General features: G+C 71.4%; 55 protein-coding genes (2 of these 55 cut by a window edge). 31 read left to right on the top strand and 24 right to left on the bottom strand.

The features are described 5' to 3' along the window. Together O2L01_RS00525 and O2L01_RS00520 are read left to right on the top strand one after the other, a co-directional pair. A protein-coding gene (locus O2L01_RS00525; RefSeq protein ID WP_270119449.1) for a cellulose binding domain-containing protein crosses the window boundary here: on the top strand, nucleotides 1-1,083 show its 3' portion. It extends 12 nt beyond the left edge of the window; 1,083 of the gene's 1,095 nt are visible here — the last part of the coding sequence; its start codon lies off the left edge, out of view; it ends in the stop codon at nucleotides 1,081-1,083. Nucleotides 1,084-1,266: 183 nt separating this feature from the next. Beyond that, the gene (locus tag O2L01_RS00520; RefSeq protein WP_270119446.1) at nucleotides 1,267-1,671 is read left to right on the top strand and encodes a DUF7144 family membrane protein; all 405 of its coding nucleotides are present in this window, start codon (nucleotides 1,267-1,269) and stop codon (nucleotides 1,669-1,671) included. A 210-nt stretch (nucleotides 1,672-1,881) separates the two neighbouring features. Here O2L01_RS00520 and O2L01_RS00515 read toward each other — a convergent pair whose 3' ends face one another. Both O2L01_RS00515 and O2L01_RS00510 read right to left on the bottom strand, forming a co-directional pair. Next, nucleotides 1,882-2,370, bottom strand: coding sequence for an excalibur calcium-binding domain-containing protein (locus O2L01_RS00515; RefSeq protein ID WP_270119443.1), 489 nt, complete (start codon nucleotides 2,368-2,370; stop codon nucleotides 1,882-1,884). A 320-nt stretch (nucleotides 2,371-2,690) separates the two neighbouring features. After that, entirely contained in the window at nucleotides 2,691-4,148 is a 1,458-nt protein-coding gene (locus O2L01_RS00510; protein ID WP_270119440.1) for a glycoside hydrolase, read from the bottom strand. Nucleotides 4,149-4,320: 172 nt separating this feature from the next. On the opposite strand from O2L01_RS00510, the gene O2L01_RS00505 reads away from it, so the two are divergent. The 8 genes from O2L01_RS00505 (at nucleotide 4,321) to O2L01_RS00470 (ending at nucleotide 8,001) form a co-directional block, all read left to right on the top strand. Then, nucleotides 4,321-4,764: an Asp23/Gls24 family envelope stress response protein gene (locus O2L01_RS00505; protein ID WP_270119438.1), complete on the top strand. Its 444-nt coding sequence runs from the start codon at nucleotides 4,321-4,323 to the stop codon at nucleotides 4,762-4,764. 7 nt (nucleotides 4,765-4,771) lie between these two features. Then, on the top strand, nucleotides 4,772-5,089 hold the full coding sequence (locus O2L01_RS00500) for a hypothetical protein (RefSeq protein WP_270119436.1): 318 nt from the start codon (nucleotides 4,772-4,774) through the stop codon (nucleotides 5,087-5,089). Between the two features lie 2 nt (nucleotides 5,090-5,091). After that, nucleotides 5,092-5,268, top strand: coding sequence for a hypothetical protein (locus O2L01_RS00495; RefSeq protein WP_270119433.1), 177 nt, complete (start codon nucleotides 5,092-5,094; stop codon nucleotides 5,266-5,268). After that, nucleotides 5,261-5,629: a hypothetical protein gene (locus O2L01_RS00490; RefSeq protein ID WP_270119430.1), complete on the top strand. Its 369-nt coding sequence runs from the start codon at nucleotides 5,261-5,263 to the stop codon at nucleotides 5,627-5,629. The genes O2L01_RS00495 and O2L01_RS00490 overlap by 8 nt, the downstream gene beginning before the upstream one ends. Then, nucleotides 5,626-6,147 carry a DUF6286 domain-containing protein gene (locus tag O2L01_RS00485; RefSeq protein ID WP_270119427.1) on the top strand — a complete coding sequence of 174 codons (522 nt, stop codon included), beginning with the start codon at nucleotides 5,626-5,628 and terminating at the stop codon, nucleotides 6,145-6,147. The genes O2L01_RS00490 and O2L01_RS00485 overlap by 4 nt, the downstream gene beginning before the upstream one ends. After that, entirely contained in the window at nucleotides 6,144-6,707 is a 564-nt protein-coding gene (locus O2L01_RS00480) for a hypothetical protein (protein ID WP_270119423.1), read from the top strand. The genes O2L01_RS00485 and O2L01_RS00480 overlap by 4 nt, the downstream gene beginning before the upstream one ends. Nucleotides 6,708-6,781: 74 nt before the next feature. Beyond that, complete coding sequence (locus tag O2L01_RS00475; RefSeq protein ID WP_270119420.1) at nucleotides 6,782-6,958, top strand: hypothetical protein; 177 nt, start codon at nucleotides 6,782-6,784, stop codon at nucleotides 6,956-6,958. Between the two features lie 44 nt (nucleotides 6,959-7,002). Next, complete coding sequence (locus O2L01_RS00470; protein ID WP_270119418.1) at nucleotides 7,003-8,001, top strand: SDR family oxidoreductase; 999 nt, start codon at nucleotides 7,003-7,005, stop codon at nucleotides 7,999-8,001. A 25-nt stretch (nucleotides 8,002-8,026) separates the two neighbouring features. Here O2L01_RS00470 and O2L01_RS00465 read toward each other — a convergent pair whose 3' ends face one another. From O2L01_RS00465 to O2L01_RS00410, 12 genes are all read right to left on the bottom strand, one after another. After that, nucleotides 8,027-9,772, bottom strand: a complete 1,746-nt coding sequence (locus tag O2L01_RS00465; protein ID WP_270119416.1) for a serine hydrolase domain-containing protein — start codon at nucleotides 9,770-9,772, stop codon at nucleotides 8,027-8,029. Between the two features lie 27 nt (nucleotides 9,773-9,799). Beyond that, nucleotides 9,800-11,050, bottom strand: a complete 1,251-nt coding sequence (locus O2L01_RS00460; protein WP_374727656.1) for an exo-beta-N-acetylmuramidase NamZ family protein — start codon at nucleotides 11,048-11,050, stop codon at nucleotides 9,800-9,802. A gap of 4 nt (nucleotides 11,051-11,054) precedes the next feature. Then, entirely contained in the window at nucleotides 11,055-12,863 is a 1,809-nt protein-coding gene (locus O2L01_RS00455; RefSeq protein WP_270119413.1) for a glycoside hydrolase family 3 protein, read from the bottom strand. 165 nt (nucleotides 12,864-13,028) lie between these two features. Further along, a complete protein-coding gene (locus O2L01_RS00450) occupies nucleotides 13,029-13,952 on the bottom strand; it encodes a S66 peptidase family protein (RefSeq protein ID WP_270119411.1) in 924 nt (307 codons plus the stop codon). After that, nucleotides 13,949-15,883 carry a S9 family peptidase gene (locus tag O2L01_RS00445; RefSeq protein ID WP_344469071.1) on the bottom strand — a complete coding sequence of 645 codons (1,935 nt, stop codon included), beginning with the start codon at nucleotides 15,881-15,883 and terminating at the stop codon, nucleotides 13,949-13,951. Before O2L01_RS00445 ends, O2L01_RS00450 begins: the two co-directional genes overlap by 4 nt. 60 nt (nucleotides 15,884-15,943) lie before the next feature. Further along, nucleotides 15,944-17,248 (bottom strand): M20/M25/M40 family metallo-hydrolase, encoded by a 1,305-nt coding sequence (locus tag O2L01_RS00440; RefSeq protein WP_270119408.1) that lies wholly within the window; start codon nucleotides 17,246-17,248, stop codon nucleotides 15,944-15,946. Continuing rightward, nucleotides 17,241-18,065, bottom strand: a complete 825-nt coding sequence (locus O2L01_RS00435; protein WP_270119407.1) for a M55 family metallopeptidase — start codon at nucleotides 18,063-18,065, stop codon at nucleotides 17,241-17,243. The genes O2L01_RS00440 and O2L01_RS00435 overlap by 8 nt, the downstream gene beginning before the upstream one ends. Then, complete coding sequence (locus O2L01_RS00430; RefSeq protein WP_270119405.1) at nucleotides 18,062-19,078, bottom strand: ABC transporter ATP-binding protein; 1,017 nt, start codon at nucleotides 19,076-19,078, stop codon at nucleotides 18,062-18,064. The genes O2L01_RS00435 and O2L01_RS00430 overlap by 4 nt, the downstream gene beginning before the upstream one ends. Then, nucleotides 19,068-20,048, bottom strand: coding sequence for an ABC transporter ATP-binding protein (locus O2L01_RS00425; RefSeq protein WP_270119404.1), 981 nt, complete (start codon nucleotides 20,046-20,048; stop codon nucleotides 19,068-19,070). Before O2L01_RS00425 ends, O2L01_RS00430 begins: the two co-directional genes overlap by 11 nt. Continuing rightward, nucleotides 20,045-20,953, bottom strand: coding sequence for an ABC transporter permease (locus tag O2L01_RS00420; protein WP_270119403.1), 909 nt, complete (start codon nucleotides 20,951-20,953; stop codon nucleotides 20,045-20,047). The genes O2L01_RS00425 and O2L01_RS00420 overlap by 4 nt, the downstream gene beginning before the upstream one ends. A gap of 7 nt (nucleotides 20,954-20,960) precedes the next feature. Continuing rightward, entirely contained in the window at nucleotides 20,961-22,028 is a 1,068-nt protein-coding gene (locus tag O2L01_RS00415) for an ABC transporter permease (RefSeq protein ID WP_270119401.1), read from the bottom strand. Beyond that, nucleotides 22,025-23,842, bottom strand: coding sequence for an ABC transporter substrate-binding protein (locus O2L01_RS00410; protein WP_270119400.1), 1,818 nt, complete (start codon nucleotides 23,840-23,842; stop codon nucleotides 22,025-22,027). The genes O2L01_RS00415 and O2L01_RS00410 overlap by 4 nt, the downstream gene beginning before the upstream one ends. Before the next feature lie 216 nt (nucleotides 23,843-24,058). Between O2L01_RS00410 and O2L01_RS00405 the strand changes: the two genes are divergently transcribed. The 12 genes from O2L01_RS00405 to O2L01_RS00355 are packed head-to-tail and all read left to right on the top strand — an operon-like array spanning nucleotide 24,059 to nucleotide 35,442. After that, entirely contained in the window at nucleotides 24,059-24,388 is a 330-nt protein-coding gene (locus tag O2L01_RS00405) for a hypothetical protein (protein ID WP_270119399.1), read from the top strand. Then, the gene (locus O2L01_RS00400; protein ID WP_270119398.1) at nucleotides 24,360-25,985 is read left to right on the top strand and encodes a bifunctional aspartate transaminase/aspartate 4-decarboxylase; all 1,626 of its coding nucleotides are present in this window, start codon (nucleotides 24,360-24,362) and stop codon (nucleotides 25,983-25,985) included. Before O2L01_RS00405 ends, O2L01_RS00400 begins: the two co-directional genes overlap by 29 nt. A 46-nt stretch (nucleotides 25,986-26,031) precedes the next feature. Next, nucleotides 26,032-27,717, top strand: coding sequence for an aspartate-alanine antiporter (gene aspT, locus O2L01_RS00395; RefSeq protein ID WP_270119396.1), 1,686 nt, complete (start codon nucleotides 26,032-26,034; stop codon nucleotides 27,715-27,717). Nucleotides 27,718-27,752: 35 nt separating this feature from the next. Beyond that, the gene (locus O2L01_RS25590; protein ID WP_344469029.1) at nucleotides 27,753-28,172 is read left to right on the top strand and encodes a helix-turn-helix domain-containing protein; all 420 of its coding nucleotides are present in this window, start codon (nucleotides 27,753-27,755) and stop codon (nucleotides 28,170-28,172) included. Next, the gene (locus O2L01_RS00390; RefSeq protein WP_270119395.1) at nucleotides 28,112-28,705 is read left to right on the top strand and encodes an IclR family transcriptional regulator; all 594 of its coding nucleotides are present in this window, start codon (nucleotides 28,112-28,114) and stop codon (nucleotides 28,703-28,705) included. The genes O2L01_RS25590 and O2L01_RS00390 overlap by 61 nt, the downstream gene beginning before the upstream one ends. Nucleotides 28,706-28,714: 9 nt before the next feature. Beyond that, on the top strand, nucleotides 28,715-29,437 hold the full coding sequence (locus tag O2L01_RS00385; RefSeq protein WP_270119394.1) for an AfsA-related hotdog domain-containing protein: 723 nt from the start codon (nucleotides 28,715-28,717) through the stop codon (nucleotides 29,435-29,437). Continuing rightward, a complete protein-coding gene (locus tag O2L01_RS00380) occupies nucleotides 29,434-30,243 on the top strand; it encodes an SDR family NAD(P)-dependent oxidoreductase (RefSeq protein WP_270119393.1) in 810 nt (269 codons plus the stop codon). The genes O2L01_RS00385 and O2L01_RS00380 overlap by 4 nt, the downstream gene beginning before the upstream one ends. Nucleotides 30,244-30,259: 16 nt before the next feature. After that, complete coding sequence (locus O2L01_RS00375; RefSeq protein WP_270119392.1) at nucleotides 30,260-30,496, top strand: acyl carrier protein; 237 nt, start codon at nucleotides 30,260-30,262, stop codon at nucleotides 30,494-30,496. Next, nucleotides 30,493-31,704 (top strand): beta-ketoacyl-[acyl-carrier-protein] synthase family protein, encoded by a 1,212-nt coding sequence (locus O2L01_RS00370; RefSeq protein WP_270119390.1) that lies wholly within the window; start codon nucleotides 30,493-30,495, stop codon nucleotides 31,702-31,704. The genes O2L01_RS00375 and O2L01_RS00370 overlap by 4 nt, the downstream gene beginning before the upstream one ends. After that, entirely contained in the window at nucleotides 31,701-32,702 is a 1,002-nt protein-coding gene (locus tag O2L01_RS00365; protein WP_270119388.1) for a beta-ketoacyl synthase N-terminal-like domain-containing protein, read from the top strand. Before O2L01_RS00370 ends, O2L01_RS00365 begins: the two co-directional genes overlap by 4 nt. Before the next feature lie 2 nt (nucleotides 32,703-32,704). Then, complete coding sequence (locus O2L01_RS00360; protein WP_270119387.1) at nucleotides 32,705-33,712, top strand: 3-oxoacyl-ACP synthase III family protein; 1,008 nt, start codon at nucleotides 32,705-32,707, stop codon at nucleotides 33,710-33,712. Beyond that, nucleotides 33,709-35,442 carry an acyl-CoA dehydrogenase gene (locus tag O2L01_RS00355; RefSeq protein ID WP_270119386.1) on the top strand — a complete coding sequence of 578 codons (1,734 nt, stop codon included), beginning with the start codon at nucleotides 33,709-33,711 and terminating at the stop codon, nucleotides 35,440-35,442. The genes O2L01_RS00360 and O2L01_RS00355 overlap by 4 nt, the downstream gene beginning before the upstream one ends. A gap of 10 nt (nucleotides 35,443-35,452) precedes the next feature. On the opposite strand, the gene O2L01_RS00350 is transcribed toward O2L01_RS00355, so the two are convergent. Beyond that, nucleotides 35,453-36,343, bottom strand: coding sequence for an SMP-30/gluconolactonase/LRE family protein (locus O2L01_RS00350; RefSeq protein ID WP_374727618.1), 891 nt, complete (start codon nucleotides 36,341-36,343; stop codon nucleotides 35,453-35,455). A 139-nt stretch (nucleotides 36,344-36,482) separates the two neighbouring features. Between O2L01_RS00350 and O2L01_RS00345 the strand changes: the two genes are divergently transcribed. From O2L01_RS00345 to O2L01_RS00325, 5 genes are all read left to right on the top strand, one after another. Continuing rightward, nucleotides 36,483-37,733, top strand: coding sequence for a cellulose-binding domain-containing protein (locus tag O2L01_RS00345; protein ID WP_270119384.1), 1,251 nt, complete (start codon nucleotides 36,483-36,485; stop codon nucleotides 37,731-37,733). A 182-nt stretch (nucleotides 37,734-37,915) separates the two neighbouring features. Beyond that, on the top strand, nucleotides 37,916-38,680 hold the full coding sequence (locus O2L01_RS00340; protein WP_270119382.1) for an IclR family transcriptional regulator: 765 nt from the start codon (nucleotides 37,916-37,918) through the stop codon (nucleotides 38,678-38,680). A gap of 272 nt (nucleotides 38,681-38,952) precedes the next feature. Further along, the gene (locus O2L01_RS00335; RefSeq protein WP_270119380.1) at nucleotides 38,953-39,726 is read left to right on the top strand and encodes an MIP/aquaporin family protein; all 774 of its coding nucleotides are present in this window, start codon (nucleotides 38,953-38,955) and stop codon (nucleotides 39,724-39,726) included. Between the two features lie 67 nt (nucleotides 39,727-39,793). Then, nucleotides 39,794-41,323 (top strand): glycerol kinase GlpK, encoded by a 1,530-nt coding sequence (gene glpK, locus O2L01_RS00330; RefSeq protein WP_270119378.1) that lies wholly within the window; start codon nucleotides 39,794-39,796, stop codon nucleotides 41,321-41,323. A 13-nt stretch (nucleotides 41,324-41,336) separates the two neighbouring features. Beyond that, nucleotides 41,337-42,959 carry a glycerol-3-phosphate dehydrogenase/oxidase gene (locus O2L01_RS00325; RefSeq protein ID WP_270119376.1) on the top strand — a complete coding sequence of 541 codons (1,623 nt, stop codon included), beginning with the start codon at nucleotides 41,337-41,339 and terminating at the stop codon, nucleotides 42,957-42,959. A 156-nt stretch (nucleotides 42,960-43,115) separates the two neighbouring features. On the opposite strand, the gene O2L01_RS00320 is transcribed toward O2L01_RS00325, so the two are convergent. Continuing rightward, entirely contained in the window at nucleotides 43,116-43,661 is a 546-nt protein-coding gene (locus O2L01_RS00320) for an ArsR/SmtB family transcription factor (protein ID WP_270119374.1), read from the bottom strand. Between the two features lie 61 nt (nucleotides 43,662-43,722). Between O2L01_RS00320 and O2L01_RS00315 the strand changes: the two genes are divergently transcribed. After that, nucleotides 43,723-45,018 (top strand): MFS transporter, encoded by a 1,296-nt coding sequence (locus O2L01_RS00315; RefSeq protein ID WP_270119372.1) that lies wholly within the window; start codon nucleotides 43,723-43,725, stop codon nucleotides 45,016-45,018. 123 nt (nucleotides 45,019-45,141) lie between these two features. Here the strand turns inward: O2L01_RS00315 and O2L01_RS00310 are convergent, their stop codons facing one another. Further along, complete coding sequence (locus O2L01_RS00310) at nucleotides 45,142-45,660, bottom strand: GNAT family N-acetyltransferase (protein ID WP_270119371.1); 519 nt, start codon at nucleotides 45,658-45,660, stop codon at nucleotides 45,142-45,144. 49 nt (nucleotides 45,661-45,709) lie between these two features. Next, the gene (locus tag O2L01_RS00305) at nucleotides 45,710-46,099 is read right to left on the bottom strand and encodes a DUF4267 domain-containing protein (RefSeq protein ID WP_270119369.1); all 390 of its coding nucleotides are present in this window, start codon (nucleotides 46,097-46,099) and stop codon (nucleotides 45,710-45,712) included. A 267-nt stretch (nucleotides 46,100-46,366) separates the two neighbouring features. Here O2L01_RS00305 and O2L01_RS00300 point away from each other — a divergent pair, with 267 nt between their 5' ends. Continuing rightward, a complete protein-coding gene (locus O2L01_RS00300; protein WP_270119367.1) occupies nucleotides 46,367-47,257 on the top strand; it encodes a sigma-70 family RNA polymerase sigma factor in 891 nt (296 codons plus the stop codon). A 232-nt stretch (nucleotides 47,258-47,489) separates the two neighbouring features. Here O2L01_RS00300 and O2L01_RS00295 read toward each other — a convergent pair whose 3' ends face one another. From O2L01_RS00295 to O2L01_RS00280, 4 genes are all read right to left on the bottom strand, one after another. Next, nucleotides 47,490-49,604, bottom strand: coding sequence for a beta-galactosidase (locus O2L01_RS00295; protein ID WP_270119365.1), 2,115 nt, complete (start codon nucleotides 49,602-49,604; stop codon nucleotides 47,490-47,492). Nucleotides 49,605-49,756: 152 nt separating this feature from the next. Further along, the gene (locus O2L01_RS00290; RefSeq protein WP_270119363.1) at nucleotides 49,757-51,130 is read right to left on the bottom strand and encodes an NAD(P)/FAD-dependent oxidoreductase; all 1,374 of its coding nucleotides are present in this window, start codon (nucleotides 51,128-51,130) and stop codon (nucleotides 49,757-49,759) included. Further along, nucleotides 51,127-51,384, bottom strand: a complete 258-nt coding sequence (locus O2L01_RS00285) for a (2Fe-2S)-binding protein (RefSeq protein ID WP_270119362.1) — start codon at nucleotides 51,382-51,384, stop codon at nucleotides 51,127-51,129. The genes O2L01_RS00290 and O2L01_RS00285 overlap by 4 nt, the downstream gene beginning before the upstream one ends. Continuing rightward, nucleotides 51,381-52,562 (bottom strand): NAD(P)/FAD-dependent oxidoreductase, encoded by a 1,182-nt coding sequence (locus O2L01_RS00280; protein WP_344469069.1) that lies wholly within the window; start codon nucleotides 52,560-52,562, stop codon nucleotides 51,381-51,383. The genes O2L01_RS00285 and O2L01_RS00280 overlap by 4 nt, the downstream gene beginning before the upstream one ends. A 173-nt stretch (nucleotides 52,563-52,735) precedes the next feature. Here O2L01_RS00280 and O2L01_RS00275 point away from each other — a divergent pair, with 173 nt between their 5' ends. Continuing rightward, a complete protein-coding gene (locus O2L01_RS00275) occupies nucleotides 52,736-53,365 on the top strand; it encodes a GNAT family N-acetyltransferase (RefSeq protein WP_270119358.1) in 630 nt (209 codons plus the stop codon). A gap of 36 nt (nucleotides 53,366-53,401) precedes the next feature. Then, nucleotides 53,402-53,869, top strand: a complete 468-nt coding sequence (locus O2L01_RS00270) for a hypothetical protein (RefSeq protein ID WP_270119357.1) — start codon at nucleotides 53,402-53,404, stop codon at nucleotides 53,867-53,869. A gap of 219 nt (nucleotides 53,870-54,088) precedes the next feature. On the opposite strand, the gene O2L01_RS00265 is transcribed toward O2L01_RS00270, so the two are convergent. Continuing rightward, the gene (locus tag O2L01_RS00265; RefSeq protein WP_270119355.1) at nucleotides 54,089-54,832 is read right to left on the bottom strand and encodes a GNAT family N-acetyltransferase; all 744 of its coding nucleotides are present in this window, start codon (nucleotides 54,830-54,832) and stop codon (nucleotides 54,089-54,091) included. 14 nt (nucleotides 54,833-54,846) lie between these two features. Beyond that, a protein-coding gene (locus O2L01_RS00260; protein WP_270119353.1) for a GTP-binding protein crosses the window boundary here: on the bottom strand, nucleotides 54,847-55,307 show its 3' end. Its footprint extends 1,444 nt past the window's final position; the window shows 461 of its 1,905 coding nt (coding positions 1,445-1,905); its start codon lies beyond the right edge, outside the window; the stop codon is at nucleotides 54,847-54,849.

Here is a 55,307-nt window from a genome sequence, read left to right as displayed (position 1 = left end):
AGAAAGAGGCGGCTGGCCCTCGCCACCGCCGCGGTCGCGGCCCTCAGCGCGGGTGCGCTGACGATCGCCACCGCCAACCAGGCCCAGGCCGAAGACGGCTGCGAGGTCGACTACACGATCGTCTCCAGTTGGGGCGGCGGATTCCAGGCGAACGTCTCGATCACCGCCGCCGAACCGATCAACGGCTGGGACCTCACCTGGGACTTCCCGGCAGGCACCCAGGTCTCCAGCGCGTGGAACGTCGACTGGCACCAGACCGGCACCGGCTTCACCGGCTCCGACGTCGGCTGGAACGGCGCCATCGCCTCCGGCCAGACCCGCGAGGTCTTCGGCTTCATCGGCTCGGGCAGCACCGCCGCCCCGCAGTCGATCACCCTCAACGGCGACCTCTGCGACGGCCAGGTGGACCCCACGACCGGGCCCACCGACCCGACCGAGACGCCCACCGAGGAACCGCCCGGCGAGGCCGTCAAGATCATGCCGCTCGGCGACTCCATCACCGGCAGCCCCGGCTGCTGGCGCGGCAACCTCTGGGACCTCCTCGACAAGGCCGGCCACGAGGTCGACTTCGTCGGCTCCCTCTCCCAGGCCTGCAACCCGGCCGGCTCCGACCCCGACCACGAGGGCCACGGCGGCTACCAGGTCACCCAGTCCGTCGCGAACGGCAACGTCCGCATGTGGCTGGAGCAGAACACCCCAGATGTGCTGATGATGCACTTCGCGACCAACGACGTCTGGTCGGCGATCCCGCCCTCCCAGATCCTCGCCGCCTACACCCAGATCGTCGCCGACCTGCGCGAACTCAACCCGGACGCGGTCATCCTCGTCGCGCAGATCATCCCGCTGCATCCCGACGCGTCGTTCGGCTGCACCGACTGCCCGCAGCGCGCGATCGACTTCAACGCCACGATCCCCGCCTGGGCCGCCGGGCAGACCACGGCCGAATCCCCGGTCATCGTGGTCGACCAGTGGACCGGTTTCGACCCGGCGGTCGACACCTACGACGGCGTCCACCCCGACGAGGACGGCTACGTCAAACTCGCCGCCAACTGGTTCGAGGCCCTCGACCAGGTCCTCTCCTGAGCGCAGCCTCTCCTGAGCACGGCCTGTCCTGACCTCGGCTTCGGCTGAACCCGGCCGCCGGGCGCTCCCAGAGGCGCCCGGCGGTTTTCGCGCGTCCGTTTCAGCCGAATCTTCCGCATTCGCCCAGGTCCGAGGCCGAACGGGCATACCGTGAAGGCATCACCATCCCGAGGAGGGATCGATATGGACCGGGAAACCAAGGCGGCCTGGGCCGCCGGAGGCATGGTCTTCGCCGCAGTCAGCATGATCATGATCGGCGTCTGGCAGGCCATCGAGGGCATCTTCGGCATCGCGACCGACGACTTCTACACCGAGGTCGCCGACTACGTGGTCAACGTGGACACGACCGCTTGGGGTTGGATCCACCTGATCCTCGGCGTGATCACGGCACTCGTGGGCTTCTCGCTCTTCAGCGGGGCCACTTGGGCGCGCGTCGCAGGTATCGTCCTGGCGTGCCTGGTACTCATCAACAACTTCCTGTACCTGCCGTTCTACCCGTTCTGGTCGCTGCTGATCATCGCCCTGGCGATCTTCAGCATCTGGGCCATCGCGGTCGCCAAGGCGCCTGAGATCACCGAGTACCGCTGACGCGCTGGACGACATTCAGGGCGGCTCGCACGGGCCGCCCCACAGCCGTGTCCGGCGCAGGATATCGACGACGGCGGCCCAACGGCGGGACCACCTAGAACCTGCTGAAACAGGCCGCGGCATCGTCTAGAACGGCGGGGTCGTCCTCATGCAGAGAACGGGCGCCGCCCGCCCAACGGGCGAGCGGCGCTTCCGCTCGACGACAGTGCACTAGCTTTCGCAAGCGACGCCGTCGTTGTCGCCGTCCAGGTGTTCTGCGTACGCAGGATCGCTTTCGGGGATGTCGAACCTCCCGTCAGCACTGGCCTCGGTGCAGTTCTGGTACCCGGACTCGGAGGTATTGGTATCTCCGTTGCTGGGCCCGGACCAGTGCTCGCACCCGATGCCGTCGTTGTCGGCGTCGAGGTGCGGGCCGAAGCCGTGTTCGCCCTCGAGGACGGGAGCCGCGCCGTCCTCGCGTGCCGCGTCGCAGTTCTCGTACATGAACGCGGGATCCGTGGATTCGGACTCCTGCATCTGCGGTTCCTCGGAGGTGCCGTCGTCCGACTCCTCCATCATCGTTTCGTCGTCCATCATTGCGTCGTCGCCCGTGTCGAGCGGCTGGAAGTCGACGAGTTCGAAGTCGTGTGCGACTTCGGGTGCTTGCTCCCGATCTCCGCCTGCGGGCGAAGTCGCGATGACGCCCATGACGAGCGTCATGGCTCCTGCTGCTTCGAGCAACACCCGAAGCAACGGTCGATTGCGGTGAGACTGCTCTTCGCGTCGTCCGTTGTGGACTGACGGTGTGGAAGGTGATCGCATCACTACCTCCAATAGCATCGCGTTCGTGCTATTCGACGACCCCTCTGGGATCCTCCCTCCGACAGCATAGGTTGGCGGGTTGCAGTGAGCTCCGAGATCCGGGGTCAAGGCCCCGGACCCCTGGTCGCGACGGATTACGGGCGTGTCATTCTCCGCATCCGGCTCAGGACGATCATGCCGAAAACAGCCAGACAACACGCCCGGCTTCGCCCGTCTTCCTAGATGACGACGCCCTCGATCTCGAAGGTCTGCACCGTGTTCGCCGGGAACGTGCGCGAGAACCGCTTGGACGACACCTGCGTGTCCGTGTACCGCGCGTACCGCTCGGAGCCGCCGGTCTGGGTCGACCAGCGCGTGACCGTCCCGTTCGGCACCGTGGCGAAGCGCGAGAGGTCGTACGTGACCGTCTGCGCCGTACCGTAGTTCGTGGTGACGAGCACGAGCCGCCGCGCGGCCGCGTCGTAGGCGGCGACCGTGTTGGCCTCGCCGCCGTCGATGATCCGCATCCCGGGCCGGATGTGCCGCGCGTACTGGGCGTACACGAAGTACTTGGCGTTCGCGGAGCCGAGCGAGCCGGTCTCGTTGTTGGCCTCGATGAGGCCCCAGCCGCCGCCGTCGAGGACCTGCCAGTAGCACCACGCGGTCGGGTGCAGCCAGCGGAAGTCGAGGTTCAGGTTGCGCGCCAGGCGCATCCCGGTGGCGTCGTTCTCGCCGTACTCGGAGTTCCAGAGCTTCTTCCCGGCGGCGCTCACGGCGCTGTAGACGGAGTCGCGGCGGCCGTTCTCGTACTGGTAGCCGTGGACGTTGACCTTCCCGATCTTGCCCTTCGCGGAGCTGGTGAGGCCGTTCCAGGTGCTCACGGCCTGGTCGTACAGCGACTCGTCCGAGGCGGTGATCGGCAGCCACGAGAGCCCGCGCGCGTCCAGCTCCGCCCGGAGGTGGTCGATGACGACCGACTGGGTCGCGACGTTGAAGTGGCAGCCCTCCTGCGTGCCGGTGGCCGTCCACCAGTTCGCGATCGGCTCGTTGAACGGGTCCACGTAGTCGAAGTCCACGCCCCAGTTGTCGTGCGCGTACTTCGCCACCGTGGCCATGTACACGGCGTGCTGCTGCCGGTTCCACGACTGCAGGTTGTCCGCGTTCCCGTCCGAGCCGCCGGAGGGGTTGTGGTTCACGCACATCCACCACATCGGCGAGTTCGAGAACAGCTCGAAGATGTTCGCGCCCCGGTCGCGGGCCTTCCACATGAGGTTGCGCTGCGCGCTGTCGACGAACCAGTCCCAGGACGAGGACGCCGGGTCGCTGGAGTTCCAGTCGAGCCAGTACCCGTCGATCTGGCGCGAGCGCATCATGTTCGGAGAGACGACCATCGACTGGCCGTCGATCGAGTTCCACGAGCAGGCGCCGGCGTTGTACCGGACGATGTTCAGGCCCAGGCCCGGCAGGTTCGCGCCGCCGAACGCGACGGTGTTGCGCGTGAACATGATGTCCGCGAGGTCGTTGCGGTTGCCGAAGGCCCTGCCCCACCACGCGAGCGAGGTGCCCCAGCCCTCCCAGGTGCCCCAGTTCGTGCCCGGGTTGACGGTGGTCGTGTAGTCGGCCTGCGCCGCGCCGGGCGCGGCGAGGGCGCCGAGCGAGCCGGCGCCGGCGGCGGAGATGAGGGTGCGACGACGCATGGCGAGCCTCCAGAAGGTCGGGATGGCTCCGATGATGGCACCGCGAATCGATAAAGTCAACTCCTTCGATAAAGCATGAGAAAAAGGCCGCCACCCGCGATCATCACTTTCCGTGACAACCCCCTCGTCATGTGCGACGGTGAGAGGCGGACTGCGACAGGGGAGGACAGTGATGACGGAGAAGCGCGCCACGACCATCGAGACCAAGGACGACGGACCGCTCGCCAGCGAGCAGGGCAAGACCGTGATAGCCGACCAGGTCGTCGCCAAGATCGCCGGGATCGCCACCCGCGAGGTCGAAGGTGTCCACCAGCTCGGCGGCTCCGGCAGCCGCGCCGTGGGCGCCCTCCGCGAGCGCATCCCCGGCTCGCGCACCAACTACGGCCAAGGCGTCTCCGTCGAAGTCGGCGAACGCCAGGCCGCCGTCGACCTCGACGTCGTCGCCGAATACGGGGTCGCCATCGCCGACCTCGCCGCCGGCGTGCGCCGCAACGTCATCGCCTCGGTCGAGCGCATGACCGGCCTCGAGGTCACCGAGGTCAACCTCGTCGTCCACGACGTGCACCTGCCCGATGAAGCCGACAACGAGCCCGAGGCCGAACCGCGGGTCGAATAGCCAAAGGGTGAGCAACGGAGCCGAGAAGATGCCCGACGACTTCGCCGCGAGCGTGGACGCCATCGCCGCCGTCGTCCGCGCCGTGCCCGGCGTGAGCGACCTCCACGGCGGCGTCCAAGGCGAGATCGCCGTCCTGCTGCCCGGCCGCCGCGTGCCCGGCCTGCGCCTCGGCGACACCGCCTGCGAGGTCCACGTCGCCGTCGACTGGGACGCCGACATCCCGCTCACCGCCGCCGCGATCCGCACGGCCGTGGCGCCCCTCGCGGGCGGGCGGCCCGTCGCCGTCACCGTCGAGGACGTCGCCGAACCGAGGAAAGAGGACTGACCATGAAGGCTTCCTTCGCCGGCCTGGTGGCCGGGCTGCTGCTGGCGCTGGCCGCCATCGCCGGCGGCTTCACCGGCTTCCTGCTCGCCGTCGTCCTCGGCGCGATCGGCTTCGCGGTCGCCGGGAGGCTCAGCGGCGAGTTCGACGTCCTCGAGCGCTTCCGAGGCCGCCGTGACTGACACCGCCTTCACCCTCGCCGACCTCCCCGGCTCGGGCGCCGACCGGCCACCGGCGGAGCGCGGCGGCCTGCGCCTGGCCGACGCCGCCGTCGCCCATATCCTCGAAGGCGCCGCGCTCGCCTGCGAAGGCACCGCCGCATCGCGCCGCCCGCGCGCCCACGCCACCGTCAAGCACGGCCGCATCTGGGCCCACCTGGACGTCGGCATCGTCTGGCCCGGCCCCATCGGGCGGGTCGCCCGCGACCTGACCAGCAGTGTGCGCGCCGAGACCACCCGCATCACCGGCTACGACCTCGTCTCCCTCGACGTCGTGATCCACCTCGTCGACGCCCCCGTGCGGGCCGAACGGAGGGTCCTGTGAAGCTCCGCGATCCCCGCCACGGCCCCGCCGCCACCTGGCCCGCCGTCCTCGCCGCGCTCCTCCTCGCCGGTCTCGCCTTGCTCCTCGCCCAGCACGCCGCCGCCGAACTCGGCTGGACCGGCGCCGACTCATGGCTGCGCAGCGCCGCTGCCGCCCTTCACGATTCGGAACCCTCCGTCTGGGTCCTGATCGGCGGCGCCGCCGCCGTCCTCCTCGGACTCTGGTTCCTCATCGCCGCGTTCCTCCCGGCCCGCCGCAGCCACCTGCCCGCCGACGGCGACGGCGACCTCTGGATCTCGCCCCGCGCCGTCGAGGCGCTCGCCTCTGACGCCGCCGTCCGCGCCCCCGGCGTCCTCCACGCCGACAGCGAACTGCGCCGCCGCCGCCTCAAGGTCAAGGCCCTGCTCGCGCCCGGCCGCGAAGCCGCCGTCGCGGACATCCTCGAGACGGTGGGGGAGCGGCTGCAGGGCCTCGCCGAACTCGAAGTCGCCGTGCAGGCCAAGGAGGCGCACCGATGAGGACCCCCGCGATCGACCGCCCCGCCGCCGCCGTCATCGGCCTGGCCCTCCTCGCCGCCGGCGGCGTCATCGCCGACTGGCGCTTCGACTTCGCGGGCGTCTGGAGCCGCTTCGACCCGGACGCGGTCGACCGGGTCGTGGACGCCGACTGGTTCGCATGGGTCGCCCTCGCCGCCGCCGTCGTGCTCGCGGTCCTCGCCGTCTGGTGGCTCCTCGCCCGCGTCCCGCGCCCCGCCGAAGGCCGTGTCGCCTTGACCGCCAACGGATCCGACCGGATCGAGCTCGACGCCCGCTCCGTCGCGCCCCGCCTGCGCGCCGACCTCGAACGCAACGCCCCGGTCGACCACGTCACCAGCCGCCGTCTCGATCGCAAAGGCGGCCAAGTCATCCGGCTGCGCGCCCACGTCGACCCGCGCGCCGACGGCGAATCGCTCATCAAGGCCGCCGGCAGCCTCGCCGAGACCGTCGCCACGGCCTTCCCCGACGGCGAGGTCACCGTCCGCGTCATCGTCGACGGCCCGCGCCGCGAACGCGCCCGCCGCACGCCCCGCGTCCACTAGGTTCAGTCCCGCTTCATCCGGGTACCCACAGTGGAACGGGACCGACCCCCGGTCCCTCACACCGAGGAGGCGCCATGCGCGCGTCATACGTGGGACTGCTCGCCGGGATGCTCCTGGCCATCGCCATCATCGTCGGACAGGCCATGGCCGTCCTGCTCGTCCTCGTGCTCGGCGGGCTCGGCTACGTCGCCGGAGCCCTGCTCGGCGGCGAGGGGAGCGCCTTCCGTCACCCCCGGCGCCGCCGCCGCTGACCCGGGTAGGGTGGGCCCGTGCCAGCGTCGAAAGGGGTTTCCACATGACCGTCAGCGTGCTGTTCATCGGCGGTACCGGCCGCATCTCCACCTCGTGCGTGCGCGAGGCCGTGCGGCAAGGCCTGGACGTCACCGTCCTCAACCGCGGACGCACCGCCGAACGGCCCCTGCCGCCCGAGGTCGCCCTCCTCACCGGCGACGCCAACGACCCGCAGTCGGTGCGCGACGCCCTCGGCGATCGCACCTTCGACGCCGTCGTCAACTGGGTCAACTTCACTCCCGCGCAAGTGCAGCGGGACATCGACCTCTTCGCCGACCGCACCGGCCAGTACCTCTTCATCAGCTCCGCGAGCGCCTACCAGACCCCGCCCGCGCGCCTGCCCGTCACCGAGTCCACCCCGCTCAAGAACCCGTACTGGCAGTACTCCCGCGACAAGATCGCCTGCGAGGAACTGCTCGTCGCCGCCTACCGCGAACGCGACTTCCCCGCCACGATCATCCGCCCCTCGCACACCTACGACGAGACCATGCTGCCCTTCGACGGCGGCTGGACCGTCGTCGACCGCATGCGCGCGGGCAAGCCCGTCATCGTCCACGGCGACGGCACCTCGCTGTGGACCATCACCCACGCCCGCGACTTCGCCGTCGGCTTCACCGGCCTCCTCGGCAGGGACGAGGCGATCGGCGAGGCCTTCCACATCACCGGCGACGAGGCCCCCACCTGGAACCAGATCTTCGGGTGGGTCGCCGAAGCCGCCGGCGTCGAACCGAACCTCGTGCACGTCGCCAGCGACGCCATCGCCGCCGCCGACCCCCGCTGGGGCGCCGGCCTCCTCGGCGACAAGGCCCACTCCATGGTCTTCGACAACACCAAGCTCAAGCGCCTCGTGCCCCAGTTCGGCCTCGGCGCCACCCCCTACCGGCTCGGCGCCCGCGAGGTCGTCGAGTGGCTCGACGCCCACCCCGAGCACCAGGTCGTGGACGCCGACGCCGACAAGACGATGGACTGGCTCGCGGAACGCTACACCCCCAAGGCGATGTAGTCAGGGGGGCGTGCAGAGCGCAGCGCTAATCGCCCACGAGCTCCCAGCCGTCCGGGACCAGGTCCGCGTCCTCGCACAAGAGGGCGCGGCCCTCCCGGACCTTCACCTTGTCCACATAGACCCCGCGGCCCTGGTACGTCGGGTCGCTCGTGTACCGCCAGCGCACCCGTGCCGTCCCGTCCGGCAGCACCGCCTCGGCCTTGATCCACTGCCGACCCGCGTACCCCGAGAACACGCCCTCGGTCCGCCAGCAGTGGTCCTCCGTGCGCAGGTCCAGCGGTACGGGCGTCCACGTCGCACCGTCCGGGCTCGCCTCGAGCACCGCCTGGTCCGTCGCCTCCGTGTCGTACCAGAGCGCGAACGAGGCCTTCGCCCCCGAGACCGCGCGCGGCAGCGTCCCCGTCAGCGTCGCCGTCGCCGCGTCCGCCTGCCCCGCGTACCAGGCCTGCCGCCCGGTCTTGGGCTCCACCGGTACGGCCCGGCCCATCGGGCGGCTCGCCGCCCGCCGGTACGCGCTCGCGGTGCCCCAGTTCCGGGTCGGGTGCACCCGGTTCGTCAGCAGCACCAGGAGGGTCCCGGCGAGCGGGTCGAGGACGATCGAGGTGCCCGTGTACCCGGTGTGGCCCACGGTGACCGGCGAGGACATGGCGTCCATGTACCAGCGCTGGCCGAGCTGCCAGCCCAGGCCGCGCGCGGCGCTCTCGCCCATGCCGGCGTTCTTGTCGGTGAAGACGAGCCGCGCGGTGTTCTGGGTGAGGATCTCGGCGCCGCCGTAGCGGCCGCCGTTGAGGATCATCTGCCCGAAGACGGCGAGGTCCCAGGCGGTGGCGAAGACGCCGGCGTGCCCGGCGACGCCGCCGAAGGCCCACGCGTTCTCGTCGTGCACCTCGCCGTGGACCATGCCCCGGCCGGTCCAGGGCTGGTACTCGGTGGCGGCGGTGCGGGCGCGGTCGGCCGGGTGGTACCCGGTGTCCTTGAGGCCCAAGGGCTCGCAGATGATCTCGTTCACGAGCGCGTCGAGCGGCTGCTCGGCCACGAGCTCGAGGATCTTGCCGAGCACGATGAGGTTCAGGTCGGAGTACTCGTAGCCGCTGCCGGGCGGGCGGCGCAGCGGGCGGGCGTAGATCGCCTCCATGCGCGCCTGCTCGTCGGGCAGGTCGTACAGGTTGATGAACGCGATCATCCCGGAGGTGTGGGACAAGAGGTGCCCCAGGGTGATCGGGGTCTTCTGCGGGTCGAGGGCGTCGAAGTCGGGCAGGTACTCGACCACGGGCAGTTTGAGGTCGATGAGGCCGTCGTCCATGAGCGCGCCGGTGACGGTGGCGGTGAACAGCTTCGAGATCGAGGCGAGGTCGTAGACGGTGTCGGTCTCGGCGGGCAGCCACTGGTCCGGCGGGAGTTCGAGGGCGGCCTTGGTCGCCTCGTCCCAGCCGGAGTAGCGGAGGCGGTGGCCGCCTGCCGCGTGGCGGACGACGACGCCGTCACGCGCCGCGACCACGGTGTAGCCGGGGAACGCGGGCGTCGGCCCCTCCATGAAGGCGTCCAGGCCGGGCGTGATCCGGTCGATGTGGGCGGGCGTGAGCCGGGCGTCGCCGCAGGAGCCGTACCGCAGCTGAACTGGTGTTTCAGGAAACGTCACGTCGTAGGGGCCGGCCGTTGGCGGACCGGTGAGTTCGGGCATGGAGGGGATCTCCTCGGCGTTGGCGCGGGAGGCCAGCGCGAGCGCCAACGCCGCCCCCGCCGCGCCCCCGAGCATGGTTCGACGCTGCATTCGTGTCTCCTGGTTATCGTGCCATCACTAAGCGGTGCGGCGATAGAGCAAATACGACTCTCTTTGCTCGGAAAACGCATCCAATTCGGCGGTCCAGAGCGTCGTGACGTCGTCGATGCCGGCGCCCGCCTCGATCGCCTGACGGACCGCCCCGTTCCCTGTCAGTTTGTCCAGCCAGAACGAGGTGGTGTCCTGCGAGCGCCACCCGTACTGCGGGAAGGCGCGCCGCTGCTCGATGATCATCGTGAGGGCGGTGCGGATCGGGTCGAAGTCGCGCCGGGAGGTCACCTGCAGCTCGACGCCGCCGCAGACCTTGCTCGCCCATTTGGAGAACGTGGGCGTGAAGTACGCCTCGCGGAACCGCGCGCCCGGCAGCCCTTGGACCGCCTCGGCCCACGTGTGGTCGACGCCGGGCGCGCCCAGCAGCTCGAACGGCTTCGTGGTGCCGCGCCCCTCGGAGAGCGCGGTCGCCTCGAACAGGCAGGTCCCGGGGTAGGCGACGGCCGTCGCGACGGTGGGCATGTTCGGCGAGGGCGCGACCCAGGGCAGGCCGGTCTCCTCGAAGTACATGTCGCGCTTCCAGCCGCGCATCTTCACGACGGTGAGGTCGGCGGGTGCGGGCGCGAACTCGCCGTTGAACAGGGACGCGAGTTCGCCCACGGTCATGCCGTGCCGCTGCGCGATCGGCTTGAGGCCGACGAAGGTGGCGTGCTCGGGGTGGAGCACGGGCCCGCTCGCCTCGCGGCCGGTGATCGGGTTGGGCCGGTCGAGCACGACGAACCGCAGCCCGAGCTGCCCGGCCGCCTCCAGGGCAAGGTACATGGTCCAGATGTACGTGTAGAACCGCGAGCCGACGTCCTGGATGTCGAAGACCAGCGTCTCGACCCCGGCCTCCGCCAGGAGCTCGGCCATCCGGTCCTTGTCGTTGTACGCGTTGTAGACCGGGATGCCCGTTTTCGGGTCGAGGAAGTAGTCCTCGCCCTCGCCGGCCTGCGAGACCCCGCGGAAGCCGTGCTCGGGCCCGAACACGGCCACGATGTCCACCTTCCCGCTGGCGTGCATGAGGTCGACCTCGTGGGTGAGGTCGGGGAGCACGCCCGTGGGGTTGGAGATGACGCCGACCTTCTGGCCCGCCAGTTCGGCGAAGCCGTCTTCGGCGAGGACTTCGATGCCGGTGCGGACCCGCCGCCCGCCTGCCGCGGCCGGGCCCGCGGCGGCGGTCGCGAGCGCGGCCCCGGCCAGTGCGCCCCCGAGGAGTTTCCTGCGCTGCATGGGAATCCCCTTACTCGTACGAGAGGCCGTGGCCGAAGGCGAACAGCACCGACTCGGGGTCCTCGGCGCTCGGGATGTCCACGGGCAGCCTGCCCTGCGGGGCGAGGTGCCCGAGCACGACGGCGACGGCCGATTCGAGCCCGTCGGCCGCGTACGAGTAGGTCGCGAGGTAGGCGTTGACGTCGTCGCCGAGGTGCGCGATGTCGTAGGGGTTCTTGACGCCGAGCGCGACCACGGGCACGCCCGTGGCGGCGAGGGCCTTGACGAGGTCCGCCTGGGTCGGGTTGTCCGCGACCCCGTTGGTGCTCACTACGATGAAGCCCTTGCCCGCGGCGGCGGCCACGGCCGCGTCGATCTGCGCCCGGGTCGGCGCGATGCCGGTGACGACGCGGGTGGGGGCGAAGCCGCGCTTGGTGAACTCGGCGGTGAGCAGGTTCGTGGTGGTCTCGCCCCAGCCGGTCACGAGGACGGAGCCGCCGTCGACGGGTATCGGCAGGGTGCCGTCGTTGGTGACGAGCGTCGTGGTCCGGTCCGAGAGCGCTTGGGCCGCTTCGAGGTGCGGCGCGATGCCGACGACGTTCGCGACCTCGTCGGGGTCGGCGTACGGGTCGTCGTAGAGCCCGAGCCGGTACTTGAGGCCGAGGATGCGGGTCACCGACTCGTCGATGCGCGCCTCGGTCAGCTCGCCGTTCGCGACGGCCGCGAGGACGGCGTTGTAGGCCAGGTCGAGGTCGACGGGCATGAGCAGCATGTCGATCCCGGCGAGGAGCGCGAGCACGGGGATCCGGTCGTCGCCGTAGCCTTCGCGCACGCCCTCCATGGCGAGCGAGTCGGTGACGATGACGCCCTCGTAGCCCAGCTCCTCGCGCAGCAGCCCGGTGAGGATCGGCTTCGAGAGCGTCGCGGGCGTCAGGGTCGGGTCGAGGGCGGGGAACTGGATGTGGGCGCTCATGATCGCGCCGACCCCGGCGTCGATCGCGGCCCGGAACGGCGGGGCGTCGACCTCCTGCCACTCCTCGTAGGTGTGGTCGATCTGCGGGAGGTCGGTGTGGCTGTCGTCCTCGGTGTCGCCGTGCCCGGGGAAGTGCTTGACGGTGGCCGCGAGGTCCCCGCGGGCCTGGTAGCCCTCGACTTGGGCGGCGGCGAACGCGGCGACGTGCGCGGCGTCGGACCCGAAGGAGCGCACGCCGATCACCGGGTTGGCCGGGTTGACGTTGACGTCCGCGTCGGGCGCGAAGTTCGTGTTGAGGCCCATGGCGCGCAGCTCGGCGCCGCTGATGACGGCCGCGTCGTAGGCGGCGCCGGTGTCGTGGGTCGCGCCGAGCGCCATCGCGCCGGGCAGTTGCGTGGCGGGCGCGGTGATGCGCACGACGAGGCCGTGCTCCTGGTCGGTGGCGATGAGCAGCGGCTCGCCGCCGTCCGCTGTGGACGCGGCCTGGAGTCCGTTGGAGAGGCCGGTGATCTGGGCGGGGTTGGCGACGTTGTTCGACCAGGTGAAGTAGATGATCCCGCCGACCTTGTAGGCGGCGATGAGCTCGGCGGCGTTGTTCACGCCGTGCGTCTCCTGGTTCTTCGCGACGTCGGCGGCGTCGGTCGTGTCCACGGTGCGTCCGTACGCGTACACGGTGAAGAGCTGGCCCACTTTCTCTTCGAGGCTCATGGCCTTCAAGCGGCGCTTGACGAACCGCTTCTCGCCCCGGCCATTGTCGGCCTGAGCACTGTCGTCCTGAGCACCGTCGGCCTGGGCGGCGCTCGCGGTGGCGGCGGCCGCGGCGGCGCCGAGGGCGGCTGCGAGCACGGTGCGGCGGGGATGCGTCATGGGCTCCTCCAGGTTGGCGGGGAATCGGTTGGACGGGCCTCGGTGACGCTTGCGAGCCGTGAATGTGCGCAGTGTCCCTGTTGACCCGATCGGCTCATCCTGGCAGAAAACTTCAGATGAAGGCAAGACTACGGAAAGAATTTTCAGATGAAGGCGCGGTGACGTTCAGGCGAGCGCGGGTTCGCCGAAGTGGAGCGTCCCCGCGTCGGCGTCGAGCGTCGCCTTGCGTCCCAAGGGGATCGTGAGCGATCCCGCGCAGTGCCCGAACCCGAACTCCTCGACGACCGGCACGCCCCTCCCTGCGAAGCGGTCGTGCAGCACCTCGCGCACGGCCTCGTAGGGGCCGCAGTCGGCCCACGAGCCGAGCACGACCCCGGCGATGCCGTCGAGGTACCCGGCCCGGTCCAACTGGGTCAGGGCCCGGTCGATCCGGTACGGCGCCTCGCCGATGTCCTCCAGGAGCAGCAGCCCGCCCGCGACGTCCTGCCGGTGGTGCGCGGTCCCGGCTTCTGCGGCCAGGAGCGTGAGGGTTCCGCCGAAGGTGACGCCCGTGGCGGTGCCGCCGATGAGCGGCTTCGCGGCGGGGGAGGCGATGAGCTGCGCCCGTTCGGGTGCGAAGAGCTGGAGCCGCAGGTGCTCCTGCATCTGCGGGCCTTCGGCGAACAGCGTCCAGCTCGGCATCGGGCCGTGCACGGAGGCCGCGCCCAGTTCGAGGGCGATGGCCTCGTGGATCGCCGTCATGTCGCTGAAGCCCACGAACACCTTGGGTTCGACCGTTCGCAGTAGGTCCCAGTCGATGTGCTCGACGATCCGCTGCGAGCCGTAGCCGCCGCGCGAGGCGATGACGGCCGCGAACGACGGGTCGAGCCAGGCCTCGGCGAAGTCCGCGGCCCGGTCCGCGTCGCGCCCGGCCAGGAACAGGTGCGTCTCGGCGGCGTGCGGCATGAGGACCGGCTCCAGGCCCCAGCTGCGCAGCACCGCCAGGCCGGCGTCGAGACCGCCTGCGGGATAAGGGCTCGCGGGGGAGACGATCGCGACCTTGTCGCCGGGCACGAGCCGCCTCGGGCGCCGCAGCGCTGCGAGGGTCACGGCTTCAGCTCCAACTCGAAGTCGGGACCTGCGAAGCCGAAGACCTGCGCGTACAGGGCGTGCTCGGCGAGCACGGCGTCCACGATCGTGGAGTCCTTCCGGAAGCCGTGCTGCTCGCCCTCATAGGTGCGGTAGGCGTGCGGCACGCCCCGGCCCGCGACGGCCTGCAGCAGCTTCTCGGCCTGCGCGGGCGGGCAGATCGCGTCCTCCAGGCCCTGCAGCAGGAGGAACGGCACGGTGATGCGGTCGGCGTGGTGCACGGGGGACCGCTCGAGCGAGCGCTCCTCCAGGACCTCGGGCGGGCCGACGAGCGAGTACACGTACTGCGATTCGAAGTCGTGCGTGTCGTTCCCCGTCCACCCCGAGAGGTCCAGAATCGGGTACTTCACCACCGCGCACGCGTACACGCCTTGGGCCGCAGGCGAAGTGAGCGAGGCCGCGGCGGTCCAGCCGCCGGCGCTGCCGCCGCGGATCGCGAGCCGCGCCGGGTCGGCGGTGCCCTCGGCGGCCAGCGCCCGCGCGACGGACGCGCAGTCCTCCACGTCCACCTCGCCCCAGCGCTCGCGCAGCCGTTCGCGGTAGGCGCGGCCGTAACCGGTGGAGCCGCCGTAGTTGACCTCGACCACGCCGATGCCGCGCGAGGTGAAGTAGGCCAGCTCCATGTCGAGCACGGCCCGCACGTGGCTGGTCGGCCCGCCGTGGACCCACACCGCGTACGGCGGCAGTTCCCCTTCGGGCGCTGCGTAGTCGGGGTTGCGCGGCGGGTAGACGTGCGCGTGGATCTCGCGGCCGTCCTCGCCCGCGAAGGTCCGGTGCTCGGGCACCGGCAGGTACGCCGGGTCCACGGCGACCTCGTGCGCTGCGGCGACGACCCGCGTCGTGCCCTTCACGGCGTCGACCTCGACCACCTCGTACCCGGTGTTCGGACTCGCGGCGAGCCCGTACACGGTGTCGCCCAAGGCGACCAGCCCGGGCGCCCAGTCGGTCCAGGGTCCCTCCACCGGGTTGAGCTTGCGCTCCCAGCCGTCGAAGATGCCGAGCCGGCTCTCGCCCGCGCCGTGGATCGCGGCGATGTCGCCGCTGGCGAGGATCTGGAACCACCGCATCCCCAACGTCCACATGGGACCGGCGAACTCCTCTTCGGCGGCGAGGACCGTGCCCTGCTCGGGCCCCCACGGCTCCTTCCAGCCGAGGTTCCACCAGCCCGAGCGGTCCCCGGCGAGGACGAGCGTCCCGTCGGCGGCCCACTCGGCCTGCGCGATCGACTCCCCGTCGCCGCCCGCGATGGTCTCGAGGTCGCGCAGCTCCCCGGTGACGGTGATCCCGGCGACCCGCAGTTCGGTCTCGTCCCAAGGCATGTGCGGGTGGTTCCAGGCGATCCACGCGAGCGTCGTCCGGGTCGGGCTCAGCTTCGGGCCGGTGAGGAACCGGTACGAGTCGTCGGTGAGCTCGCGGACCCTAGCGCGGTCCTCGGCGGCCGAGCCGTCGAGCGGGACCGCCGCGAGCACGCGCCGCACCTCGGTGGGCCGCTCGCCGGTGAACTCCTCGAGCACCGCCCAGACCTCGCCGAACTCCTCCATGACCAGCGGCTCGCACCAGCGCATGCCGCTCGGCACGGACCCGACCGGGCTCAGCGGCCGCGGCTCCGCGCCGGCGTCGGGTTCGAAGGCGTACAGCCGCTGGTCGGCGAAGTCCGTGAAGACCACGAGCGGGCCGCGCTCGCCGATGACGCCGGTCCAGGGGGTGCCGCCGTACTCGTGGACGCGGCTGCGCACGTTCCACGGCTCCGGCAGCACCGACGCCACGGTCCCGTCCGCCTTGCGGCGCATGAGGGCCCGCCGCCCGCCCTCCTCGGGGCGCGGCTCGGTCCACCACAGCTCCTCGCCGACGGTCCCGAGGAACCCGGGCCGCCCGTCCGCGGCCGCGACCATGTCGACGGTGATCGGGGATTCCCAAGCGCCGTAAGGGGACTGCTGCACCAGTGTTCTCCTCTATGCGTTCCGCAGGAAGTCGTCCAAGACCCGCAGCCCGAACTCGAGCCCCTCGACGGGGACCCGCTCGTCCACGCCGTGTGCGAGCCGCCCGTACCCGAGTTCAGCGGTCTGCCCGAGCGGCGAGAACCCGTACCCGGTGATGCCGAGCTGCGCGAACTGCTTCGCATCCGTGCCGCCGGACATGCAGAACGGCACCGGACGCCCCTCGGGGTCGAACCTGCGGACCGCCGCGCGCATCGCCGCGAACGTCGGCGAGTCGACCGGGGCCGCGAGCGGCCGCGTCCGGTGCTGGTACTCCCAGTGCACGTCCGGGCCGCACAGTTCGTCCATGGTCGCCTCGAACTCGGCCTCGCCGCCCGGCAGCACCCGGCCGTCCACTTCGGCGTAGGCGTGCTCGGGGATCACGTTCACCTTGTACCCCGCCTGCAGCACCGTGGGGTTCGCGCTGTTGCGCAGCGTCGACTCGACCAGCTGCGCGGCGGGGCCGAGCTTCGCCAGGAGCCCGTCCACATCGTCCAGGTCCGGTTCGACGCCGTACGCCTCGGCGAGCTCGGTCAGCGCCGCCGTCACCGTGGGCGTCAGCCGCACCGGCCACCGGTGCGCGCCGATCCGCGCGATCGCGGCCGCGAGCTTGCTCACCGCGTTGTCCGGGTTGGCCCGCGAACCGTGCCCGGCCGTGCCGCGCGCCGAGAGCCGCAGCCACGCCGTCCCGCGCTCGCCCGCCGCGATCGGGTAGAGCCGCAGCCCGTTCCCGCCGTGGAAGGTGAACCCGCCGGACTCCGAGACGCCCTCGGTGCAGTCCGCGAACAGCTCCGCGTGGGCGTCGGCGAGGTACCCCGCGCCGAACTCCGCGCTGGCCTCCTCGTCGGCGGTGAACGCGATGACGATCGACCGCCGCGGCCGGAACCCTTCACGGGCCCAGGACCGCACGACCGCGAGGACCATCGCGTCCATCGACTTCATGTCGATCGCCCCGCGGCCCCAGAGCATCCCGTCTCGAATCTCCCCGGAGAACGGGTCCACGCTCCAGTCGGCCGCCTCGGCCGGGACCACGTCCAGGTGCCCGTGCACCAGCAGCGCCGGGGCCTCCGGTTCGGTCCCCTCGATACGGGCGACCACATTGGAGCGGTTCGGGGCCTTCTCCAGGATCCGCGCCTCGATGCCGGCGTCGGCGAGCTTCGCGGCCGCGTACTCGGCGGCCTCGCGCTCGTTCCCGTCCCCGCCGCCGTGGTTGGTGGTGTCGATCCGGATCAGCTCGGAGGTGAACCGGACGACCTCCGCGAGCGCTTGGGCGTCAACCATACTGCTCTTCCAGACTCGCCGATGCGATCTGGGTGACGGCTTTGAAGCACCGGATGGCCTCGTACATGGTCGCGAGCTCGAACGCGACCCGCCGCTCGCCCGCGAGCTCCACGCCCGGGATCACCGTCACGGCCCCGGCCAGGTGCTCGGCGTCGAACTCGACCTCGATCCGGTGCGGCTCGGCGACCGGCGCCCGCCGCCCCGCCAGCGCCACGGCCTCGGCAGCGCCCTTGCGGATCGCCCGGACCGCCCACTTCGGGGTCCGGCACGCCGCCGCATACCGCGAGATGTAGTCCTTCACCGCGATGCCCACCGCCTTGGGCGCGTAGTCGCGCGCCTCCTCCACGGTCTTGTCGTCCCCGGTCACCATGATCACCGGCACCCCGAACTCGGCCGCCACGGCCGCGTTCAGACGGCCCTCGCTGGCGCGCACGCCGTCGAGCCACACCCCGGTGATCGTGTTCGCCAGATACGTGTGCGCGAGCACGCCCTCCAGGCCCGCCCCCGCGTGGTACCCCAGGAACACCACCGCGTCCGCGTCCCGCACGCCCTCCATCATGGAGAGCTCCTTGTGCCGTCCGCTGATCACCGTGACCGGCCACTCGAACCGCTCCGGCATGAGGTTCCGCATCGACCAGTGCGCGTCGTTGACGACGATCTCGCGGGCCCCGCCCCGGTGCAGGCCCTCCACGGCCGCGTTCACCTCGTCGGTGAACAGCGGCCGCATCCGCTCCCAGCCGGGGCCTCCCGGCAGCACGTCGTCGGGGCAGGTGACGCCCGTGGCGCCTTCCATATCGGCACTGACGAGGATTTTCACACCCCAATCCTCGCATCCCCGTGCAAGGACCGATCGAGATGGCACGCGACCTGATGCGAATCCGCTTCCGGCCCAAGGACCTTCAGGTCCTCGCCGGTGCACTGGTGCAGTACCGGCAGGGCGTTCCCGGAGGCGACCTCCTGGCAGCGGGGCCGGAACCGGCACCCGCCCGGGATCTTCGACGCGTCCGGCAGCTCTCCGGCGAGCACGATCGGCTCCGCCACGGCTTCTCTCAAGACGGGAGAGGCGGGCAGGACCGACACGAGCGCCCGCGTGTACGGATGCCTCGGCGCCGTGAGCACCTGCTCCACCGGCCCCTGCTCCACGATCCGCCCCAGGTACATGATCGCGATCCGGTCCGCGATGCTCCACGCCAGACCCAGGTCGTGCGTGATCACCAGCGCCCCCAGGCCCTGCTCCTCCTTGAGCCGCAGCAGGAGCGACAGGATCTCGCCCCGCACCGAGGCGTCCAGCGACGCCACCGGCTCGTCCGCGACCAGGATGCTCGGCTCCAGCACCAGCGCCCCGGCGATCACCACCCGCTGGCGCTGCCCGCCCGACAGCTCGTGCGGGTACGCGAGGAAGAACTGCTCCGGCGGCCGCAGACCCGCCCGCGACAGCGCATCGGCCACCCGGCCCGGCTCGTCGTCTGTGATCCCGTGGATCCGCAGCCCCTCGGCCACCGCGTCGTACACGGTGTGCCGCGGGTTCAGCGCCCCGCTCGGGTCCTGGAGCACCAGCTGCACCTGCCGCCGGTACGCCTTCAACGCCCGCGTCGAATACCGCAGCGGCACACCGTCGAACGCCACCGTCCCGCCGGTCGCCTTCTCCAGGCCCAGCAGCGTGCGCGCCAACGTCGTCTTCCCGCAACCGGACTCGCCCGCCAGCGCCACGATCTCGCCCGGCGCCACGTCCAGGTCCACCCCGTCCACGGCCCGCGCGACCCGCCCGCCCGGCAGCCCGAACTCGACCCGGAGACCCCGGGCCGTCAGCGTCTTCTCCTCAGAGGACAACGGGCATCCCTTCCTGCGCGACGAAACAAGCACTGACCCGCTTCGGGCCCACCTCGAGCAGCTCCGGCGAATCCTCGCCGCACCGCTCCACCGCGACCGCGCACCGCGGCCGGAACGAGCAGCCCTCCGGCAGCCGCACCGGATCCGGCGGGTCGCCGGCCAGGCCGCCCGGGTTCTTGCGCGCCGCCGGGTCCCCGATCACCGGGAACGCCGCGCCCAGCGCCGCCGAGTACGGGTGCCGCGCGTTCGCGAACACCTCGTGCGCCGGCCCCCGCTCCACGACCCGGCCCGCGTACATCACCGCGGCCTCGTCGCACACCGAGGACAGCACCGAGAGGTCGTGGCTGATCATCATCAGCCCCACGCCCCGCTCGGTCACCAGTCCCGAGATCAACTGCAGCACTTGGGCCTGCACCATCACGTCCAGCGCCGTCGTCGCCTCGTCGGCGATCACCAGCTGCGGATCGCAGGCCAGCGCCATCGCGATCATCACGCGCTGGCGCTGCCCGCCCGACAGCTCGTGCGGGTAGGAGCGCATCCGCGAGGCCGGCAGCCCGACCCGCTCCAGCAGCGCCTCGGCCCGCTTCGCGGCCTGCGCCGGAGTGGTCCCCTTCTCGTGCACCAGGATCGGCTCGGCCACCTGCCGCCCGATCCGGTGCACCGCGTTGAGGGAGTGCATCGCGCCCTGGAAGACGATCGACGCGCCCGTCCAGCGCACGGCGCGCAGCCGCCCCCAGCCCATCGCGAGCAGGTCCTCGCCGTCGAGCAGGATCTCGCCCGACACCTCAGCGGTCTTGGGCAGCAGCCGCAGCACCGCCATCGCGAGCGTCGACTTCCCGCAGCCCGACTCGCCCGCGATGCCGAGCGTCCGCCCGGCCTCCACCGTCAGGTCCACACCGCGCAGCGCCGGGAGGCGCCCCCGCGAACCGGTGTAGGTCACCCGCAGGTCCTTGAACTCCAGGAGCGTCACCCCTGCTCACCTCGCAGCCTCGGGTTGAACACGGCCTCCAGCGCCCGTCCGCACATCATGAACGCGAGCACCACCAGCAGGATCGCCAGGCCCGGCGGCAGCAGGTACCACCACGCGTGCGCGGAGACGGCGCCGTTGTTGGAGGCGCGGTTGAGGATCGAGCCCCACGACACCACGTTCGGGTCGCCGAGCCCGAGCCAGGCCAGCGAGGACTCCATGAGGATCGCCGAGGGCACCAGCAGGGTCGCGCTGGCGAGCACGAGCGGGAGCACGTTCGGCAGGATGTGCTTGCTCATCTGGTGCCAGTGCCCGGCGCCGAGCGCGCGGGCGCGCTCCAGGTACGGCCGGGCCTGCACCGTGAGCGTCTGGGCCCGGACGAGTCGCGTCGTGCCCGACCAGGAGACGAGCGCGATCACGATGATCGTGGTCGACATGCTCCGTCCGAGCACCGCGAGCAGCGCGATGGCCACGACCAGGCTGGGCAGCACCATGAACCAGTCGGAGACGCGCAGCGCGACCCAGCCGTACCAGCCGCCGATGTGGCCGCTGGTGACGCCCAGGGCGGTGCCGATGACGATCGCGACCACCGTTGCGGTGAGTCCGATGAGGAGCGACAGGCGCGAGCCCCAGAGCGTCAGCGCCAGGATCGAGCGGCCGACCTCGTCGGTGCCGAGCGGGTACCCGGCGCTGGGCGGGGCCATCCGCTCGCCGGTCGCCTGCGTGACGCTGAGCTGCGACTGGTCGATCAGGAGCGGGGCGGCCAGCGCGAGGATCACGATGGCGCCCAAGAGGACCAGGCCGATCATGCCGGTGCGCTGGCTGCGGTAGGCGTTCCAGGAACGCGTGAAGGACTGCCGCCTGCGCGCCCATCTGAGGGCGCGGGGGGAAATCGGTGTCGTCGTCATGACCGTGTCAGCCGGACCTTCTGATGCGTGGGTCGATGAACCAGTAGAGGATCTCCGCGCCGAGCACCGCGAGGATGGTGGAGCTGGAGAAGAGGACGAACAGCGCCTGGAGGACCGGGCGGTCCGGGTAGAAGATCGACTGCACGAACAGGCTGCCGAGTCCGGGCCAGGAGAAGACGGTCTCGGTGACGATCGAGCCGTTCACCACGCCGCCCAGGGCCAGGAACACCAGGGTCACGGTGGGCAGCAGGGCGTTCGGCACGGCGTGCTTCGTCCGCACCTCGTCGTCGCGCAGCCCTTTGGCGCGGGCCGTGGTCAGGTAGTCGCTGCCGATCTCGTCCAACAGGGAGGACCGCATGATCATGAGGTACCCGGCGTAGACCACGGCGGTGTAGGTGAGCACCGGCAGCACCAGGTGGTAGCCGATGTCGACCGCCTGCGGCCAGAACTCCGGCGGGGTGTCCGGCGAGCGCATCCCGTTGACGGGGAACAGCCCCAGGTACCGCGCGAAGACCAGGATCACGATCATCCCGAGCCAGAACGTGGGCGCCGAGTACAGGAGCAGGCCGGTCGCGACGTGCCCCTTGTCGAAGCGGCTGCCCTGCCGCCAGCCCGAGCGCGTCCCGATCCAGAAGCCGAGCAGGACCGCGAGCACCATGCCCGTGCCGGAGAGCAGGAGCGTGGCCGGGAGCCGTTCGACGATGAGGTCGAAGATCGGCCTGCGGAACTGGAAGGAGCTGCCGAGGTCGCCGCTGAGCGTCCCGGTGATGTAGTCGACGAACTGGGCCCACAAGGGCTTGTCGAGCCCGAGTTCGGCCCGCATCGCCTCGCGCTGCTCGGGGGTGACCGGCCGTTCCTTGGTGAGCTGGTCGATCGGGTCCCCGGCGATGAGCCGGAAGATGAAGAACGAGGAGAACAGCACGAGCAGGAGCGACACGGCCGCGCCGCCGACGTGCTTGAGCAGGTACCGCCCGAAGCCGCTGGAGCCGCGCCGCTCGGAGCGCCCCGCGGACGGGGCCTCGGTGGAGGCCCCGTCCGCGGGTTCGGTCGTGCCGGAGGGCATGCCGTCGGTCATTCGCGCTCGTCCGCCGTCTTCCTGCGCCGCAGCACGAAGAAGACTCCGGCCGCCGCCACGAGGACGACCGCCGCGGCGACGGTGATCCAGACCCACGCCGGGGTGCCGCCGTCCTCCGAAGCACCGGCCGGCTGCGCCGACCAGTAGGACCAGGTGAAGCCCTCCTGGCCGGTGATCATGCCGTTCTCGGCGGGCTGGGTGAGCATGCCCGTCACGTGGTCGCTGCGGTAGGCCTCCATGACGTTCTGGTAGTACAGCCAGATCACCGGCGCGTCGGTGTAGAGCATCCGCTGCTGCTCCTTGACGATCTCGGCGCGCGCGTCCGGGTCGGACTCGAGCTTCTGCTGCTCGTGGAGCGCGTCGAACTCGGGGTTGCAGTACGAGTTCTCGCTGGCGCGCTCGGTGCCGTCGGTCAGGGTCGGCAGGACCGCGCAGGTGTGCATGCCGAGCTGCTCGGTCGGGTTCGGGCCCACGCCCCAGCCGGAGAACGCGATGTCGAACTCGCCCAGGTAGGCCAGGTCGTTGAGCGTGCCCTGCTCGATCGGCTCGGGCTTGATCTCCAGGCCGATCTGGGTCCACCACTCGGTCACGAAGTCCACGATGGTGGCGTAGTTGGTCTCGTCCGCGTGGTAGTAGAACCGGAAGCTCAACCGGTCGCCGCCGCCGGGCATGGTCCGGACGCCGTCCTCGCCGCGCGCGTAGCCGGCCTCGTCGAGCAGGCGGTTCGCCTCGTCGAGGTCGAACTCGACGAGATCGTCGCCGCCGTCCCAGTGCCACTGCTCGAAGATCGCCGGGATCAGCGAGGTCGCCGGGGTCCCGTTCCCGTCGAGGACGGTGTCCACCAGGGCCTGCTTGTCGATCGCGGTGTGCATCGCGGTGCGCACCACCGGGTCCTTGAGCGCCGGATGCCCGTCGCCGAACTCGGTGCCGTCCTGCGTGACCGTGCCGTGGTTGATGGTGAGCGACACGTACCGGCGGCCCTGGGCGTTGTTGACGGTGATGCCGTCCTGGCCCTTCAGGGCGTCCATCTGGGCCGGGTTGAGGCCGTTGACGATGTCGACCTCGCCCGCTTCGAGCGCGGCCACGGCCGCGTCGGTCTCGGCGTAGTAGTCGAAGACCACCTCGTCGAAGCCGGGCGCGCCCGCCCAGTAGTCCTCATTGGCGTCGAGGCGGATCAGCTCGTCGGGCTTGTACTCGGTGACCTGGAACGGGCCCGAGCCCACCAGCGGCAGCTGGTTCGCGTCGTCGGCGGACGGGTCGGGGTAGGCCGACCAGATGTGCTCGGGCACGACGAACACGGCCCGATTGAGCACCTCCGCGGGAGCCGGGGCGAGGAGGGTGAGCACGAACGTGGTGTCGTCGGGCGCCTCGGCGCTGACGAGGTTCGCCGAGAAGTCGATGTTCCAGTCGTGGATCGCCGGGTTCTCGATGAGCAGGTTGTACGTATAGGCCACGTCCTGCGCGGTCAGCGGCTCGCCGTCCGACCAGGTCGCGTCGTCGCGGATCGTGAACGTCCACTCCAGGCCGTCCGCGGACTCCGTCCAGTCCGTCGCCAGCCCCGGCACGGGCTGGTAGTCGTCCGCACCGGCCCTGACCAGCGTGTCGTAGGACATCATGTTCGTGTTGTACGTGAGGGTGTACCGCGACTTGAACGGGTTGAAGGTGTCGACCTCCTGGCTCGTGGCGATGAGCAGGCTGTCGGTCTCGTCCTCCTGGGCGGCGGCGCCGGGCGCGGCCACCGCGAGCGCGCCGGCCGAGAGGGCCAGCGCGGCGGCGCCCGAGAGGCACCGCCGTATCAGGGCATGGGGATTCATGGGGTGCAAGTCCTCGCATTCGGTTCCAGGAGTCGGGCGCCCCGGCGGGCACGCCACCGGTCCTCGATGTACCGATCAGAATGACGGAACACTTCTTGAGTTGTCAATGAAGTGAAGAAAGTTTTCATTGCCGCAACATGATACGGCCCCGTCGCCGCGAATCCGGGAGGCGGACCCTCCATTTCGATTACATTCAGCGGCACTACCGAGAGTTGCGTGGAGGTCGCGATGTGGCATTGGCTGTCCGACGCGCTCGTGGCACACCCTGAGACAGCGATCTTCCCGGCACTCGGACTCGGCTTCCTCGTCGGCAAGCTCACGATCAAGGGCATCGCCCTCGGCCCCGTCGCCGGCGCCAACACCACCACCGCGTCCATCGGCGCCGTCACCGACACCGCCGAGAGCCAGGTCCCCTCGGCCACACGATCCCCTGCGCCATCGGCAACGTCCTGCTCACGATCTGGGGCGCGCTCATCGTGGCCGTCCTCGCCTGACCCGATTCCGAAGGAGACCGCACATGACCGAACAGCACACCCGACGCGATGAGCAGCAGCGCCTCGAAGCGCTCAGCCCGTTCGAACTCAAGGGCGAGCTCATCGCCCTCGCCGACGAGAACCAGAAGCTCGAGGCGATCACCATGATCAACGCCGGGCGCGGCAACCCGAACTGGACCGCCACCGCCCCCCGCGAAGCCTTCGCGCAGCTCAACCTCTTCGCCGTCGAAGAGTGCCGCCGCGACTGGGACGAGTTCGCCGACCTCGGCGGCATGCCCCAGAAGGCCGGCATCGCCGCCCGCCTCAAGGACTGGCTCGGCAAGCACTCCGACGCCCCCGGCGCCGCCGAACTCGGCGCCGCCGTCGACCACGGCATCGACCGCCTCGGCTTCGACCCCGACGCGTGGGTCGCCGAACTCGCCGACGCCGTCATCGGCGACCACTACCCCGAACCCGACCGCGCCCTCGTCCACACCGAACAGGTCGTCCACGCCTACCTCGCCCAGGAGATGGGCGGCGCGCCCGACAGCGGCTGGGACCTCTTCCCGACCGAGGGCGGCACCGCCGCGATGTGCTACCTCTTCGACTCCTCCCAGGTCAACGGGCTCCTGAACCGGGGCGACAAGATCGCGATCATGACGCCGATCTTCACCCCCTACCTGGAGATCCCCGAACTCGAGCGCTTCTCCTTCGAGGTCGTCCGGCTCGAAGCCGACCGCTTCACCGAGAACGGCTTCCACTCCTGGCAGTACTCGCCCGACGAGATCGACAAGCTCAAGGACCCGAGTATCAAGGCGCTCTTCTGCGTCAACCCCACCAATCCGCCGTCGGTCAAACTCGACACCGCCGCCGTCGACCAGATCGCCAAGATCGTCGAAGAGGACAACCCGAACCTCACGATCATCACCGACGACGTCTACGGCACCTTCGTCGACGGCTTCCAGTCGCTCATGTCCGTCGTCCCGCGCAACACCATCGGCGTCTACTCCTTCTCGAAGTACTTCGGCTGCACCGGCTGGCGCCTCGGCGTCATCGCCGTAGGCAAGGACAACGTCTTCGACGAGCAGATCGCGGCCCTCCCGCAGGCGAAGAAGGACGCGCTGGCGAAGCGGTACTCGGCGATCTCGCTCGAACCGGAGAAGATCCGGTTCATCGACCGCATGGTGGCCGACTCCCGGGACGTGGCGCTCAACCACACCGCCGGGCTCTCGACCCCGCAGCAGGTGCAGATGGCCCTGTTCGCCCTGCACTGCCTGAAGGACACCGGGAACCAGTACAAGCGCGACTGCCAGGCGATCATCGCCCGGCGCATGAAGGCCCTCACCGAGGGCCTCGGCGTCGACCTCCCGCAGGACCCGAACGCGGCCCGCTACTACGTCGAGCTCGATCTCTTGAGCTGGGCCGAGCAGCACCTGGGCGCCGAGTTCGCCGAGTGGATGCGCGAGAACTACGAGCCCACAGACCCGATCTTCCGCCTCGCCGAGCAGGCCTCGGTGGTACTGCTCAACGGCGGCGGCTTCGACGGTCCGGAATGGTCGGTGCGCGTCTCGCTCGCGAACCTGCCGATGGACTCCTACCGCAAGATCGGGTCGTGGCTGCGCCGCATCGGCGACGAGTACACGACCGAATACGCGCAGCGCGACAAGTAGAGTCGCGCAGCGCGACCGCTAGCGCCGGGCACAGGGGGAAGCCGCCATGGACTGGATCAAGGACACACTCTCGGGCACGCCCGAGATCGCGCTGTTCGTCTGCCTCGCCTTGGGGTTCGCGCTGGGCAAGGTGCGGATCTGGAAGATCTCGCTGGGCGGCGTGGCAGGGACGCTGGTGGTGGCGATCTTCCTCGGGATGTTCGCGGACATTGAGCTGAACGACCAGGTCAAGACGATCGCCTTCGCGCTGTTCATCTTCACGCTGGGCTACATCTCGGGGCCCACGTTCTTCGCGAGCCTCAACCGCAAGAGCCTCAAGTTCGCCACGTTCACCGGGATCGAGGTCGTCTCGGTCCTGGTGATCACGGCCGCGGCGATCCTCATCATGAACCTGGACGTGGGCACGGCCGCCGGGCTCCTCGCCGGCGGCGCCACCGAGTCCGCGGCGGTCGGCACGGCGACGGACGCGATCGGCCGGCTCGACCTGCCGGCCGACCAGATCCAGACGCTGCAGAACAACGTGGGCACCGCGTACTCGATCTCGTACATCTGCGGCCTCATCACGATCGTGCTGCTCTCGAGTCAGTTCTTCCCGCTCATCATGCGCATCGACCTGCGCCAGGAGGCCGCGAAGCTCTGGAAGCAGTTGGGCGGCACCGCGGACGAGGAGACGGCCGCGCCCGCCGCCCCGGCCGTCGTCGGCCGCGAGTACAAGGTCACGGCCGCCACCGGCCGCACCGTGGCCGAGCTCCAGGCCGACCTCGGGGACGTCACCGTCGAAGAGGTCCTGCGCGGCGGGGGGCAAGTGAAGCTCGTTCCCGACCTTCAACTGGAGCAAGGCGACCGCGTGCTCGTCGTGGGCCGCCGCGAAGCCCTCGTGGGCTCGGCGAGCCGCATCGGCGAGGAGGTCGCACTCGACGAGTCGATGGCGATGAGCCTCGACCTCGCGGACGTGGTCGTGACCCGCAAGGACTACAAGGCCACCACGCTCGCCCAGATCCGCCGCGACTTCGAGGACCAGCGCCAGGGTGTGTACCTCCAGAAGATCACCCGCGGCGACCACGAGCTGCCGGTGCAGCCCTCGACGCTGATCCAGCACGGCGACACGGTGCGCCTCGCGGGCGCGGGCCGCGACCTGAGCCGGGTGATCCCGATGGTCGGCTTTCGGCTCGACCCGGCGGTGCGGTTCGACATGGTGTTCATCGCGATCGGCGTCGTCCTCGGCTTCCTCATCGGCATGCTGGTGTGGACCGTGGGGACGATCCCGCTGACCCTCGGCACCGGCGGCGGCTGCCTGCTCGCCGGCCTCCTGTTCGGCTGGATCCGCTCCAAGCGCCCCACGTTCGGCCAGTACGACTCGGGCGCGGCGGACGTCATCAAGACCCTCGGCCTCGCCGTCTTCATCTGCGCGGTCGGGCTCTCCTCGGGCCCGCAGGCCGTCGAGCTCGTGAAGGAGTTCGGCGTCGGCCTGCCGATCGCGGGCGTGTGCATGACCGCGATCCCGGCCTTCGTCTCGTTCCTGGTGGCCTGGAAGCTCATGAAGCTCCCGGCGCCGCTCACGCTCGGCTCGGTCACCGGGCAGCAGTGCTCCACGCCGGGCGTCACGGCCGTGCAGGCCGCCGCGGGCAACGCGACGCCGCTCATGGCCTACACGATCGTCTACGCCTTCTCGAACGTCGTCCTGCCGCTGCTGGGCCCGATCGTCGTCGCCATGGCCCACGCCATGACATGAGGACTCCCTCGTTCGGGTGAGCGGACTGTCGGATCATGGGCAGTCGCGTGGATTCGTGGGAGCGCGTGCGGAGAATGAATGGACATGTTGTCCACATTGTCCGATTCTGCAGAGGTGCCGCATTGCACGGTCACGAGCCGGTCCCGCGGGGTGTCGCCGCCAAGCTGATCCTTCTCCTGCACGAGCTCGCCGCCCACCGAGAACCGGTGGGCGTCACGCTCCTGTCGCGGCGCACGCGCCTGCCGAAGACCACCGTCCACCGGCTCCTGGCCGATCTCGAGGCCGGCGGGGTCGTCGACCGCAGCGGGCGCCGCTACGCCTCGCCGAGACCCCCGCGTGGCGCGACCGCGGCCCGCACCGCGAAGCCCGCCGCTGCTCCCCGCACGAGGCGCGGATGCGGAAGGTGCTCAAGCCCTTCCTGCTCGAGCTGTACCAGGGCACCGGCCATGTGGTGACCCTCGCGACCGCGGAGGGCCACATGGCCCGCTTCCTCGACGTGCTCTACCCCCACCGGTTCACCGACGCGATCCTGCGGACCGCCGAGGAGGTCCCGCTGCACTGCACCGCCACCGGCAAGGCGATCCTCGCGCACGACCCGGCCGCCGCCGAGCGGTACCTCCGCGAGGCCGAGCTCGTCCGCTTGACCCGCAACAGCATCGGCACCCGACGCGAGCTCGACCGGGACCTCATAGCGGCGCGTCTGCGCGGCGTGGCCCTCGACGCGGAGGAACACCTGCTCGGCTTCTGGGGCGCGGCCGCGCCCGTCATCGGCGGGCGGGGGACCGCCGTGGCCGCGCTCGGCCTGGCCGGGCCCGTGCGCGGTTTCGAACCGGCCGAGCACGTGGCGCGGCTGCGCGAGATCGCCAGGGCCGCTGCGGCGGCCGTGCGGCGCCTCCCCGAACGGCCCGTTCCGCCACCCGGAACAACCCTGTTCCGGGAGCCGGAACGTACGCGCGCGACCGGGCCGGACGGCGTCGATCCTCCATAGCCTCCTTGCATGCCAACGCACATCATTCCGGTCGTCGGGCGTTCCTTCGCCCGCTTCGCCGCACAGGTCGGCGGCCTGACCGCCGACGCCGCCCTGGCCGGGCCGCCGGACGGCACCACCGGGCCGCGCGGCTCAGCACTGCGCGCGGGCCAGGGCCTCAGCGCGGCCGACTGGGCCGCGATCACCGCCACCGGGGCCGCCGCCGCGCCCCGCCGAGAACCGGCCCTCGCCGACGCGGGCCTGTACAAGCGCGATCCGCGCAACATCCTCATCGGCGACCTCGAGCGGGTCGACCGCCGCCGCTGGCGCGCCGCGCTCGTCGTCCACGCCGACAACGCGGTGCTCGCCGACCGCGACAACGGCACCGCGCACCTGCCCGGGATGGTCGAGGTCGAGGCCTGCTCGCAGATGGCCATGGCCGTCACCGAGGCGTACCTGCTGCCGCACGGCGGCGGCTACGTCTTCACCACGAAACGGCTCGACATCGAGTTCGCGGCCTTCGTCTTCCCGCTCCCCGCGACCGTGGAGCTGCGCGCCGACCGCACCGGATGGCCGCGCCCCGACGTCCTCGCCGCCGACCTCACCGCCACCATCATCCAATCGGGACTCGCCGCCGCGACGATGCGGTTCCAGGCCAGGGTCTTCGAACGCGCGCACTTCGACCGCCTCGAAGGCGAACGGGCCCGCGAGGCCGCCCGCGCCGACCGCACCGAACTCTTGGAGCACCGATGAACACGCCGCCGCTGCAAGGCAAACGAGCCCTCGTCACCGGAGCCTCGCGCGGGATCGGCCGGGCCGTCGCGCTTCGCCTCGCCGCCGCCGGGGCCGACGTCGCGGTCCTGGCCCGCGGCACCGACGCCCTCGACGCGGTCGCCCGCGAGATCAAGGCACTCGGCCGCCTCGCCGTCCCGGTCACCTGCGACGTGACCGACCCCGACCGCCTCGCCGCCGCGTTCGCGGAGTCCGTCGAGGGTCTCGGCGGGCTCGACACGGTCGTGAACAACGCGGGCGGCTTCTACCACTCCGGGCCGTTCCTCCAACTCACCCAAGGCGACTGGGAGCGCACCCGGGGCCTCAACCTCGACCCCACGGTGCAACTCCTGCGCCTCGCGGGGACCGAGTTGGCCGCCAACGGCGGCGGCTCGGTCCTCAACGTCACCTCCATCGCCGGGCTCGGCGGCGCGCCGCGCCTGTCCCTCTACGCCGTCTGCAAGGCCGCCATGGTCTCGCTCACCAAGACCCTCGCCGTCGAATGGGCCGCCCAGGGCATCCGCGTCAACGCCATCGCGCCCGGCTGGATCGACACGAAGCTCACCAGCGGCTTCACCGGCCACCCGCAGGTGAAGGAGGCGCTGCAGCACGAAGTGCCCCAGAACCGATGGGCCGAGCCCGAAGACGTGGCCGACGCGGCGGTCTTCCTCTCCGGCGACGGCGCCCGCCTCGTCACCGGGGCCGTCCTCGTCCTCGACGGCGGCCTCACCAGCCAGCTCTCCGCGGTCGCCCGCGGCCTCCTCGGCCTCGGCCGCGCGGCCGCCTGACCCGAAAGGACCTCCCATGACCGACGACCCGACCGCCAAGGCCCGCGAGCTCATCGCCAAGATCCTCGAAGTCGCGCCCGAAGCGGTCACCGACGACGCGGACTTCCGCGACGACCTCGAAGCCGACTCCCTCCAGCTCGCCGAGATCAACGCCGTCCTCGAAGACGACCTCGGCCTCGACACCGTCCCCGGCGAGCCGCCGTCCCGCTTCGCCGAGATCCGCGACCTCCTCGCCGCCGAGGCCCCGCGATGAGCGCGCGCCGCGTCGCCATCACCGGCCTCGGCCCCGTCAGCCCCATCGGGACCGGCCGGGCCGCCTTCGCCGAAGCGCTGCTCGCCGGCCGCAGCGGCCGGCGCCCCGTCACCGCCTTCGACCCGGCGGGCTTCCAGATCCGGCACGGCTGCGAAGTCCCCGACTTCGACCCCGCCGCGTGGCTCGAACGGCTCGACCCGGCCGCGACCGGCCGCGGCGCGGCGTTCGCCGTCGCGGCGGCCCGCCTCGCCCTCGCCGACGCCGGGCTCGACCCCGCCGGCCTCCGCGGCGCAGCGGTGCTCATCGCCATGGGCACCAGCGACACCGAAGCGCAGGAGGAAGACCGGCTCGCGGTCGAGGCCGCGGCCGGCGGCCCGGCGGGATTCGACTCGGCCACCGCGGCCCGCTACACCGGCGGCACCGCCGTCCAGGTCGCCCGCGACCTGAACCTGCCCGGCGCCGAACCGGTCGACCTCTCCGCCGCCTGCGCCGCCGGGAACCACGCGATCGCCCACAGCCTCGACGCGATCCGCATGGGGGACGCGGACATCGCCCTGTGCGGCGGCTCGGACTCCTTCTCGCGCCGCATGTTCGCGTCCTTCCACCGGGTCGGCACCCTCGCGCCCGACGCCTGCCGCCCCTTCGACGCCGACCGGGCCGGGACCGTCGTCGGCGAAGGTGCGGGCGTCCTCGTCCTCGAAGCCCTCGACCGCGCCCTCGCGCGCGGCGCCCGGATCATCGGCGAGGTCGCGGGCGCCGCCTCCAATTGCGACGCCCGGCACCCCGTCGCCCCCGACACCGCCTCAGTCGCCGAGTGCATCCGCCTGGCCCACCTCGACGCCGGCATCGAACCCTCCCAAGTGGACGCCATCTGCGCGCACGGCACCGGCACCCCCGTCAACGACGTCAACGAGGCCCGCTCCATCCGCAAGGTCTTCGGCGACGCCGTCCCGCCCGTCGTCGCCGTCAAATCCATGCTCGGCCACGCCATGGGCGCCTCCGCCGCCCTCGGCGCGATCGCCGCCGCCGTCGCCCTCGACGCCCAATTCCTGCCGCCCACCGTCAACCACCGCCGCACCGACCCCGAATGCGACGTCGACTGCGTCCCCAACACCGGCAGGCCCGCCGCACTCCGCGTCGTCGAGAACCACGGCTTCGGCTTCGGCGGCTCCAACGCCGTCGTCCTCATCGCCAAGGCCGCCGCATGACCACCCTGCGCATCGCCGACCGCGCCACCTGGTCCGCCTGCGGCCCAGACGCACTCGACACCGAACCCGCAGCCGCGGTGCACGCCCCGGACCTCCCGCCCGGCGGCATCCGCCCCGTCCCAGGCTTCGACCCCGCCGTCGAGATCGGCCCCAAAGGCATCCGCTCCATGGACCGCGCCACCGCCTTCGCCGTCGCCGCCGCCGGCCGCCTCCTCGACCGCGCCGCGCCCGCCGACCGCTCCCGCACCGCACTCGTCCTCGCCACCACCGCGGGCAGCCTCCAGACCATGCTCGACCTCGGCACCGACTCCCTCACCAAACCCAGACCGCACCAAGTCGACCCGGGCCGCATCCCCGTCGGCGTCATGAACTACGCCGCCGGCCAATGCGCCATCCACCACCGCATCACCGGCCCCGGCGTCATCCTCCCCGGCGGCCGCAGCGCCCCCGTCCTCGCGCTCCGCTACGCCCGGCGCCTCCTCGCCTCCGGCCGCGTCGACCAAGTCCTCTGCGGCGCCAGCGAAGAGGCCACCCCCGCCCGCGCCTGGCTCGAGCACCGCACCCGCCCCGCCACCGCCCCCACCGTCCCCATCGGCGAAGGCTGCGCCATGCTCCGCCTCGTCGCCGACACCGCCCCCGGCCCCCGCATCACCGCCGCCGCAACCGAACTCGACTGCACCGGCGATCCCGCCTCCGCCCTCGCCACCGCCCTGCGCCGCGCCCTCGCCACCGCCGCGACCGACCCCGACGAGATCCGCACCGCCGCCACCACCGCCGCCCTCGACGGCCACCACGACGCCGAGACCCGCGCCCTCACCGCCGTCCTCGGCCCCGCCGCCACCCGCCTCACCGCCCACACCGCCATCGGCGACACCTCCGCCGCCGCGGCCGCCTTCGCGCTCCTCCACGCCCTCGACGCCACCGCCCCCGGCGACGCCTTCGCCGTCACCACCCTCGACCGCCGCGGCCTCGCCGGCTGCCTCATCGGAAGGGCCTGACCATGCACGCATGGGGCCTCCTCGGCACCGGCGCCTACACGCCGCCCCACATCGCCGCCAACCCCGAGATCGCCGCCGCCCTCCGCATCGACCCCCAGCGCATCCTCGATTCCACCGGCATCCGCGAACGCCGCCGCGCCGCACCCGCCCAAGCCGCCTCCGACCTCGCCGCCGAAGCCGCCCGCGCCGCCCTCGCCCAAGCCGCCTGCGACCCCGCCGACCTCGGCCTCCTCATCGTCGGCACCTCCACACCCGACGAACCCGCCCCCTCCACCGCCTGCCGCGTCCAAGCCCTCATCGGCGCCCGCCGCGCCGTCGCCTTCGACATCGGCGCCGCCTGCTCCGGCTACCTCTTCGGCCTCAAGATCGCCCGCGACTGGCTCGCCGCCGACCCGACGCACGGCCGCGCCCTCGTCATCGGCGCCGAGGTCTACTCCCGCTTCCTCGACCCCGCCGACCGCGCCACCGCCCTCCTCTTCGGCGACGGCGCCGGAGCCAGCGTCCTCGGCCGCGTCCCCGCCGGCACCGGCATCGCCGGCGTCCACCTCGGCAGCGACGGCACCCAGGCCGACACCGTCCTCATCCCCGCCGGCGGCAGCCGCCGCCCCGCCACTCCCGACACCGTCCGCGAAGGCGCCCACCGCATCCGCATGGACGCCCCCGCCCTCCGCAAAGCCATCCCCGAGACCTTCGACCGCGCCCTCGCCGCCACCCTCACCGCCCACCGCCTCACCATCGACGACATCGACCTCCTCGTCCCGCACCAGCCCAACCCCCGCACCCTCCGCCTCTACGCCGACCGCGCCGGCATCCCCCACGCCAAACTCGCCGTCATCGGCGAACACCTCGGCAACATCGGCGCCGCCTCCATCCCCACCGCCCTCACCGCCGCCGAAGCCGACGGCCGCCTCAAACCCGGCGACCGCGTCCTCCTCGCCGCCGTCGGCGCCGGACTCACCTGGGGCTCCGCCCTCATCACCTGGAACCCTCCCGGAAAGGAACGCACATGACCGACGACGACCTCCGAGAACTCCTCTCCGGACCCGGCTTCGACCGCCCCCGCGACCTCACCGCCACCCAGTTCCACCAGCACAACTACCGGCGCATGCGCCTCCTCGCCGACGCCGTCGGACCCGCCGCCGACCTCCTCGCCGACCGCGCCCGCCTCGCCGAGCTCTCGGCCCTCACCGCCCTCCGCGACCCCGTCCTCTACCACACCGTCCTCCTCCACTACTGCCTCTGCCTCAACGGCATCGTCCGCTTCGCCCCCGACCCCGACGCCGTCCTCGCCCGCATCCGCGCCGACGGCGCCACCGGCGTCGTCCTCATGACCGAGGCCGGACGCTCCAACAGCCACGGCGCCATGCGCACCGAAGCCCGCTTCGATCCCGCCACCCGCGAATTCACCCTCCGCACCCCCGGCCCCGAAGCCGTCAAATTCCCCAACACCGCCGGCGAGCACGCCGCCCCCAAAGCCGCCCTCGTCTACGCCCGCCTCCGCAACGGCGACACCGACCACGGCGTGTTCGGCTTCCTCGTCCACATCGGCGGCCGCCACGGCGTCCCCGCCGGACTCCAGATCCGCCACGCCTACGAATCCGGCAACCTCCCCACGGACACCGTCGCCGTCGCCTTCGACGGCGTCCGCCTCCCCTTCGACGCCTGGCTCAGCGACGGCGCCGCCTTCGACCCCGACGGCACCTTCACCGACCCGCTCGGCTCACCCGAAGCCCGCATGAGCCGCTCCATGGCCGTCGGCGTCGAAACCTGGATCTCCATCACCGCCGCCGTCGCCGCCGTCTCCCGCGCCGCCACCGCCATGGCGATCCGCTACTCCCTCACCCGCCTCACCGCCGACAAGATCTCCGGCACCCGGCCCGTCCTCGACTACCGCAACCAGCACGTCGAACTCCTCACCGACCTCGCCGACGCCTACGCGCTCACCGCCCTCGCCGACCCCGCCTCCCAAGTGGAGACCGCCGCCGCCGGAGGCGCGGCCTGGGCCCCCTGGTCGGCCGTCGACCCGCTGCTGCCCCTCCACAAGGCCGTCGCGGTCGAAGCGGCCTGGCGCGTCACGATGTCCTGCCGCGAGCGCTGCGGCGGCCTCGCGTACGGCGGCACGCGCTGGCCGCTCGCCTACCAGTCCCTCGTGGACGGGTACCGCTCGGCGGGCGGAGACAACGCGCTCATCCGCCTCGACACGGCCCGCAACATGGCCGCGAACGCCGGATACGCACCGCCGCAGGACGATCCGCCCGCGGCCTTGCGGACGGGCGCGGACTTCCTGCGCCTCGCCGAGGCCTGCGAGCGCCGCCTGCACGCGCGTCTGCGCGACCGCCTCGCGGCGGCCCGGAAGGACTCGGACGAGGACTTCGCGGTCTGGCGCGAGGAGCTGGAGGCCGCGCAGGATCTCGCCGGGGTCTACGCCGAACGGCTGCTGATGGCGCGCTTCGCCGCCTCAGTGCGCGACCGGGCGGGGGAGGACCTGCTGCTCCTCCACGGCGCCGGGTGGCTGCGCCGCCGGATCGGCAGCCTGCTCAGGTGCGGCCTCGCCGGGCCCGAGACGCTCGACGCCGTCGACCGCCTGGTGGGCGAGGCATGCGACCGGCTGCTGCCGCACGCGGCGGACCTGGTGGACGCCTTCGGCATCGACGAGGAGTTCACCCGCTCCTTCCTCGCCGCGGACGACTATCTCGAGGCCTTCATCGCCGAGTTCGGGTTCGAACCGTTCTGGGGCTAGCGCCGCCGCCTCAGAGCCGCCAGGTCCCGTTGGTGTTCAGCATGATCGAGTAGACCGAGTCGGTGGCGGTGATGAAGAGCCGGTTGCGCTTCGGGCCGCCGAAGACCAGGTTCGACACCGAGGGCTGCGGGATCGGCAGCGTCGCGAGGTGCGTGCCGTCGGGGTCGAAGCAGTAGACGTCCGCCGCGGCGGCCCAGACCCGGCCCTCGACGTCGACCCGCAGGCCGTCGAAGCCCCCGCCCGGGGTCTCCGCGAACACCTCACCGCCGGTGAGCTTCCCGCCGTCCACGTCGAAGCGGCGGATGTGGCCGCCGGGCGTGTCGGCGATGTAGAGCACGGACTCGTCGGGGGAGAAGGCGAGCCCGTTGGGCCGCTGGAAGTCGTCCGCGACGCGCTCGACCGCGCCCGAGGCCGGGTCCACGCGGTACACGTGGCAGTCGTCGATCTCGGGCTCGGAGCGGTGGCCCTCGTAGTCGCTGGTGATCCCGTACGGCGGGTCGGTGAACCAGACCGCGCCGTCACTCGAGACGACCACGTCGTTGGGGCTGTTGAACCGCTTGCCCTCCCAGCGGTCGGCGAGCACCGTGACCGAACCGTCCAGTTCGGTCCGCTCGACCCGCCGCTCGCCGTGCGAGCAGGACACGAGCCGCCCCTGCCGGTCGAGGGTGTGGCCGTTCGTGTACCCGGCGGGGGAGCGGAAGACGCTCACCGAGCCGTCCGTTTCGTCCCAGCGCATGATCCGGTCGTTCGGGATGTCGCTGAAGAGCAGGTACCTCCCCGAGGGCACATAGACCGGGCCTTCGGTCCAGCGCCCGCCGGAGAACAGGCATTCGAGGTAGTCGTCGCCGGCGACGGCGAAGCGCTCGTCGAATTTTCGGAAACCCACCGGAGCATTGTGCATCGAAACTCCTCGATATAGCCTGTTCGTGTGATCGTGCACAGCCCGATCATCTGGTGCGGCACTGGGCCGCACTCACGTTAGCTCGAACCGAAGGCCGCCCGGGACGGACCCGGCCGCCGCTATGAGACGGGAAACGAACATGGGACCGGCACTCCCCAGACGCACGCGCCTGCGCGCCGCGATCGCCGCCACCGCGGTGGCCGTGGTCGCCGCGGGCGCCACGGCGTTCACCGTGATGACGGCCGAGGCCGCCACCACCGGCTGCGCAGTCGACTACCAGGTCACCGCCGAGTGGCCCGGCGGCTTCAACGCCAATGTGGACATCACCAACCTCGGTGACACCGCGCTCGACCCGTGGAAGCTCGAATGGGACTTCCCCGGGACGCAGAAGGTCTCCAACGCCTGGAACACCACCGCGACGCAGTCGGGCGCGCACGTCACCGCCGCCGGCGTCGACTACAACAAGCGGCTGGCCGCCGCCTCGACCGCGAGCTTCGGCTTCAGCGGCACCTTCACCGGATCCACGAACGCGGTCCCGACCTCGTTCAAGCTCAACGGGATCGCGTGCACCGGCGACGCGGGCCCCTCGCCCACGAACCCGCCCACCAATGTGACCGCCTCGCCCACCGAGCTGCCGACCGGCGGCCCCGAGCAGGACGAGTGGAACCCGCCGTCGAACCTCGTCCAGCCCCTGAACGAGGTCTGGGCGCATGTGGAGGACACCTACAACCTGAACTTCCGCAACTTCGGGTGGGACCAGGTCATGGCCACCGGCGGCACGATCGACTACTGCGTCCGCTGGGACTCGCGCAACAGCGTGACCCTGCAGACCCGCGACGCGATCGAGGCGAAGCTCCAGCAGCAGTACAACCTCTGGTTCGACCAGATGAAGGGCTGGAGCGAGTGGCCCTTCGACCAGATCGACGTGAACGTCGTCGGCTGGGCCGCCTACGACCGCAACCTCCTGCAGTGGAGCGACAATGCGGTGGACGTCTACATCGGGGACATCCGCGAGGACGCCCCGCAGTGCTCCGAGGCCTGCGGCCGCTTCTTCCACCAGGACGGGAACTACTCGCAGTGCCCGGGCGGCGCGGCGCACCACTACGACCAGAGCCTCTGGCTGACCCAGGGCATGGGCGGCGGCGCCGGCGGCGACTGGGGCCAGCGCATGGGCCAGGAGTACTTCGTGAACTCCTTGGGCTCCACGCAGATCACGATCTATCTGCACGAGCTCGGCCACACCTTCGGCCTCGACGACTTCTACGACTGGACGCCCACGGGCCAGTGCTGCTTCATCATGAACGCGGGCTCCTCGGCCACCATCACCACCTTCGACCAGTGGATGCTCCGCGACTGGTGGCGCCACCTCAAGAGCCGCTACGGCTATTAAGACCTCCCTCTGACGGCGGCGGACCTCCGGGTCCGCCGCCGTTCCCGTGCGCCCGGACCCCCACGCCGTGCCTCTTTGATGCGGACACGGTTGGTCGGCAACAGCCGATAGCGTTTAGCATTGTCGAACGGAGCACCGTCAAAGGGGCGCTCCGGACTCACCGAGGGAACGGAGGCGCGCGGATGGCGAAGAACATCCAGTCGCTGGAGCGGGCGGCGGCCATGCTGCGGCTGCTCGCGGGCGGCGAGCGGCGCCTCGGCCTGTCCGACATCGCCTCCTCGCTCGGCCTGGCGAAGGCCACGGCCCACGGCATCCTCCGCACCCTGCAGCACGAGGGCTTCGTGGAGCAGGACCCCGGCTCGGGCCGCTACCAGCTCGGCGCCGAGCTGCTGCGCCTCGGCACCACCTACCTCGACGTCCACGAGCTGCGGGCCCGCGCCCTGGTGTGGACGGACGACCTGGCCCGCTCCTCGGGCGAGGCGGTCTATCTCGGTGTGCTGCACCAGCACGGCGTGCTCATCGTCCACCACGTGTTCCGCCCCGACGACAGCCGCCAGGTGCTCGAAGTGGGCGCCATGCAGCCGCTGCACTCCACCGCCCTCGGCAAGGTCCTCGCCGCGACCGACCCGGTCGCGCACGCCGAGCTCGTGGACGCCAAGCGCGAGCCGTTCACGGCCCGCACGGTCACCGAGCTCGACGAGATCGAGCGCACCCTCGACCTGACCCGCGCCCAGGGCTACGCCGTGGACAACGAGGAGACCCTGGAAGGGGTCGCCGCCGTGGCCGCCCCGATCTACGACCGGCGCCGCCTCGCGGTCGGCGCGGTCGGCATTACCGGTGCCGTCGAACGGGTGTGCCGCGACGGGGAACTGCGCCCGGAGCTGATCGCCGCCGTGCGCGACACGGCCCGTTCCGTCTCGCGTGATCTCGGGGCCAAGCCCTTCTAGCGTTTTCGTCCGTTTCCGCCATGTTCCGGCGGCTCCCATGTGACCCTGGTATGCCTGTCTTGCAGGCGTTTCGGATGGTTCGCAAAAGAGGATGTGATGGCGGTCACATAGCACTTGACGGGTTGGTAATGAAGGAGAACACTTTCGTACATCGGTCGGCATTGTCGAACGCCTAACGGCTTCGGTGCTCGCCTCGCCTTCCGTGTCGAACAAGCCCTTCCAACGAGGTCGAAGCCCCGGTGACGGCCTCGGACGCAGACAAAGGAGTCGGTGTGTCCAACTCAGACATCATCCTCGGCGAGGTCGTCGGCACCGCGATGCTGATCCTCCTCGGCGCGGGCGTGTGCGCCGCCGTCACGCTCAAGAAGTCCAAGGCCCAGAACGCGGGCTGGCTCGCCATCGCCTTCGGGTGGGGCTTCGCGGTCCTGACCGCCGCCTACATCTCGGCCGGCATCTCCGGCGCCCACCTCAACCCGGCCGTCACCCTCGGCCTCGCCGTCCAGGGCAACGTCCCGTGGGATCAGGTCCCGGTCTACATCCTCTCCCAGATGGTCGGCGCCATCCTCGGCGCGACGCTCGCCTGGGCCGCCTACTACGGCCAGTTCCAGGCCCACATGGCCGACATCGAAAACCAGCCCGAGGCGGTCGAAGGCCCCGAGGACGCCAAGGCCGGCCCGGTCCTCGGCATCTTCTCCACCGGCCCCGAGATCCGCAGCACCGCCCAGAACCTCGTCACCGAGATCATCGCGACCTTCGTGCTCGTCTTCGCGATCCTCACCCAGGGCCTCAACGCCGACGGCAACGGCCTCGGCACGCTCGGCGTGCTCATCACCTCCCTCGTCGTCGTCAGCATCGGCCTCTCCCTCGGCGGCCCCACCGGCTACGCCATCAACCCGGCCCGCGACCTCGGCCCCCGCATCGCCCACGCGATCCTGCCCATCAAGGGCAAGGGCCGCTCCGACTGGGGCTACGCCTGGATCCCCGTGGTCGGCCCGATCGTCGGCGGCGTGGCCGCCGGACTCCTCTACAACGTTGCCCTCGGGTAGCGATGAGGACACAATCGACGTATCCCTCGCCGACTCCCACCACGACAACGACGTTCTGGAGCGAACCATGACCGACACGCACACCGGCCCGTTCATCGCGGCCATCGACCAGGGCACCACCTCCTCGCGGTGCATCATCTTCGACCGCGACGGCCGCATCGTGGCCGTCGACCAGAAGGAGCACGAGCAGATCTTCCCCAAGCCCGGCTGGGTCGAGCACGACGCCGCCGAGATCTGGAAGAACGTGCAGGACGTCGTGGCCGGGGCCATGGTCAAGGCCGGCGCCTCCCGCGAGGACATCCTCTCCATCGGCATCACCAACCAGCGCGAGACCACCATGCTGTGGGACAAGCGCACCGGCAAGCCCGTCCACAACGCGATCGTCTGGCAGGACACCCGCACCGACGTCCTCTGCAAGAAGCTCGGCGGGGAGATCGGCCAGGACCGCTGGCGCCGCGAGACCGGCCTGCCCCTCGCCGCCTACTTCGCCGGCCCCAAGATCGCCTGGCTTCTCGACAACGTTTCCGGGCTCCGCGAGCGCGCCGAAGCCGGCGAGCTCCTCTTCGGCACCATGGACTCCTGGGTCATCTGGAACCTCACCGGCGGCGTGAACGGCGGCGTGCACGTCACCGACGTCACCAACGCCTCCCGCACGCTCCTGATGAACCTCGACGACCTGAAGTGGAACGAGGAGATCGCGGCCGAGATGGGCGTGCCCATGCAGGTGCTCCCCGAGATCCGCTCCTCCTCCGAGGTCTACGGCACCGTCACCGGCGGTCCCCTCGGCGGGCTCCTCGCCGGCGTCCCCGTGGCCTCCGCGCTCGGCGACCAGCAGGCCGCCCTCTTCGGACAGACCTGCTTCGCCACCGGCGAGGCCAAGTCCACCTACGGCACCGGCACGTTCATGCTCATGAACACCGGCGAGAAGCTCATCCACTCCGAGTCCGGGCTGCTCACCACCGTCGGCTACCGCATCGGCGACCAGGACCCGGTCTACGCCCTCGAAGGCTCGATCGCCGTCACCGGCTCGCTCGTGCAGTGGATGCGCGACCAGATGGGGCTCATCAAGACCGCCGCCGAGATCGAGACGCTCGCGATGTCCGTGGAGGACAACGGCGGCGCGTACTTCGTGCCGGCCTTCTCCGGGCTCTTCGCCCCCTACTGGCGCTCCGACGCGCGGGGCGTCATCGCCGGCCTCACCCGGTACGTCACCAAGGCGCACATCGCGCGCGCCGTCCTGGAGGCCACCGCCTGGCAGACCCGCGAGATCACCGACGCCATGACCAAGGACTCCGGCGTCGAGCTCTCCGCGCTCAAGGTCGACGGCGGCATGACCTCCAACAACCTCCTCATGCAGTTCCTCGCGGACGTGCTCGACGCGCCCGTCGTGCGCCCCATGGTCGCCGAGACCACCTGCCTCGGCGCCGCCTACGCCGCGGGCCTCGCGGTCGGCTTCTGGGAGAACGTCGAGGATCTGCGCGCGAACTGGCGCCGCGCCGCCGAATGGACCCCCGACATGGACCCCGAGGTCCGCGACCGGGAATACAAGCACTGGCTCAAGGCCGTCCAGCGGACCATGGGCTGGCAGGACGAGTAGAGGGAGCATCGCGATGACCACCTTGCAGCACGTCTCCGGCCCGGAGACGAACCCGACCGGCTCCGCGCACTTCACCGCGCGCGTGAGCCGAGCCGAAGCGCGCGAGCAGCTCTCGAACGCCCAGTGCGATCTGCTCGTCATCGGCGGCGGCATCCTGGGCATCTCCACCGCCTGGCACGCCGCCCAGTCGGGGCTGCGGGTGGCACTCGTGGACGCCGGCGACTTCGCCGGCGCCACCTCCTCCGCCTCCTCCAAGCTCCTCCACGGCGGCCTGCGCTACCTGCAGACCGGCGCGGTGAAGCTGGTGGCGGAGAACCACTTCGAGCGGCGCGCCGTCACCCGCCAGGTGGCGCCGCACCTCTCCCGCCCGCTCAAGTTCTACCTGCCCGTCTACAAGGGCGGCCCGCACGGCGCGGCGAAGCTCGGGGCAGGCGTCTTCGCCTACTCCGCGCTCTCCGGCTTCGGCGACGGCGTCGGCCACCTGCTCAGTCCCGCCAAGGCCCGCGCGGCCGTGCCGGAGCTGCGCGTCAAGAACCTCAAGGCCGTCGCCGTCTACGGCGACAGCCAGATGAACGACGCCCGCATGGCCCTCATGACCACCCGCGCGGCGGTCGAGGCAGGCGCCACGGTCCTGAACTACGCCGAGGTCACCGGCCTGCGCTTCACGGACGGCCGGGTCACGGGCGCCGACCTGCGCGACAAGGTGGACGGCACCGAGTTCGGCGTCAACGCCCACGTCATCCTCAACGCCACCGGCCCCTGGGTCGACCACCTGCGCCGCATGGAGAACCCGGCGGCCGACCCGTCGATCCGCCTGTCCAAGGGCGCGCACCTCGTCCTCAAGCGCACCGCCGACTGGGGCGCGGCGCTGGCGACGCCGGTCGACAAGTACCGCATCACGTTCGCGCTGCCGTGGGAGGACATGCTCCTGCTCGGCACCACGGACGAGGTCTACGAGGGCGACCCGGGCCAGGTCTCGCCGACGAAGGCCGACTTCAAGCAGATCCTCGACGAGGCGAGCCTTTCCGTGCGCTCGCAGCAGTTGAACCCGGAGCTCATCACGTACGCGTTCGCGGGCCTGCGGGTCCTGCCGGGCGGGCCGGGCGCGACCTCGAAGGCCAAGCGGGAGACCGTGGTGACCGAGGGGCGCGGCGGGATGCTCTCGGTGGCGGGCGGCAAGTGGACCACGTTCCGCCACATCGGACGGACCGTGATGAAGAAGCTCGCGGCCCTGCCGGGGTACTCGCTCGGCTCGGAGATGGAGCCGATGGCGAACCTGCCGCACCGCCTGCCGCTGCCGGGCATCGCGAACCCGCACGCGGTGGAGCACCGGCTGCTCTCGGACGGCGGCGCGCCGCTGCCGAACCTCGGCGAGGACACCGCGAAGCACCTTGCGACGCATTACGGTTCGCTCGCCTTCGACATCACCCGCCTGGCGGGGGAGCACCCGGAGCTCGCCGCGCGCGTCCACCCGGACGCGCCGGAGATCATGGCCCAGGTCGTCTACGCCCGCGACGTCGAATGGGCCCAGACCGCGGACGACGTGCTGCGCCGCCGCACCACCCTGATGATCCGCGGCCTCGACACCCCCGAGGTGCGGGCCAAGGTCCAGGCGGTACTCGACCGGAATCAATGAGGGAGCGACGGGGCCGCGACGTGAATGCCATTCGCGTCGCGGCCCCGTCATATCGTCTGCGGCCCAGGCCCGAAGCGGCTTTCACACCCCCGTGCCATAGTGGAATCGGGGGGTCCCCGGGTATCCGATTTGAAGGCTAGCGCCGGGAAAGCCCCGTCATTCCCGTCCGGCGTCCGGGTGGATCGCCATGAAGAGCGAGTACGGCTTCGCGTCCGGGCCCGGCTGGATCGCCGCCAGCTCGTCGAAGAGCACCTTGAACCTCGCCGTGACCTCCTGGTACTGGTCGTCGTCGAGCCGCAGGCCGAGCCGCCCGACGTTCACCTTCGACGGGTCGCCGAGCTCCGCCACCTCGGTGCGGAACGCGTCCATCATCGCCGTCGAGAGGTCGGACCAGTACTCCTCGCCCAGCCGCAGCGCCCAGGACTTCCGCGTCGCCAGGTAGGGGATCTCCCGCGACCCGCGCGCGCCCACCCGTTCCTCCTGCGCTGCAAGGAATCCCGTATCGACGAGCTTGCGCACGTGGTGCAGCACGGTGGCCGGGTTCGAGCCGAGCCGCAGCGCGATCTCCTTGTTCGTCAGCGGCTGGTCGAGGCACAGCCGCAGGATGCGCAGCCGCACGGCCGACGCCACCGCCTTGGCCTCCGCCTCGGAGGCCAGCGGCCGGTCGTCCTTGAAGCCCTCTGATTTCCGCTGCTCTGCCACGCCTTCATCCTAGCGGTCCGAGTGATTGACAGAACCCAATTGATTGGGAATACTCAATCGCATGATCTCCCTCGGTGACGGCGTCGCCGTGCCTCAACGGCGTGACCGCCTCGGCCTCCTCCGCGAACGCGACTTCCGCGACCTCTTCCTCTCGACCACGGTCGCCCAGGTGGGCTACCAGATCACCTCGCTCGCGCTGCCGCTCGCGGCGGTCCTCGCGCTCGACGCCGGCGAGCTCGAGGTCGGCGCGCTCTCCTCCATGACCATGATCGCGTTCGTCCTCATCGGACTCCCCGCCGGCGCCTGGGTGGACCGGATGCGCCGCCGCCGCGTCATGATCGTGAGCGACGTCGTCCGTGCCGCCGTCCTGCTCAGCGTCCCGATCGCCTGGTGGACGGAGACGCTCACCATCTGGCAGCTCTACGCCGTCGCCCTGGTGATCGGCGCCTTCACCGTCTTCTTCGACGTCTCCTACCAGAGCTACCTGCCGCACCTCGTGGGCCGCGACAAGCTCGTCGAGGGCAACGCGAAGCTCGAGACCGTCCGCTCCACCGCCCAGCTCGGCGGCCCCGTCCTCGCAGGCCAGCTCATCGCCTGGCTCACCGCACCCGTGGCGCTCGCCTTCGACGCGGTCGCGCTCGGCGCCTCGGCCCTCTTCCTGCTCCGCATCCGCCGCCGCGAGCCCCGACCCGAAACCGCCCAAGGCTCCCGGATCACGACCGAGGTCAAGGACGGCCTGCGGTTCGTCTTCAAGAACCGCATCCTCGCCGCGATCATCGCCTGCACCGGCTCCTGGAACTTCTGGATGGGCGCGTTCATGGCGATGATCGTGGTCTTCCTGCCCCGCGACATGGGCCTGACGCCCGGCGAGATCGGCCTGTTCTTCGCGCTCTTCGGCGTCGGCGGCGTCGCGGGCGTGTTCGTCGTCGGCCCGGCGACCCGCTGGCTCGGCCAGGGCCGCGTCGTGTGGATCTCGGTCGCGGCGACCTCGCCGTGGATCGTCCTCATCCCCTTGGCGGAACCAGGCTGGGGCGTCTGGGTCGGCGCGGCCGCGATGACGTTCGTCGGCATCGGCGGCGTCGTCTACAACGTCACCCAGGTGAGCTTCCGCCAGCGCCTCACACCGGACCGGATGCTCGGCCGCATGAACGCGACAGTGCGCTTCATCGTCTACGGCGCGTACGCGGTCGGTGCCCTGCTCGGCGGCGCCTTGGGCCAAGCCCTCGGCGCCCGGACCACGCTGTGGATCGCCGCCATCGGCGTCTGCACCGCGTTCCTCCCGGTCTTCTTCTCGCCCTTGCGGAACCTGCGGGAGCTCCCGAGCCCGGAGCCCGAACCCGTCCCTGTGGCCGCTTGATCGGAAGCGCGCGAGGTATGCCCGCTCGCGACGGGTCCGCGAGCCCCTGGCGCGGACGGCGAAGCGGCCCCTTGGGATCGCATCCCAGGGGGCCGCTCTTGTACCGGTCCGCGCCGGGGCGGCTCAGTTCTGGGCGTCGAAGCCGGGGGAGTAGACGTACTTCCCGCGGAGGTCGTCGCGCCAGTTGGCGAGCGTGCGGATCTGGAACGCGGGAGCCCAGGCGGCTTCCTGCGGTTCGATCCCGTACCGCGCGGCGAGCTCGAAACCGAAGCGGCTGTAGTAGCCCGGGTCGCCGAGCAGGATGATCGCGGGCTCGCCCATCGCGTCGGCGGCGGCGATCGCCGCGTGCATGAGGGCGGAGCCGACGCCCTTGCCGTGCAGCTCGGGATCGACGCCGATCGGGCCGAGGCCGAGGATGCGCTCTTCGCCGAGCCGCCCGTACGAGCACACGACGTGCCCGACCGGCTTCCCGTCGATCTCCGCGACGAGCGAGAGCTGCGGCACCCAGTCCTCGCCGGCGCGGAGTGCGTCGACGATGGCGGCCTCGGTGCCCGAGGCGTATTCGACGGTGGCGAAGGCGGCGTCGTGAAGGGCGTGGATGAGGGGCGCGTCGCCCTCGATTTCGCGTCTGATCACTGTCATCGGCCGAGTATCACAGCCGATCACAACGCCCGCAACGGATTTGCGCGCGCTAGGAACGCCGTGCGACCTGGAGCTGAAGGATGCCGGCGACGATCACGAGCGCGGCGGTGGCGTAGTGGACGGCGAACGCGGTGGCGACGCTGCCGCCGTGGAGGAGGATCATGCTGCCGTCGCCGATCGGGATGAGGGCCTCGCAGAGCAGGACCCAGCCGAGCGCCCGGCGCTGGCCGAGGGCGAGGAGCGTCAGCGGGATGACGCCGGTCATGAAGTCGCGCACGCCTTTGACGGTGAGCATGTCGGCCGCGGCCCCGGTGGGCGGCGTGTGGAAACCGAAGTCGGACGCGGTGGCGGCGGGCGCGAGCATGTAGGAGACGCCGACGTACATGATGCCGAGAGCGACGATGAAGGTGAGGACGTTGGCGGTGATGCGACGGGCCATGGGGGAACTCCTTAAGCAAGGGCAGGAAATCTAGCGTTGCTAGGTCTGAGTAAGACGCTAGCACACGTCTGCCCGGAGATCTAGCGCTGCTAGCGATCGTGGGTGCGACGCTGGTCTCCCGCCGATCGCCCACGCCCCCAACGGAACCCCGGCCTGGCCGTCGCGTGCGACAGCTCACGCGCTCCGACCTCGGCTTTCGCCCGGTCTTGTCACGTTTCCTCTCGCGGCCGGGTCAGTAGAGTCGTGGGGTTTCGAGCGGAGGATGAGATGAGCGAGGGCGTCGTTTTTGAGCACAGTCCGGTGCAGCGCTTCGAGGAGCACCGCGAGCATCTGCGGGCTGTCGCCTTCCGGATGCTCGGCAGCTCCGGGGACGCGGACGACGCCGTGCAGGAGACGTGGATGCGGTTCGCCCGCACGGACACCGCCGAGGTGGAGAATCTGCGCGGCTGGCTCACCACGGTCGTCTCGCGGGTCTGCCTGAACCTGCTGCGCTCGCGGCGGACCCGCCGCGAGGACGCGCTTGAATCCGACCTGCCGCTGGCCGCGGGTCCGAACGCGGGCGGCGATCCGGAGTCCGACGCGGTCATGGCCGACTCGGTCGGACTGGCCCTGCAGGTGGTCATCGGCGCGCTCGGCCCTGCCGAGCGGGTGGCGTTCGTGCTGCACGACCTGTTCGGCGTGCCGTTCGACCGCATCGCCCCGGTCCTGGACCGCACGCCGGAGGCGACGCGTCAGCTCGCGAGCCGGGCGCGCCGGCGGGTGCGCGAGGGCAATCGCGCGGCGGCGGATCGTGATGCGGCGCAGCGGAAGTCGGTGGTCGACGCGTTCCTGGCGGCCGCCCGGGAGGGCCGCTTCGAGGACCTGCTGGCGGTGCTCGACCCGGGCATCACCGTGGTCGCCGACGCGGACGCGGTCGCGACCGGCTTCTCGGGGCGCGAGGTCATCGGGGCTTCTGCGGTGGCGAAGATCTTCAACGGCCAGGCGAGGGACGCGGTCACCGTGCTGGTCGACGGGCTCGCGGGTGCGATGTGGGCGCCGGGCGGGACACCGCGTTCGGTGCTGTCGTTCGCGGTGGTCGACGGCAGGATCGCGAGCATCGAGATCATGAACGACCCGGCCGCGATCGCGGCGCTGGACCTCGCGCCCACCGAGGCCTGAGCGCGACTCTCGAGCGGAACCCAAGGGCGACTTGATGGTCGCGACCGCCGCTGCCGACGGCTGCCCGGAGCACGGTACGGCCTGCCCGACGTTTCCGGGCAGGGGCGACGCCTCTGGCGCCCGGGAAGAAGTGCCCTTATGCAACGGTCGCAGAGGGGTACGACATTTCCGGCCGTTCGCGGCCCGAGATGGTCGGTGGCCTTCCTCACTGAGGCCGGCCACCGACCACTCGCTACTGCTCGATGAGGACCTTCACGTCCCACGGGCCGAGGCGCAGGGAAGCGCCCGCCTCGTGGGCCGAGTCGTCGATCGCGTCGGTCGCCGCCGCCGGGAGCGGGTAGTCGACCTCGTTCCACGACCAGTTGTGCACGAACCGCACCGTGCGGCCGTCACCGGTGACGCCGCTGGTCACCGTCACACTCGGGTGCTCGGGGTGCCACGGGTTCGCCGGAGCGATCCACTTGAACAGCGACTTCCCGAAGGCCGGGTTCGGGATCGTGCCCACGTAGGTCACGCGGCCCGCGCCGTGCGCCTTCGTCGCGGCCGCCGCGAACTTGCCGTAGTGCGGGTGCACGTACTCGGCGAGCGGCTCGGCCCCTTCGGCATAGAGCCCGTCGGCCCACTTCACCGCCGCCGCACCGGCTTCCAACTCCAGCGGCGAGCCCGCCGCGGCCTGCACCGGGAGTTCCCCGGTGAGGTTCGCGAACTCCTCGTACCAGACCCCGGCGGCCTCGGTGAGCCGCGCGGGCTTCACGTCCAGGCGCGCGCGGGCCTCCTCGTCGGAGTAACCGGTGCGCGGACCGACGACCAGGTGCCCGCCGGCCGCCGCGTAAGCGGTGAGCCAGTCGAGCATCGCGTCGTCCTCGGCGTACAGGCCGGCCGCGACGAGCACCGGGTACTCCGCGGCGGCCTCCTCGGGCGAGCCGAGCTGGCTGGTGTGGACGATCCGCGCCTGGAGGCCGGCGTCGAACGCGCTGCGATAGAACGAACCGTGGATCGCCTCGAACGAGCGGTGCTCGGGGCCGCCGTCGTCGTTCTGGATCTGCGGCTCGGCGGCGAGGGCCCACTCGCTGCGCTTGGAGTAGAGGATCGCGACGTCCGCGCCGGGCACGAGGCCGTCGAGGGCCGTGCCGGCCTTGCGCAGCTCCTTGCCGATCTGCGCCAGCTCGCGGTAGGTCCGCCCGGGCCGCTGGCTGTGGGGGAGCACCCCGCCCCAGTACGTCTCGGCTCCGAAGTGGAGGGTCTGCCACTGCCAGTACTCGATCATCGAGGCGCCGCGCGAGACGAGCGCCCACGCGCACTGGCGCCACTGCCCGTCGTAGGCCGGCTCGTTCCACCACGGCATCCCGATGGCCTGCGCGTTGGTCTCGGTGACCAGGTACGGCGCCTGCTTCGAGGAGTACATGCGGTCGGCGGAGTGGTAGAGCGCCCAGGAGCCCTTGGTGTTCCAGTCGATCGCGCTGCCGCTGTCCTCGGCCGGCATGGCGAGGCCGTCCTGCATCGCGTAGTACGGGTTCCCGGCGGTCACGTCGAGGCCCGCGGTGAGCGAGGGGTCGTCGATCCCGGGGCGGGAGTAGGAGATGCACGTGGTCACGAACTGGTCCTCGCGCGCGTACTCGCGGGCGATGTCCGCCTGCCAGCCGATGAACTCGGTGGTCAGGTCCGCCTGGAACCTGCGCCAGGCGAGCGTGTACTGCGGCTGAGCGTTCCCGTCGGGCCGCCACAGGTCGGCCCAGGTGGCGAGCCGGTGGGACCAGTAGACCAGGCCCCATTCGCGGTTGAGGGTCTCGACGTCGCCGTACTGGTGGCGCAGGCGGTCGACGAACTGCTGGAAGACGCCCTCGTTGTGGTAGATCCGCAGGCCCGGCTCGTTGTCGACCTGGTAGCCGATCACGGCCGGGTGGTCGGCATAGCGCGCGAGGATCTTGCGGATGACCCGCTCGGCGTGGAACTTGAACGCGGCGTGGGTGTAGTCGACCTCCTGGCGCTCGCCCCAGTTGAAGCGCTGGCCGGTGCGGTGCTCGCCGGCGATCTCGGGGTAGAGGCGCACGAGCCACGGCGGGACGGCGTACGTGGGGGTGCCGAGGATGACGGCGATGCCGCGCTCGTGGGCGCCGTCGAGGACCGGCTGCAGCCAGTCGAGGTCGAACTGCCCGTTCTCGGGTTCCCAAGTGCTCCATACGGACTCGCCGACGCGGATCACCGAGAAGCCGGCTTCGACCATGAGGTCGAGGTCGTTCTTGAGCCGCGCGCGGGCGGCCTCGGTGTCGAATCCTTCGGCGGCGTCCGGCTGGTACTCGAAGTAGTACGCGGCCCCGAACAGGATCGGGTTCGGCCAGTTGCTCATCTGCGGCTCCTTATGACTACGTAGTCAGGCGTACCGTACGCAACCTCGGGAGCGTATGTCAACCCTCAATCCGAGCGCGCCGCTTCCACGAGCGGCCCCGGAGACGCCGAGAGCCGCCCGCACCGGCGGACGGCTCCTCGACCTGCTCGTGTCTAGTACTCGACGCCCAGCGCCCGGCCCGACTCCTCCGCGTCGATCGGCGACTCCACCGGCTCCTCCTCGGCCAGTTCGGCCAAGCGGATCGGCGACGCGATCGGCCGCTTGGCGAACCCGGTCGCGTCCACGCCCGCCAGCTCGGCCACGTTCCGCCCGCACACCCGGCCCTGGCACAGGCCCAGCCCGGCCCCGCTCACGAGCTTGAGCGAGCGCACCGCGCCCACGTCCCGCTCGTCCACGGCCCGGAACAGCGCGCGCTTCGTGACCTCCTCGCACCGGCACACGATCGTGTCGTCGCGCAGCCAGTCGTGCCAGCCCGAGCGCACCGGGTACGCCGCGTTCAGCGCCGCCGCGAACCGCCGGCCCGACCGCACCTTCGCCATCGCCCGCACCGGCGGCTCGACCGCCGCGCCCACGAACTTCGCCGCCGCCGCACCCGCGACCGCGCCCTCGGACGCCGCCAGCTCGGCCCCGCCGATGCCCGTCAACTCCCCGGCCGCGAACACGCCCGGAGCCGAAGTCCCTTGCACCGCATCGACAGCCACGAACCCGTCCTCGACCCGGCACCGCGCCGCCAGCGCCAGCTCCAACTGCGGCGTGAACCCGAACCCGACCGCCACCGCGTCCGCCTCGAGCCGCCGCTCCGAACCCGGCACCGGGTTCCACAGCGCGTCGAGCCGCGCCACGGTCACCGACTCCACGCAGTCGCTGCCGTGCGCCTCGATCACGGCCGTGCGCGACCGGTACGGCACCCGGTGCCGCGCCAGCGTCCCCGCGTACCGCATCAGCTCACCGGTCTTCGACCAGCCCGCCAGCGCCCCCTTTGGGTTCGCCAGCCATCCGGTCACCGCCGCGTTCGCCTCCGCGACCTCCACGACCCGCGCGCCCGCGCCGATCAGCGAGGCCGCCACCGGCAGCAGGAACGGCCCGGTCCCGCCGACCACGACCCGGTCGCCGACCGCGACGCCCTGGCCCTTCGCCATCGCCTGCGCCGCACCGGCGGTGAACACGCCCGGCAGGTCCCAGCCCGGGAACGGCAGCGCGCGATCGTAAGCGCCCGTGGCGAGCACGAGCGCCCGCGCCTCCACGGCCCGCCCCTTCCGGTCCGGTCCGTCGGCCGGGCCCACCCGCAGGTGCACGCGGTGCCCGCCGTCGACCGGCTCGATAGCCCACACGGCCGCGTTCGCCACATGCTCGACGTTCCGGGGCAGCTCGAACCTGTCGCCCGCCGCGAGCGCGTCCTGCCGGTGGTACTGCCCGCCGAGCTTCGCGCCCGCGTCGATCAAGACGACTTCGACCCCGTGCAGCGCAGCGGCGTTCGCGGCCGCCAGGCCCGCCGGTCCCGCGCCGATCACCACGATGCGCCTCATGACGGCAGCTCCGCCCCGGCCTGGGTGCGGATGTCGTCGCCTTCGGCGACCACCCGCTGGCACGCCCGCACATCGGGCACGCCGTTCACGTTCACGAGGCAGTCGAAGCACACCCCGATGCCGCAGAACAGGCCCCGCGGCCGGTCCCCGCCCCTGGTGGTCCGCCACGAGCGGATCCCCTTGGCCAGCAGGACTCCCGCGACGGTCTGGCCCTCGTGGGCCTCGACCTCCACGCCGTCGAACCGCACTCTCACGTCCGCACCTCCGCCATCACCGCGGGCCTGTCCACTTTGAATCTCGTCGGGTCCACTCCGGGCGGCAGCCCGCACATCAGATCCGCCAGCAGCCGCCCCGTCGCGGGGGCCAGGCCGATGCCCGCGCCCTCGTGCCCGGACGCGTGCCACAGGCCCGGGAACCGCGGGTCCTCGCCGATCACCGGCAGATGATCGGGCGTGTACGGCCGGAACCCGCCGTACGTGCGCATCACCGGCACCCCCGCGAGCACCGGGAACAGCTTCACCGCGCTGCGGGCCAGCCGGCGCAGCACCTCGACCTGCAGGGCCTCGTCGAACCCGACGCGCTGGCGGCTCGACCCGATGAGCACGGTGCCCGTCGCGGTCGACTCGACCACCGCCGACACCTGCAGATCCACATCTGAACTCGCCACGGCCGCAACGTAATCGGCGGCATAGACCTTGCGGCCCACCACATGGGGGAGCGGGGCGGTCACCAGGACCATGCCCCGGCGCGGCAGCACCTCGATCGGCGCGCCCGCGGCGGCGCTGAAATGCCCCGACCACGGCCCGCACGCGTTCACGACCGCCCTGCAGGCGATCGTCTCGTCGCCGACGTGCACGCCGGCGACCTTCCCGGACCTGTCGAACATCAGGCCGTGCGCCTCGGCCCCGCCGCGCACCTCGCCGCCGCGCGCCCGCACGGCCGTGAGCATCGCCGTCGCGGCCAGCACCGGCTGCAACTGGGCGTCCCCGGGGTAGTGGACGGCACCGACGACCCGCTCGTTCAGGTGCGGCTCCATCGCGCGGGCCTCGCCGCGCGTCAATTCGACCGCTTCGACGCCGACCGCGCGCTGCGCCTCCGCGAGGATCGCGAGCGGCCCGATCGCGTCCTGGTCGGTCGCGACCACCAAGCCGCCCTTGGGCTCCCACTCGACCCGCGCGGCCTCGTCCCCGAGCTCCGCGCGCAGTCGCTCGATCAGTTCGGGCCACAGCCGCCGCGAGGCGACGGCCAGGTCCAGTTCCGGACCGGGGGCCTTGTCGGACAGCAGCACATTCCCCTCGCCACCGGCCGTGGTCCCCCCGGCGGGGGCGCCACGGTCGACCACGAGGACGCGCATGCCCTCGGCGCTGAGCGCCTCGGCACACGCGGCACCGATGATCCCGGCCCCGATCACGACGACGTCAGCGGTCTCGATCCGACTCACCTGCCCCTCAGAACTCCCTCGATCAGAGAGTATGCCCGCGCCCGGCCCCGCCTACACGGTGGTCCGCACGCCGACCGGACCCTCCCGCATCGTGAAAACCCGGCGGCGGCCCGCACCCCGCGCCGCCTACCCTTTCGGCAGCGACGACGAAGGACCGATGCCCCATGGAACCCCTGCTCGAAGGCCCCGTGCTCCAAGGCGACCGCGTGCGCCTCGAACCCCTCGGCCACCACCACGCCCCGGACCTCGCCGCGGCCGCCGAAGAGGACCGCGACCCGTTCGGCTTCACGTGGGTCCCGCGCGCCGCCGAAGTCGGCGACTACATCGACCAGCAACTCGAACGCCGCGCCCAGGGCAGGCTCGCGCCCTACGCCCAGATCGACCTCGCCACCGGCCGCGCCGTCGGCGCCACCGCCTACTGGGACCCCCGCTACCTCCCGGACCGCGGCCTCTACGCGATCGAAGTCGGCTTCACCTGGCTCGCCGCCTCCGCCCAGGGCACCGGCCTCAACGCCGAAGCGAAACTCCTGCTCTTCCGCCACGCCTTCACCGGCTTCGGCGTCGAACGCGTCGACCTCAAGACCGACGCCCGCAACGCCCGCTCCCGCGCCGCCATCGCCGCCGCCGGCGCCAAGTTCGAAGGCGTCCTCCGCAACTGGTCCCGCTCCTGGGCCCCCGGCGAGGACGGCCGCCTCCGCGACTCCGCCATCTTCTCCATCACCCGCGACGAATGGCCTGAAACCGAAGCGGCCCTTGAGAAGCGCCTCGCCCGCATCCGCGAGCGGCGCGGGTGAGCGCCGGCGTGGCGGGACGCCGCTAGGCTTGCGCACATGCCATCGGACCACCCGCTCACCGACCTCGACGCCGGCACCAGCCCGCGCTGGCCCGCGCGGCTCGGCCGGGCCCTGGCGATCACGGCGCTGCAGGTCCTGGCGGCGGCCGCCGTCTTCGCGCTCTTCTTGATCCCCGCATCGAACGCCACCTCGGAAGGCCCCGACGATTGGGCCGGGTTCGAGTACATCGTCATGGGAGTGCTCGGGGCGCCCGTCGTGGGCGCGATCGTCGGCATGTTCGTCGCGTCCCGGATGCGCATGCCGCTGTACGGCCTCTACGCGCTGCCGGCGCTGCTGTGCGCGGCCGCGTTCCTCGCGCCGTTCTTCTCGGCCACCCGCGGCCTCGAACTCCCCGGCCTGCCGGTCTTCATCGGCGGCAACCTCCTGATCGCCCTCGCCACGGTCCGCCTCCCGCGCCGCCCGGCACGGCCGAAACGCGACCGCGCCCCGCTGCCCTCGGCGTGAGCGCCGTCCGAGTCCGATCGCGGCATCGGGCGCAGCACCGCGACCACGTCCTGTCAGGACCCCCTTGGCATGGCGTGAACAGCATGGGGAACATGCGATCGAACGAAGCGTCCCGCGACCCGGCGGTCGAACGCGGCCCGAAATGGCCCGCGCGGGCGCTCCTGGTCACGGGCGTGCAGGTCGCCACGACCCGCCTCCCGCTTCGCCTGCAGTGGTCGGTCACGGGTGCCGCACGAACTCGATCGTCCCGCCTACGATCGCGCCTCCCGCCTTCTCCAGCAGCGCTTTGGAACCCGGGTTCGCCGCATCGCATTCGGTGGCGACCTTCGTGTGCCCGCGTTCCCGCAGCACCCGGAACGCCACGCCGAGCAGCGCCGCTGCGACCCTTCGCCCGCGATACGGCCGCGCCGCGGCCACCAGGCCCAGCCGAGGGCCCGCATCGCCCATCCAGACCCGCACCATCCCCGCGAACCGCCCTGCCTCCGGGTCCCACGCCACCGGATAGACCGTCGGATCGTAGGCCTCGGCGTGTTCGCTTGCCCAGAACCCGGCATCCGACCGCCAGCCCCGCAACCCCGGGATATCGGCCCGGATCTCGTCGTCGAAGCGCCGCACCGCGTCCATCCCGAACGTCTCGGGCGAACCGATCGTGAACCCGGCAAGCGGCAAGTCATCCCACCCGGCCGCCGTCGCGACCGGCAGCGTCCAGTCGTGCTCGTACCGCTCGCCCACGAAACCGGCTGCCTCAAGCCGCCGATGCAATCCCCGCTCGTGCGCATCGGCCAGCGTGTGGACCGGCCGCTCGACGCCGATCACGTCGCAGAGCGCCGCGATCAGCTCCGCGTCGATCGGGTCGAACCATGCGAACCGCCTGCCGTCCGGGCGGTCCCACACGTGCGCGGTCCCGGCCAGACGCTCACCGTGGCGGGCCTCCCACCGGTCCTCGATCTGCTTGATCTCCAATTGCTCCCGCTCTCCTAGCCGCGCCTGGGCGGGGTGCCGTAGACCGGCCGGTACTCCGCGAACTCGGTCGTGAACAGCGCCAGCCCTTCGGTGATCCCCGGCAGGCGCCGCTCGACACCGTGCACGGCCTCGGTCGGCATGAACCCCGAGACGTAGCCCGTGGTCTCGGTCGAGAACTGGCCCTTGATGTTCGACCTGGCCTCCCCGAGCGTCTTCAGGACCGCGTTGCCGGTCCCGGCCGGGAACTCCACGTTGAAGCTGTTGACCGGCTCGCAGACCTCGGTCCCGGCCTCCTTGAGCATCAGATCCAGGAGGAACGCGGTCACCGCCCGGAAGTCGTTCGCCGTGCTCGCACGGCCGATGTACCCGGTCGCGGTCAGCAACACCCGGCAGTCCGTGACCGCCCAGCCGCACAGGCCTCGCTTCAAGACCTTGTGGACGGTCTCCTCCACCGCGTTGCGCAGCGCCCGCGTCA

Origin of the sequence: Glycomyces lechevalierae, from assembly GCF_027622945.1 — a bacterium.
GTDB classification, from domain to species: Bacteria; Actinomycetota; Actinomycetes; order Mycobacteriales; family Micromonosporaceae; genus Glycomyces; species Glycomyces rutgersensis.
The sequence above is the reverse complement of the archived record's forward strand: the minus strand, read 5'-3'. Positions and strand labels throughout refer to the sequence as shown.

What these genes read in the sequence shown, in the direction of transcription:
- O2L01_RS00455 (WP_270119413.1), bottom strand. Translation starts at nt 12,863, where the DNA reads ATGACGCATCCCCGCCGCACCGTGCTCGCAGCCGCCCTCGGCGCCGCC.
- O2L01_RS00420 (WP_270119403.1), bottom strand. Translation starts at nt 20,953, where the DNA reads ATGACGACGACACCGATTTCCCCCCGCGCCCTCAGATGGGCGCGCAGG.
- O2L01_RS00410 (WP_270119400.1), bottom strand. Translation starts at nt 23,842, where the DNA reads ATGAATCCCCATGCCCTGATACGGCGGTGCCTCTCGGGCGCCGCCGCG.
- O2L01_RS00300 (WP_270119367.1), top strand. Translation starts at nt 46,367, where the DNA reads ATGAGCGAGGGCGTCGTTTTTGAGCACAGTCCGGTGCAGCGCTTCGAG.
- O2L01_RS00440 (WP_270119408.1), bottom strand. Translation starts at nt 17,248, where the DNA reads ATGGTTGACGCCCAAGCGCTCGCGGAGGTCGTCCGGTTCACCTCCGAG.
- O2L01_RS00465 (WP_270119416.1), bottom strand. Translation starts at nt 9,772, where the DNA reads ATGCAGCGTCGAACCATGCTCGGGGGCGCGGCGGGGGCGGCGTTGGCG.
- O2L01_RS00275 (WP_270119358.1), top strand. Translation starts at nt 52,736, where the DNA reads ATGGAACCCCTGCTCGAAGGCCCCGTGCTCCAAGGCGACCGCGTGCGC.
- O2L01_RS00380 (WP_270119393.1), top strand. Translation starts at nt 29,434, where the DNA reads ATGAACACGCCGCCGCTGCAAGGCAAACGAGCCCTCGTCACCGGAGCC.
- O2L01_RS25590 (WP_344469029.1), top strand. Translation starts at nt 27,753, where the DNA reads ATGGGCAGTCGCGTGGATTCGTGGGAGCGCGTGCGGAGAATGAATGGA.
- O2L01_RS00310 (WP_270119371.1), bottom strand. Translation starts at nt 45,660, where the DNA reads ATGACAGTGATCAGACGCGAAATCGAGGGCGACGCGCCCCTCATCCAC.
- O2L01_RS00345 (WP_270119384.1), top strand. Translation starts at nt 36,483, where the DNA reads ATGGGACCGGCACTCCCCAGACGCACGCGCCTGCGCGCCGCGATCGCC.
- O2L01_RS00475 (WP_270119420.1), top strand. Translation starts at nt 6,782, where the DNA reads ATGCGCGCGTCATACGTGGGACTGCTCGCCGGGATGCTCCTGGCCATC.
- O2L01_RS00355 (WP_270119386.1), top strand. Translation starts at nt 33,709, where the DNA reads ATGACCGACGACGACCTCCGAGAACTCCTCTCCGGACCCGGCTTCGAC.
- O2L01_RS00350 (WP_374727618.1), bottom strand. Translation starts at nt 36,343, where the DNA reads ATGCACAATGCTCCGGTGGGTTTCCGAAAATTCGACGAGCGCTTCGCC.
- glpK (WP_270119378.1), top strand. Translation starts at nt 39,794, where the DNA reads ATGACCGACACGCACACCGGCCCGTTCATCGCGGCCATCGACCAGGGC.
- O2L01_RS00370 (WP_270119390.1), top strand. Translation starts at nt 30,493, where the DNA reads ATGAGCGCGCGCCGCGTCGCCATCACCGGCCTCGGCCCCGTCAGCCCC.
- O2L01_RS00365 (WP_270119388.1), top strand. Translation starts at nt 31,701, where the DNA reads ATGACCACCCTGCGCATCGCCGACCGCGCCACCTGGTCCGCCTGCGGC.
- O2L01_RS00315 (WP_270119372.1), top strand. Translation starts at nt 43,723, where the DNA reads ATGATCTCCCTCGGTGACGGCGTCGCCGTGCCTCAACGGCGTGACCGC.
- O2L01_RS00515 (WP_270119443.1), bottom strand. Translation starts at nt 2,370, where the DNA reads ATGACGCTCGTCATGGGCGTCATCGCGACTTCGCCCGCAGGCGGAGAT.
- O2L01_RS00295 (WP_270119365.1), bottom strand. Translation starts at nt 49,604, where the DNA reads ATGAGCAACTGGCCGAACCCGATCCTGTTCGGGGCCGCGTACTACTTC.
- O2L01_RS00375 (WP_270119392.1), top strand. Translation starts at nt 30,260, where the DNA reads ATGACCGACGACCCGACCGCCAAGGCCCGCGAGCTCATCGCCAAGATC.
- O2L01_RS00305 (WP_270119369.1), bottom strand. Translation starts at nt 46,099, where the DNA reads ATGGCCCGTCGCATCACCGCCAACGTCCTCACCTTCATCGTCGCTCTC.
- O2L01_RS00390 (WP_270119395.1), top strand. Translation starts at nt 28,112, where the DNA reads ATGCGGAAGGTGCTCAAGCCCTTCCTGCTCGAGCTGTACCAGGGCACC.
- O2L01_RS00505 (WP_270119438.1), top strand. Translation starts at nt 4,321, where the DNA reads ATGACGGAGAAGCGCGCCACGACCATCGAGACCAAGGACGACGGACCG.
- O2L01_RS00470 (WP_270119418.1), top strand. Translation starts at nt 7,003, where the DNA reads ATGACCGTCAGCGTGCTGTTCATCGGCGGTACCGGCCGCATCTCCACC.
- O2L01_RS00270 (WP_270119357.1), top strand. Translation starts at nt 53,402, where the DNA reads ATGCCATCGGACCACCCGCTCACCGACCTCGACGCCGGCACCAGCCCG.
- O2L01_RS00325 (WP_270119376.1), top strand. Translation starts at nt 41,337, where the DNA reads ATGACCACCTTGCAGCACGTCTCCGGCCCGGAGACGAACCCGACCGGC.
- O2L01_RS00290 (WP_270119363.1), bottom strand. Translation starts at nt 51,130, where the DNA reads ATGAGGCGCATCGTGGTGATCGGCGCGGGACCGGCGGGCCTGGCGGCC.
- O2L01_RS00495 (WP_270119433.1), top strand. Translation starts at nt 5,092, where the DNA reads ATGAAGGCTTCCTTCGCCGGCCTGGTGGCCGGGCTGCTGCTGGCGCTG.
- O2L01_RS00445 (WP_344469071.1), bottom strand. Translation starts at nt 15,883, where the DNA reads ATGGTCGCGGCCGCGGACGGGCGGCCCGGGTTCCTCGGGACCGTCGGC.
- O2L01_RS00400 (WP_270119398.1), top strand. Translation starts at nt 24,360, where the DNA reads ATGACCGAACAGCACACCCGACGCGATGAGCAGCAGCGCCTCGAAGCG.
- aspT (WP_270119396.1), top strand. Translation starts at nt 26,032, where the DNA reads ATGGACTGGATCAAGGACACACTCTCGGGCACGCCCGAGATCGCGCTG.
- O2L01_RS00480 (WP_270119423.1), top strand. Translation starts at nt 6,144, where the DNA reads ATGAGGACCCCCGCGATCGACCGCCCCGCCGCCGCCGTCATCGGCCTG.
- O2L01_RS00360 (WP_270119387.1), top strand. Translation starts at nt 32,705, where the DNA reads ATGCACGCATGGGGCCTCCTCGGCACCGGCGCCTACACGCCGCCCCAC.
- O2L01_RS00520 (WP_270119446.1), top strand. Translation starts at nt 1,267, where the DNA reads ATGGACCGGGAAACCAAGGCGGCCTGGGCCGCCGGAGGCATGGTCTTC.
- O2L01_RS00510 (WP_270119440.1), bottom strand. Translation starts at nt 4,148, where the DNA reads ATGCGTCGTCGCACCCTCATCTCCGCCGCCGGCGCCGGCTCGCTCGGC.
- O2L01_RS00415 (WP_270119401.1), bottom strand. Translation starts at nt 22,028, where the DNA reads ATGACCGACGGCATGCCCTCCGGCACGACCGAACCCGCGGACGGGGCC.
- O2L01_RS00385 (WP_270119394.1), top strand. Translation starts at nt 28,715, where the DNA reads ATGCCAACGCACATCATTCCGGTCGTCGGGCGTTCCTTCGCCCGCTTC.
- O2L01_RS00340 (WP_270119382.1), top strand. Translation starts at nt 37,916, where the DNA reads ATGGCGAAGAACATCCAGTCGCTGGAGCGGGCGGCGGCCATGCTGCGG.